Source organism: Microbispora siamensis (genome assembly GCF_016863095.1).
Lineage (GTDB): Bacteria > Actinomycetota > Actinomycetes > Streptosporangiales > Streptosporangiaceae > Microbispora > Microbispora siamensis.
Window position 1 is genome coordinate 56,230 of record NZ_BOOF01000028.1, and the last position, 55,419, is coordinate 111,648.

The 55,419-nt window shown below is 72.6% G+C and carries 54 protein-coding genes and 1 tRNA gene (2 of these 55 cut by a window edge); 29 read left to right on the forward strand and 26 right to left on the reverse strand.

Annotation, left to right across the window (positions count from 1 at the left end; all coding sequences use genetic code 11):
• On the forward strand, positions 1-2,556 hold the 3' portion of the coding sequence (locus Msi02_RS44015; protein WP_275414167.1) for a discoidin domain-containing protein. The gene continues 1,701 nt to the left of window position 1, outside the view; 2,556 of the gene's 4,257 nt are visible here — the last part of the coding sequence; its start codon lies off the left edge, out of view; its stop codon occupies positions 2,554-2,556.
• Positions 2,557-2,611: 55 nt separating this feature from the next.
• Here Msi02_RS44015 and Msi02_RS22975 read toward each other — a convergent pair whose 3' ends face one another.
• On the reverse strand, positions 2,612-3,739 hold the full coding sequence (locus Msi02_RS22975) for a glycoside hydrolase family 12 protein (protein WP_143737670.1): 1,128 nt from the start codon (positions 3,737-3,739) through the stop codon (positions 2,612-2,614).
• A gap of 190 nt (positions 3,740-3,929) precedes the next feature.
• Here Msi02_RS22975 and Msi02_RS22980 point away from each other — a divergent pair, with 190 nt between their 5' ends.
• The gene (locus Msi02_RS22980) at positions 3,930-4,292 is read left to right on the forward strand and encodes a DUF488 domain-containing protein (RefSeq protein WP_204050205.1); all 363 of its coding nucleotides are present in this window, start codon (positions 3,930-3,932) and stop codon (positions 4,290-4,292) included.
• Between the two features lie 116 nt (positions 4,293-4,408).
• Here Msi02_RS22980 and amaP read toward each other — a convergent pair whose 3' ends face one another.
• Genes amaP through Msi02_RS23010 form a run of 6 tightly spaced genes read right to left on the reverse strand, consistent with a single transcriptional unit; the run spans position 4,409 to position 7,030 of the window.
• Complete coding sequence (gene amaP, locus Msi02_RS22985) at positions 4,409-4,987, reverse strand: alkaline shock response membrane anchor protein AmaP (RefSeq protein ID WP_079318967.1); 579 nt, start codon at positions 4,985-4,987, stop codon at positions 4,409-4,411.
• A 17-nt stretch (positions 4,988-5,004) separates the two neighbouring features.
• Positions 5,005-5,613 carry a DUF6286 domain-containing protein gene (locus Msi02_RS22990; protein WP_204050206.1) on the reverse strand — a complete coding sequence of 203 codons (609 nt, stop codon included), beginning with the start codon at positions 5,611-5,613 and terminating at the stop codon, positions 5,005-5,007.
• A 22-nt stretch (positions 5,614-5,635) separates the two neighbouring features.
• Positions 5,636-5,950, reverse strand: a complete 315-nt coding sequence (locus Msi02_RS22995) for an Asp23/Gls24 family envelope stress response protein (RefSeq protein ID WP_079318969.1) — start codon at positions 5,948-5,950, stop codon at positions 5,636-5,638.
• Positions 5,947-6,132, reverse strand: coding sequence for a hypothetical protein (locus Msi02_RS23000; RefSeq protein ID WP_079318989.1), 186 nt, complete (start codon positions 6,130-6,132; stop codon positions 5,947-5,949). Before Msi02_RS23000 ends, Msi02_RS22995 begins: the two co-directional genes overlap by 4 nt.
• Before the next feature lie 2 nt (positions 6,133-6,134).
• The gene (locus Msi02_RS43400; RefSeq protein ID WP_239108626.1) at positions 6,135-6,557 is read right to left on the reverse strand and encodes an Asp23/Gls24 family envelope stress response protein; all 423 of its coding nucleotides are present in this window, start codon (positions 6,555-6,557) and stop codon (positions 6,135-6,137) included.
• Positions 6,554-7,030 (reverse strand): Asp23/Gls24 family envelope stress response protein, encoded by a 477-nt coding sequence (locus Msi02_RS23010; RefSeq protein ID WP_204050207.1) that lies wholly within the window; start codon positions 7,028-7,030, stop codon positions 6,554-6,556. The genes Msi02_RS43400 and Msi02_RS23010 overlap by 4 nt, the downstream gene beginning before the upstream one ends.
• Before the next feature lie 334 nt (positions 7,031-7,364).
• Here Msi02_RS23010 and Msi02_RS23015 point away from each other — a divergent pair, with 334 nt between their 5' ends.
• From Msi02_RS23015 to Msi02_RS23080, 14 genes are all read left to right on the forward strand, one after another.
• Positions 7,365-7,922, forward strand: a complete 558-nt coding sequence (locus Msi02_RS23015) for a hypothetical protein (protein ID WP_204050208.1) — start codon at positions 7,365-7,367, stop codon at positions 7,920-7,922.
• Positions 7,923-7,927: 5 nt separating this feature from the next.
• Positions 7,928-9,367: an SRPBCC family protein gene (locus Msi02_RS23020; RefSeq protein WP_204050209.1), complete on the forward strand. Its 1,440-nt coding sequence runs from the start codon at positions 7,928-7,930 to the stop codon at positions 9,365-9,367.
• A gap of 85 nt (positions 9,368-9,452) precedes the next feature.
• A complete protein-coding gene (gvpJ, locus tag Msi02_RS23025) occupies positions 9,453-9,866 on the forward strand; it encodes a gas vesicle protein GvpJ (RefSeq protein WP_204050210.1) in 414 nt (137 codons plus the stop codon).
• A 1-nt stretch (position 9,867) separates the two neighbouring features.
• Positions 9,868-10,659: a GvpL/GvpF family gas vesicle protein gene (locus Msi02_RS23030; protein ID WP_079318974.1), complete on the forward strand. Its 792-nt coding sequence runs from the start codon at positions 9,868-9,870 to the stop codon at positions 10,657-10,659.
• A gap of 18 nt (positions 10,660-10,677) precedes the next feature.
• The gene (locus tag Msi02_RS23035; protein ID WP_204050211.1) at positions 10,678-10,911 is read left to right on the forward strand and encodes a gas vesicle protein GvpG; all 234 of its coding nucleotides are present in this window, start codon (positions 10,678-10,680) and stop codon (positions 10,909-10,911) included.
• Positions 10,912-10,917: 6 nt separating this feature from the next.
• Positions 10,918-11,352: a gas vesicle protein GvpO gene (gene gvpO, locus Msi02_RS23040; RefSeq protein WP_239108627.1), complete on the forward strand. Its 435-nt coding sequence runs from the start codon at positions 10,918-10,920 to the stop codon at positions 11,350-11,352.
• Positions 11,349-11,924: a gas vesicle protein gene (locus Msi02_RS43405; protein WP_239108628.1), complete on the forward strand. Its 576-nt coding sequence runs from the start codon at positions 11,349-11,351 to the stop codon at positions 11,922-11,924. The genes gvpO and Msi02_RS43405 overlap by 4 nt, the downstream gene beginning before the upstream one ends.
• The gene (locus Msi02_RS23050) at positions 11,917-12,894 is read left to right on the forward strand and encodes a GvpL/GvpF family gas vesicle protein (RefSeq protein ID WP_239108629.1); all 978 of its coding nucleotides are present in this window, start codon (positions 11,917-11,919) and stop codon (positions 12,892-12,894) included. The genes Msi02_RS43405 and Msi02_RS23050 overlap by 8 nt, the downstream gene beginning before the upstream one ends.
• Positions 12,891-13,196: a gas vesicle protein gene (locus Msi02_RS23055; protein ID WP_204050212.1), complete on the forward strand. Its 306-nt coding sequence runs from the start codon at positions 12,891-12,893 to the stop codon at positions 13,194-13,196. The genes Msi02_RS23050 and Msi02_RS23055 overlap by 4 nt, the downstream gene beginning before the upstream one ends.
• A complete protein-coding gene (locus tag Msi02_RS44020) occupies positions 13,183-13,632 on the forward strand; it encodes a gas vesicle protein K (RefSeq protein ID WP_275414161.1) in 450 nt (149 codons plus the stop codon). The genes Msi02_RS23055 and Msi02_RS44020 overlap by 14 nt, the downstream gene beginning before the upstream one ends.
• 70 nt (positions 13,633-13,702) lie before the next feature.
• On the forward strand, positions 13,703-13,939 hold the full coding sequence (locus tag Msi02_RS23065) for a hypothetical protein (protein ID WP_204050213.1): 237 nt from the start codon (positions 13,703-13,705) through the stop codon (positions 13,937-13,939).
• Between the two features lie 51 nt (positions 13,940-13,990).
• Positions 13,991-14,728, forward strand: coding sequence for a class I SAM-dependent DNA methyltransferase (locus Msi02_RS23070; RefSeq protein ID WP_204050214.1), 738 nt, complete (start codon positions 13,991-13,993; stop codon positions 14,726-14,728).
• Positions 14,728-15,738, forward strand: coding sequence for an iron-containing redox enzyme family protein (locus Msi02_RS23075; RefSeq protein ID WP_204050215.1), 1,011 nt, complete (start codon positions 14,728-14,730; stop codon positions 15,736-15,738). Before Msi02_RS23070 ends, Msi02_RS23075 begins: the two co-directional genes overlap by 1 nt.
• Positions 15,735-16,745 carry a glycosyltransferase family 2 protein gene (locus tag Msi02_RS23080; protein ID WP_204050216.1) on the forward strand — a complete coding sequence of 337 codons (1,011 nt, stop codon included), beginning with the start codon at positions 15,735-15,737 and terminating at the stop codon, positions 16,743-16,745. The genes Msi02_RS23075 and Msi02_RS23080 overlap by 4 nt, the downstream gene beginning before the upstream one ends.
• A 98-nt stretch (positions 16,746-16,843) precedes the next feature.
• Here Msi02_RS23080 and Msi02_RS23085 read toward each other — a convergent pair whose 3' ends face one another.
• The 5 genes from Msi02_RS23085 to Msi02_RS23105 are packed head-to-tail and all read right to left on the reverse strand — an operon-like array spanning position 16,844 to position 23,503.
• Entirely contained in the window at positions 16,844-17,086 is a 243-nt protein-coding gene (locus Msi02_RS23085; RefSeq protein WP_239108630.1) for a CDGSH iron-sulfur domain-containing protein, read from the reverse strand.
• Between the two features lie 55 nt (positions 17,087-17,141).
• The gene (locus tag Msi02_RS23090) at positions 17,142-19,295 is read right to left on the reverse strand and encodes a hypothetical protein (RefSeq protein ID WP_204050217.1); all 2,154 of its coding nucleotides are present in this window, start codon (positions 19,293-19,295) and stop codon (positions 17,142-17,144) included.
• 19 nt (positions 19,296-19,314) lie between these two features.
• Entirely contained in the window at positions 19,315-20,067 is a 753-nt protein-coding gene (locus tag Msi02_RS23095) for a hypothetical protein (protein WP_204050218.1), read from the reverse strand.
• Entirely contained in the window at positions 20,067-21,047 is a 981-nt protein-coding gene (locus tag Msi02_RS23100) for a MinD/ParA family ATP-binding protein (RefSeq protein WP_204050219.1), read from the reverse strand. Before Msi02_RS23100 ends, Msi02_RS23095 begins: the two co-directional genes overlap by 1 nt.
• Positions 21,048-21,088: 41 nt before the next feature.
• Complete coding sequence (locus Msi02_RS23105; protein ID WP_204050220.1) at positions 21,089-23,503, reverse strand: collagen-like domain-containing protein; 2,415 nt, start codon at positions 23,501-23,503, stop codon at positions 21,089-21,091.
• A 565-nt stretch (positions 23,504-24,068) separates the two neighbouring features.
• Here Msi02_RS23105 and Msi02_RS23110 point away from each other — a divergent pair.
• Positions 24,069-25,358 (forward strand): cryptochrome/photolyase family protein, encoded by a 1,290-nt coding sequence (locus tag Msi02_RS23110; RefSeq protein ID WP_204050221.1) that lies wholly within the window; start codon positions 24,069-24,071, stop codon positions 25,356-25,358.
• On the opposite strand, the gene Msi02_RS23115 is transcribed toward Msi02_RS23110, so the two are convergent.
• The gene (locus tag Msi02_RS23115; protein WP_204050222.1) at positions 25,319-26,209 is read right to left on the reverse strand and encodes a helix-turn-helix domain-containing protein; all 891 of its coding nucleotides are present in this window, start codon (positions 26,207-26,209) and stop codon (positions 25,319-25,321) included. The genes Msi02_RS23110 and Msi02_RS23115 overlap by 40 nt on opposite strands.
• Before the next feature lie 163 nt (positions 26,210-26,372).
• Here Msi02_RS23115 and Msi02_RS23120 point away from each other — a divergent pair, with 163 nt between their 5' ends.
• Positions 26,373-27,182, forward strand: coding sequence for an alpha/beta fold hydrolase (locus Msi02_RS23120; RefSeq protein WP_204050223.1), 810 nt, complete (start codon positions 26,373-26,375; stop codon positions 27,180-27,182).
• Between the two features lie 170 nt (positions 27,183-27,352).
• Here Msi02_RS23120 and Msi02_RS23125 read toward each other — a convergent pair whose 3' ends face one another.
• A complete protein-coding gene (locus Msi02_RS23125) occupies positions 27,353-27,970 on the reverse strand; it encodes a TetR/AcrR family transcriptional regulator (protein ID WP_204050224.1) in 618 nt (205 codons plus the stop codon).
• Between the two features lie 68 nt (positions 27,971-28,038).
• Here Msi02_RS23125 and Msi02_RS23130 point away from each other — a divergent pair, with 68 nt between their 5' ends.
• On the forward strand, positions 28,039-28,446 hold the full coding sequence (locus Msi02_RS23130; RefSeq protein ID WP_239108631.1) for a PPOX class F420-dependent oxidoreductase: 408 nt from the start codon (positions 28,039-28,041) through the stop codon (positions 28,444-28,446).
• Positions 28,447-28,509: 63 nt separating this feature from the next.
• Here the strand turns inward: Msi02_RS23130 and selB are convergent, their stop codons facing one another.
• From selB to Msi02_RS23145, 3 genes are all read right to left on the reverse strand, one after another.
• Positions 28,510-30,306 (reverse strand): selenocysteine-specific translation elongation factor, encoded by a 1,797-nt coding sequence (selB, locus tag Msi02_RS23135; RefSeq protein WP_204050226.1) that lies wholly within the window; start codon positions 30,304-30,306, stop codon positions 28,510-28,512.
• Positions 30,306-31,577 (reverse strand): L-seryl-tRNA(Sec) selenium transferase, encoded by a 1,272-nt coding sequence (gene selA, locus Msi02_RS23140; RefSeq protein ID WP_239108632.1) that lies wholly within the window; start codon positions 31,575-31,577, stop codon positions 30,306-30,308. The genes selB and selA overlap by 1 nt, the downstream gene beginning before the upstream one ends.
• A 119-nt stretch (positions 31,578-31,696) precedes the next feature.
• A complete protein-coding gene (locus tag Msi02_RS23145; RefSeq protein ID WP_204050228.1) occupies positions 31,697-33,568 on the reverse strand; it encodes a hypothetical protein in 1,872 nt (623 codons plus the stop codon).
• 218 nt (positions 33,569-33,786) lie between these two features.
• Here Msi02_RS23145 and Msi02_RS23150 point away from each other — a divergent pair, with 218 nt between their 5' ends.
• From Msi02_RS23150 to Msi02_RS23160, 3 genes are all read left to right on the forward strand, one after another.
• A complete protein-coding gene (locus Msi02_RS23150; RefSeq protein WP_204050229.1) occupies positions 33,787-34,929 on the forward strand; it encodes a pectinesterase family protein in 1,143 nt (380 codons plus the stop codon).
• 80 nt (positions 34,930-35,009) lie between these two features.
• Positions 35,010-35,771, forward strand: coding sequence for an IclR family transcriptional regulator (locus Msi02_RS23155; protein WP_204050230.1), 762 nt, complete (start codon positions 35,010-35,012; stop codon positions 35,769-35,771).
• 94 nt (positions 35,772-35,865) lie between these two features.
• Positions 35,866-38,433, forward strand: coding sequence for a caspase, EACC1-associated type (locus Msi02_RS23160; protein WP_204050231.1), 2,568 nt, complete (start codon positions 35,866-35,868; stop codon positions 38,431-38,433).
• Positions 38,434-38,494: 61 nt separating this feature from the next.
• On the opposite strand, the gene Msi02_RS23165 is transcribed toward Msi02_RS23160, so the two are convergent.
• On the reverse strand, positions 38,495-39,358 hold the full coding sequence (locus Msi02_RS23165) for a hypothetical protein (RefSeq protein WP_239108633.1): 864 nt from the start codon (positions 39,356-39,358) through the stop codon (positions 38,495-38,497).
• Positions 39,359-39,502: 144 nt separating this feature from the next.
• Positions 39,503-39,596 (reverse strand) — tRNA-Sec (locus tag Msi02_RS23170).
• Between the two features lie 89 nt (positions 39,597-39,685).
• On the opposite strand from Msi02_RS23170, the gene selD reads away from it, so the two are divergent.
• Positions 39,686-40,699, forward strand: a complete 1,014-nt coding sequence (selD, locus tag Msi02_RS23175) for a selenide, water dikinase SelD (RefSeq protein ID WP_204050232.1) — start codon at positions 39,686-39,688, stop codon at positions 40,697-40,699.
• Between the two features lie 45 nt (positions 40,700-40,744).
• Positions 40,745-41,341, forward strand: a complete 597-nt coding sequence (locus tag Msi02_RS23180) for a DUF6886 family protein (RefSeq protein ID WP_239108634.1) — start codon at positions 40,745-40,747, stop codon at positions 41,339-41,341.
• Here Msi02_RS23180 and Msi02_RS23185 read toward each other — a convergent pair.
• Positions 41,321-42,496, reverse strand: coding sequence for an MFS transporter (locus Msi02_RS23185; protein WP_204050233.1), 1,176 nt, complete (start codon positions 42,494-42,496; stop codon positions 41,321-41,323). The two genes, Msi02_RS23180 and Msi02_RS23185, sit on opposite strands and share 21 nt — an antisense overlap.
• Before the next feature lie 297 nt (positions 42,497-42,793).
• On the opposite strand from Msi02_RS23185, the gene Msi02_RS44025 reads away from it, so the two are divergent.
• Positions 42,794-42,922 (forward strand): hypothetical protein, encoded by a 129-nt coding sequence (locus Msi02_RS44025; protein WP_275414162.1) that lies wholly within the window; start codon positions 42,794-42,796, stop codon positions 42,920-42,922.
• Between the two features lie 194 nt (positions 42,923-43,116).
• Here Msi02_RS44025 and Msi02_RS23190 read toward each other — a convergent pair whose 3' ends face one another.
• The 5 genes from Msi02_RS23190 to Msi02_RS23210 form a co-directional block, all read right to left on the reverse strand.
• A complete protein-coding gene (locus Msi02_RS23190; protein ID WP_204050234.1) occupies positions 43,117-43,317 on the reverse strand; it encodes a hypothetical protein in 201 nt (66 codons plus the stop codon).
• A gap of 240 nt (positions 43,318-43,557) precedes the next feature.
• A complete protein-coding gene (nrfD, locus tag Msi02_RS23195; protein ID WP_239108635.1) occupies positions 43,558-44,493 on the reverse strand; it encodes an NrfD/PsrC family molybdoenzyme membrane anchor subunit in 936 nt (311 codons plus the stop codon).
• A gap of 106 nt (positions 44,494-44,599) precedes the next feature.
• The gene (locus Msi02_RS23200; protein WP_204050235.1) at positions 44,600-45,346 is read right to left on the reverse strand and encodes a 4Fe-4S dicluster domain-containing protein; all 747 of its coding nucleotides are present in this window, start codon (positions 45,344-45,346) and stop codon (positions 44,600-44,602) included.
• Positions 45,339-48,506, reverse strand: a complete 3,168-nt coding sequence (gene fdh / locus Msi02_RS23205) for a formate dehydrogenase (RefSeq protein WP_239108636.1) — start codon at positions 48,504-48,506, stop codon at positions 45,339-45,341. Before fdh ends, Msi02_RS23200 begins: the two co-directional genes overlap by 8 nt.
• Positions 48,507-48,535: 29 nt before the next feature.
• A complete protein-coding gene (locus tag Msi02_RS23210) occupies positions 48,536-51,481 on the reverse strand; it encodes an AfsR/SARP family transcriptional regulator (protein ID WP_204050236.1) in 2,946 nt (981 codons plus the stop codon).
• A gap of 105 nt (positions 51,482-51,586) precedes the next feature.
• Here Msi02_RS23210 and Msi02_RS23215 point away from each other — a divergent pair, with 105 nt between their 5' ends.
• From Msi02_RS23215 to Msi02_RS23230, 4 genes are all read left to right on the forward strand, one after another.
• Positions 51,587-52,489, forward strand: a complete 903-nt coding sequence (locus Msi02_RS23215; protein ID WP_204050237.1) for a M23 family metallopeptidase — start codon at positions 51,587-51,589, stop codon at positions 52,487-52,489.
• Between the two features lie 5 nt (positions 52,490-52,494).
• A complete protein-coding gene (locus Msi02_RS23220; protein ID WP_239108637.1) occupies positions 52,495-53,973 on the forward strand; it encodes an N-acetylmuramoyl-L-alanine amidase in 1,479 nt (492 codons plus the stop codon).
• 196 nt (positions 53,974-54,169) lie between these two features.
• On the forward strand, positions 54,170-54,460 hold the full coding sequence (locus Msi02_RS23225) for a hypothetical protein (RefSeq protein WP_204050238.1): 291 nt from the start codon (positions 54,170-54,172) through the stop codon (positions 54,458-54,460).
• A gap of 175 nt (positions 54,461-54,635) precedes the next feature.
• The gene (locus tag Msi02_RS23230) at positions 54,636-55,274 is read left to right on the forward strand and encodes a DedA family protein (protein ID WP_204050239.1); all 639 of its coding nucleotides are present in this window, start codon (positions 54,636-54,638) and stop codon (positions 55,272-55,274) included.
• Between the two features lie 75 nt (positions 55,275-55,349).
• Here Msi02_RS23230 and Msi02_RS23235 read toward each other — a convergent pair whose 3' ends face one another.
• Positions 55,350-55,419, reverse strand: the 3' end of a protein-coding gene (locus Msi02_RS23235) for a DUF998 domain-containing protein (protein ID WP_204050240.1). The gene runs 662 nt beyond the window's last position; only the last 70 of its 732 coding nucleotides appear in the window; its start codon lies off the right edge, out of view; its stop codon occupies positions 55,350-55,352.

The following is a 55,419-nucleotide window of genomic DNA, read 5'->3' on the forward strand; positions in this document are numbered from 1 at the left end:
GAGCAGAGCGCGTCCGGGTTCACCAACCTGACCGGCGCGGCGACCTACACCTTCAACCCGGCGACCGGCAACACGGTGACGATCCCGGTCTCCGGCACGGTCGCCGACGTGCAGCTCAAGTTCACCGCCAACTCCGGCGCCCCCGCCGGGCAGGTGGCCGAGTTCCAGGTGATCGGCTCCCCCGCGCCCAACCCCGACCTGACCATCACCTCCCTGTCGGCCTCCCCCGCCTCCCCGGTCGAGACCGACGCCGTCACGCTGTCGGCGACGGTGCGCAACGCGGGCAGCCTCGGCTCCGGTGCGACCAACGTCAACTTCTACCTGGGCGGGACCAAGGTGGGCACCGCCTCGGTCGGCGCCCTCGCGGCCGGTGCCTCGGCGACCGTTACGGCGAACATCGGCCAGCGCGACGCGGGCAGCTACCCGCTGAGCGCCAAGGTCGACGAATCGAACGCGGTCATCGAGCAGAACGAGACCAACAACGCCTTCACCGCCCCCACCCCGCTGGTCGTGAAGCCGGTGGACAGCTCCGACCTGGTGGCCTCCCCGGTGAGCTGGTCGCCCGGCAACCCGGCGGGCGGCAGCACGGTGACGTTCACCGTCGCGATCAAGAACCAGGGCACGGTCGCCTCGGCGGGCGGCGCCCACGGCATCACGCTCACGATCGCCAACGACTCCGGGACCGTGGTCAAGACGCTGACCGGCTCCTACAGCGGCGCGATCGCGGCCGGGGCCACCACCGCCCCGGTCACCCTGGGCACGTGGACGGCCGCCAACGGCAGATACACGGTGAAGACCGTGCTCGCCGCCGACGCGAACGAGTTGCCGGTCAAGCAGGCCAACAACACCTCCACGCTGCCGTTCTTCGTCGGCCGCGGCGCGAACATGCCGTACGACATGTACGAGGCCGAGGACGGCGTGACCGGCGGCGGGGCGACGGTCGTCGGCCCGAACCGGACCATCGGCGACCTGGCCGGCGAGGCGTCCGGCCGCAAGGCCGTGCGGCTCACCACCACCGGCAGCTACGTGGAGTGGACGACGAGGGCCGACACGAACACCCTGGTCACCCGCTTCTCCATCCCCGACGCGGCGGGCGGCGGCGGCACCGACGCCACGCTGAACGTCTACGTCGACGGCACCTTCCTCAAGGCGATCAACCTGACCTCGAAGTACGCGTGGCTGTACGGCCCGGAGGCGAGCCCGGGCAACTCGCCGGGCGCGGGCGGCCCGCGGCACATCTACGACGAGGCCAACGTCCTGCTCGGCACGACCGTCCCGAAGGGCAGCAAGATCCGGCTGCAGAAGGATGCCGCCAACACCTCCACGTACGCGATCGACTTCGTGAACCTGGAGCAGGCGTCGGTGATCCCCAACCCCGACCCCGCGACGTACGCCGTGCCGACCGGGTTCACCCACCAGGACGTGCAGAACGCGCTCGACAAGGTGCGGATGGACACCACCGGCAAGCTCGTGGGCGTCTACCTGCCGCCGGGCGACTACCAGACGTCGGGCAAGTTCCAGGTGTACGGCAAGGCGGTCAAGGTGGTCGGCGCCGGGCCGTGGTTCACCCGGTTCTACGCGCCCTCGACGCAGGAGAACACCGACATCGGCTTCCGGGCGGAGTCGTCGGCCAACGGCTCGACGTTCTCCGGGTTCGCCTACTTCGGCAACTACACCAGCCGCATCGACGGGCCGGGCAAGGTGTTCGACTGGCAGAACGTCGCCAACATGACGATCGACAACATCTGGGTCGAGCACCAGGTCTGCATGTACTGGGGCGCGAACACCGACAACATCACGATCAAGAACTCGCGGATCCGTGACACCTTCGCCGACGGCGTCAACATGACCAACGGCAGCACGGACAACCTGGTCTCGAACAACGAGGCGAGGACGACCGGCGACGACAGCTTCGCGCTGTTCTCGGCCATCGACGCGGGAGGCGCCGACGAGAAGAACAACGTCTACGAGAACCTGACCGCGATCCTGCCGTGGCGCGCGGCCGGCATCGCGGTGTACGGCGGGTACGCGAACACCTTCAGGAACATCTACATCGCGGACACGCTGACCTACTCCGGCATCACGATCAGCTCGCTCGACTTCGGCTACCCGATGAACGGCTTCGGCGCGAGCCCGCCCACGGTGTTCGACAACATCTCGATCGTCCGTGCGGGCGGCCACTTCTGGGGCCAGCAGACCTTCCCGGCGATCTGGCTGTTCTCCGCCTCGAAGGTGTTCCAGGGCATCCGGATCAGCAACGTCGACATCGTCGACCCGACGTACTCGGGGATCATGTTCCAGACCCAGTACCTCGGCGGCCAGCCGGTCAACCCGATCAAGGACACCGTCCTCACCAACATCTCGATCTCCGGGGCGCACAAGAGCGGCGACGCGTTCGACGCGAAGTCGGGCTTCGCCCTCTGGGCGAACGAGCTGCCGGAGCCCGACCAGGGACCGGCGGTCGGGTCGGTGACCTTCAACAACCTGAAGCTCAGCGACAACTACCAGGACATCAAGAACACGACGTCCACCTTCACGATCAACATCAACCCCTGATGACGTGACGGCGCCGCCGGAGGGACGTCCCTCCGGCGGCGCTTTTTCATGCTGTTCAGGACGAGCAGCGGGTGCCGTTCAGCGTGAAGCCGGTCGGGTTGCCGTTCGAGCCGCTCCAGGTGCCCTGGAAGCCGAACGAGACGTTGCCGCCCGCCGGGATCGAGCCGTTGTAGGACAGGTTCTTCGCGGTCACCGACGACCCGCTCTGGGTGACGTCGGCGCTCCAGTAGCCGGTGATCTTCTGGCCGTTCGGGAAGGAGAAGCCGACGGTCCAGCCGTTCACCGGGCTGGAGGAGGTGTTGGTGACGGTGACGTTGCCGGTGAAGCCACCCTGCCACTCGTTCTTGCTGTAGCTCACCCGGCAGGCGCCGCCGCCGTTGCCGGGGGTCGGGCTGGCGGTGGGCGTCGGCGACGGGCTCTGGACCACACCGCCGATGCTGTAGGAGAAGTTGTTCACCGCGAGGCCGGTGCCGCCCACCCAGGGCTCGAATCCCGCCTGGACGCTGGTGAGGTACCACGACCGCTGGGCGTAGCCGCGGTTCACCGCATCGTCGTAGAACGAGCGGACGGCGAAGCTGATCGAGTTCGTCGGCGAGGTGCGGACGTAGGAGATGACGTTCCAGCCGATGTTGCCCTCCCAGACGTCCCAGGTGCCGCCGGCGATGTTCGCCGTGCCCACTCGGGAGCCCACGGGCTGCACCGAGCCGGTGTGGTTGAGCCACACCATGATCTCCGCGCCCGTGTTCTGGCCGTCCTTGCGAGGCGTCGGGTCGAACCAGATGTCGTACGCCGCGTCGTAGACGCCCGAGCCGGGGTAGCTCATGCTGACGCTGGTCTGGACCGTGTTGAACTGGCTGTCGCTCGCCTGGAGGGGCAGGCCGCTGCCGGTGGAGCAGTTGGCGTAGTGGCAGCCGGCGTAGATGGCCGGATACGCCGCCGGGGTGCCGCCCGTGTTGTTGTGCCCCGCCTGCGTCACCGTGAAGCCGGTGTTCGTGACGTTGATGCACTGCGGGGCGCTGCTCCCCCACACGTTGTTCATGACGACGTACTTGCCGCCCTGGATCGTGGTCGATCCGTACTTCTCGCAGATCGTCGTGTCCGCGTGCGCCGCCTGACCGACGACGAGCGACGCGGCGATCGAGCCGAGCATGGCGAGGCCCGCCGTGATCATTCGCATCTTCATGTCCCGGACGATAGACATCGGGGCAAGGCGGGCGACATGGGCCGATTTGATCGACAACTTGGACGAAACCCCGACCAGCGACAACGCCCTTACGGAAAGTGAAACTTTCACTTACACGTCCTGTCCGGCCGCCGGCCACCGGCGTGCGCGACCACTCGCCGGGGAGTATGGCCAGGAGGAGGTGAGGGCGATGTCCGTCACGGTCCGCCGCGTGTACGAGGACCCCGCGCCCGGGGACGGGACGCGGGTGCTGGTCGACCGGGTGTGGCCGCGCGGCCTCACCAAGGAGGCCGCTCACCTGGACGAATGGGTCAAGGACGTGGCGCCGTCCAGTGCCCTGCGCTCCTGGTATGGCCACGTCCCCGAGAGGTTCGGCGAGTTCCGCAGCCGCTACCTCGCGGAGCTGGACGATCCCGAGCGGCACGCCGCCCTCGACCGGCTGCGCCGGCTCATGGAGAGCGGACCGCTGACCCTGCTCACCGCGACCAGGGACGTCGAGCACAGCCAGGCCGCCGTCCTCGCCGAGGTTCTGTCCGGCCGCTCGTTGCAGTGATCCACCTCGTGACCTGTAGCACCAAGAACGACGATCTGTGACGACCGCCGAGGACGGCACACGGTGTGCCGCCCCCCGCCGCCGACTCGCTGTGCCGGCGGCTCGGTGTTCCGGCTTCAGTGGACCGCGCGGGTCCTGCGGCCGCCGCCGGTGAGGTTGAGCCGGACCATCGCCGGGAGGCGGCGCAGGCCGAGTGTGGTGCGCAGGTCCGGGACGGCCTCGTCGTGCAACCGCGTGACCAGCGCCCCGAGGTCGGCCGGTTCCACGGCGGAGACGCCGAGGTCGAGGTGCGGGTCGTCGGACGAGCCGCGCAGCACGGCGTGCGCCCGGCGCACCTCCGGATAGGCGCTGACCTGCTCGGCCAGGGCCTCGCTCGCGGGATGCGCGTCGATCTCGGTGACCCCGGACGTGTCCGACTCCAGGCGCAGCCGCCGCGGCCGGTCAACCCGCAGCAGCGCCAGCAGCCAGGCCAGTCCGACGAGCCCGATCACGAATGCGATGGCGGCCACGACCGGCCAGAACCAGGGCGCCGTCGCCGCCAGGTTCCTGGCCCCGGCGTCCACCACCGGCTCTCGCACCGCGGCGTCGCCGAAGGCGCCCAGCGCCCGCGCGAGCGCGAGGCCGCCCGCGGCCAGCAGGACCAGGCCGAACAACGCCAGGCCCGCTCGGTTGCCCTTGCCCGATCTCGTCTTCACGGTCCTGCCTCCTTCGCCTAGGACGGGCCGTGGACGCGCAGGTCCAGCGAGACGCGGTGGGCCGGGGCGAGCCGGGCCAGTTCGTCCTCGACGGCCGCACGCACGCGCTCTCCGAGCGCCGTCGTGTCGCGCAGGTCCGTCCGGACCGACACGTCCGCGTGCCAGCCGCGCATCCGCGCCCCGGCCGAGCGCACGCCGTCCACCTGGTTCGCCCTGGCGCTCAGCGCCCGCGCCAGCGCGCGGCGCGGCAGGCCGACCACCAGGTCGGGATCTCCCGTGCGCAGCGGGATCATCCGCCCCCGGCCGGGGACCACCGCGATCAGTATCAGCACCAGGCCGATCAGGGCCAGCGCGGAGGCCACCGCGAGGGCCCGGCCGTCGTCCCAGCGCGTGGTGCTCGCCCAGCGGGCCCACTGGTCGTACGGCACGAGCCTGACGGGGAGCCCCACCAGCGCGGAGACCACGTGGACGGCGGTGAGGCCGCCGATCGCCAGCAGCGCCAGCGCGGCGACCGCGGCGGGCAGCCCCCGGCTGGGCCGGAAGGCCTGGGAGGCTCCCCCGCCCCCGAACCCCCGCATCGGGACGAAGCGCGGCACCTTCTCAGACGGGCCTCGGCCTTCGGTCATCGCCACCCCTCCGCTCGGGCCTTCACACGGGCCTGCGCCCGGTCTTCCGCTCGGGCACGAGCTCCACGACCTCGATGTCCACGTTCTCCACGGAGATGCCGGTCAGCTCGCGCAGCCGCCGCCGGACGTGCTCGCGGATCTTCGCGGCCAGCCGCGGCACCGGCGCCGGATAACGCACGGCCAGATCGCAGTGGACCGCAGCGACCGCCCCGCACACCGACGCCGACACGTGGGGCAGGCCGGTCACGTGCTCGTCCTCGCTCGCCAGTTTCTCGGCGATCCTCGTGAAGGCGCGGTCGGAGATCGTCGTCGTCCCGTGCGCCGCGGGCTCGCTCATTGCCGTCTCGGGTGCATCTGCGGCATGTGTACGCCGCCTTCGAGCACCAGGCCGACGAGGAACCCGGCGATGCCGAGGACCAGGACGATGATGAACGCGCTGAGGCCGCCGAAGGCCCCGACCACCCCCAGCACCGTGCCGAACAGCAGCCCCGCGAGGCCCCAGAGCGGATAGCCTTCCATGATCATTCCTTCCTTCCGCCGTCGTCTCTGACCACGTCGGCGATCGTCACGTCCACCCTGCGGCCGGCCGCCAGGTCGCCGATCGCGTCGCGGACCAGGTCGGCGACCTCCGGCAGCGGCCTGCCGTACCGGGCGACGATGTCGACCTCGATCGCGTCGTCCCGTACGGCGACGCCGGGGACGAGGCCGCCGGGCAGGTACGTCGCCACCACGCCGAACGGTCCCCGGGACAGGTCGGCGACGTCGGGACACGAGAGCACGCGGTCGGCGATCCGGCGGGCGGAGACCTGGTGTTCCTCTTCCGCTTCGGTGTGGCCGTCCCGCTCCGGCGGCGGGGCTTCCGGGGAGCCGCGCCCGGCGGGCTCGGGCACCGGGACCCGTTGGCGGCCGTGTTCCGCCCCCGCGCTCTCCGGAACGGCGCTCATTGGACCCGCGGCTCCCCGTCCGCGGGCGCCTGCTGCTCCTGCTGCCTCGGCAGGTGGACGTCGTCGACCGCGATGTTGACCTCGGTGACCTCCAGCCCGCACATGCGCTCCACCGCCCGGATCACGTGGCTCCGCACCGCCTGCGCGAGGTCGGGGATCGCGACGCCGTACTCGACGATGAGGTGGATGTCCACGGCGGCCTGCCGCTCGCCGACCTCCACGGACATGCCGCGGGTGACGCCGTCCTCCCCGCCGAGCGCGCCCCTGATCGCGCCGAACGCGCGGGCCGTGCCGGTGCCGAAGTCGTGGACTCCGTCGATCTCGCGGGCCGCCATTCCGGCGATCTTGGCGACCACCTCGTCGGCGATCGTGGTGCGGCCTCGCTCCGTCACCAGGCTGGAGCCACCCTGCGTCCCGAGGGACCGTCCGGGTGCGTGCTCGACGGTCGCGGTCGACGTTCTGGTCTCGGTCATGTGACTCTCCGGCTTCACGTGCGCGGTAGGTACCGCTTACCGCCGATACAGGCCCGTGATACCCGGTTTGCACACAGTAATCATCCGAGGTGGGGCGAGGTTGGGTCATCGGAACCCCTCCAAAACGCCAAGACCGGCGAGCCCGGGGAGGGCCAGAACGGATGGCCCTAAGGGGGAGATCAAGTCCGACCAAAACTGCCCGGTATGTACGGGATCGAGTTTTTCTGTTCCTGTCTAGGGCATTCATACCGTTCAGTCGGATCGCAGCGCCGCACGGCGAGACGGACGGATGTGCGGAGAGGCGCTTCGGGGGCGGCCAGTAGGAGGCGCGATCATGAAAGACGGACTGAAGGTGGCCCTGGCTGTCATCGCGGGCTACTACCTCGGCCGGCACCACAAGCTGCGCCTGGCGCTGGTGCTCGCGCTGGCCATCCTCGCCGCCCGCCTCAAGGGCGAGGGAACCGCGGGCGCCCTCCTCGAACAGGTCCCCAAGATCCTCGGCGGCAACGTCCCCGACCTGGGCAAGCTCACCGAACGCGTACGCGGCGACCTGCTCGACATCGGCAAGGCGGCGGCCATGCGCGCCACCAGCCGCCAGATCGACAACCTGAGCGACAAGCTGCACGAACGCGCCGAGGCGCTCCGGCAGCCCAAGGGCCGGGGCCGGGCCGCGGAGGAGGAAGAAGAGGAAGAGGAGAAGGGGCGTCCGGAGGAAGGCCGCCGCCGGGTGCCCCGCCGCCGCCCGCCGCAGCGCGAGCCTGAGCCCGAAGAGGCCTACGAGGAGGAAGAGGAGTACGAGGAGGAGCCGGAGGAGGAGGCAGAGGAGCCCGAACCCGAAGAGCGGCGCCGGCCCCGGATCCGTCCCACCCGTCCCGTGCTGCGGCGGAGGTGAGAACCATGACCGAACAGACGCGGGAACGAACCCAGGGCGCACGGGCGCCGGACGAAGGGGCGCTGCCCACGCAACGGCTCGGGCAGGAGTTCCAGAACCTCGCCACGGCCGTGGCCGAGCGCGCGTTGTCGCGGGTCGCCGAGAAGATCGACGGCCTGGCCGGCCGTCTCACCGACTACGTGGAGCACGGTGGCTCCGGGCTGTTCAGCGCGCTCACCGGCAAAGAGGGCGGCGGACGGGAGGCGCTCGGCGGGCTGCTCCGCGGCCTCACCCGCGGCCGGGACGCCCGGGGACTGCTCAAGTCGGCCGCCGACCGGCTCGGCGCGACGGGCGGCGGTGGCCTGCTCGGCGCTGTCACCAGCGCTCTCACCGAGGACGGCGGGGGCGGCCATCCCGTACGCGCGGCCCTCATGGCGTACGGCAAGGAGAAGATCAAGGGCCTGTTCGGCAGGGGCGGCGGCGGAGGCAAGGGCGGCAAGGGCAAGAAGCTCAAGGTCACCAACATCGTCGAATCGCTCGACATCGGCGCGCCGCTGCGCCTGGTCTACAACCAGTGGACGCAGTTCGAGGACTTCCCGAGCTTCATGAAGAAGGTCGAGACCGTCGAGCAGAAGTCCGACGAGAAGCTCGGGTGGAAGGCGCAGGTCTTCTGGTCCCACCGCACGTGGGAGTCGACGATCGTCGAGCAGGTCCCCGACAGCAGGATCATCTGGCGGTCGCAGGGCCCGAAGGGCTTCCCTGACGGCTCGGTGACCTTCCACGAGATCACTCCCGAACTGACCCGGGTCCTGCTCGTCGTCGAGTATCACCCGCAGGGGTTGTTCGAGCGTGTCGGCAACCTGTGGCGGGCCCAGGGCCGCCGGGTCCGGCTCGAGTTCAAGCACTTCAAGCGGCACGTCATGACCAATGCCCTGCTGCGTCCCGACGAGATCGAGGGCTGGCGGGGCGAGATCCGCGACAGCGAGGTCGTCAAGGACCACGAGACGGCGCTGCGCGAGGAGCGCGAACGCGAGGAGCGCGAGCGGGGCGAGGAGGCCCCCGAGGAGCGCGAGGAAGCCGAGGAATTCGAGGAGGAAGAGGCCCCGGAAGAAGAAGGCGCTGCAGAAGAGGGCGCCGAAGAGGAGCCGTACGAGGAGGAGGAAGAGGAAGAGGAGGAGCCCGAGCGGGCCCGCAGGCCCGCCTACGCGGGTGCGGAGCGGGGTGGACGGGCCGGCGCGCCGGTCACCCGGAGGCGCGGGGACGAACCCGAGGAACGCGGCACGCGGGCGCCGGTCAGGCGGCGCGGGGCGGAGGCCGAGCGAGGCGAGGGCGAACAACCCCGGCGGGGCGAGCAGGGCCGCAGGGGCGAGGAGTCGGAGGAGACGGGCGAGACCCACGCGGGGGCGAGGGAGGAGCAGCCGGTGCGCCGCCGCCCCCTGGTCCGGCGCCGCCGTCCCCCGGAATAGCAGACACGGAATAGAACGGCCGCCCGCGTGCGACGGGCGGGGCGAGTGATCGGAAACGCGACATGGAACCGAGGAGGGGAAGCGCATGACGGTAGCCGTTCCACCGGCGGGTGGCGGCGGATTGCCGGGCCGGTCGTCAGGATCGGGCCTGGCCGACGTCATTGACACGATCCTGGACAAGGGCCTCGTGATCGACGCCTACGTACGGGTCTCACTGGTCGGCATCGAGATTCTGACCATCGACGTGCGTGTCGTCGTCGCGAGTGTCGACACCTATCTCCGGTTCGCCGAGGCGGTGAACCGGCTGGACCTGGCGTCCCAGCAGCAGGGGCTGCCCGATCTCCTGTCGAGTGCGCCCCAGAAGATCGCCCACGGCAAGTCCAAGGGCGTGGCCCAGGGCGTGCTGGAGGCGGCCGGGGAGAAGCTGCAGGACCTCATGGCGAGCTACGCGGAGGAACCCGCCCCGCGTACCCGCCGGCGTCAACGGGAGGAGGACTGAGATGACGGGCTCGACCAGGCAGTCCGGGGCGGGCGACCGCGCCGAGGCTCCCCCGCGCAACACCGCGTGCTACGTCTACGGCATCCTCCCGGAGGACGTGGAGATCAGCGAGGACGCCGTGGGGGTGGGCGATCCTCCCGGCCGTGTCAAAATCATCAGGCACGGTGAGATCGCCGCCCTGGTGAGCGACGTCGACGTGGACCGCCCCCTCGGCCGCGCACAGGACCTGGTGGCGCACGAGCAGCTGCTCGACGAGGCCGCGGCCGAGGTGCCCGTGCTTCCCCTGCGGTTCGGTGCCGTGATGACCACGCCGGAAGCGGTCGTGGAGGAGTTGCTGGCGCCGCACCACGACTCGTTCGCGGCCGCGCTGAAGCAGATCGAGGGCCGGGCCCAGTTCGTGCTCAAGGCGCGGTACGCCGAGCAGCCGGTGCTGGTCGAGGTGCTGACGGAGAACGCCGAGGCCAGACAGTTGCGTGACCGGATCAGGCAGTTGCCGGAAGAGGTGACGCGTAACGAGCGGATCCGCCTCGGCGAGCTGATCACGCAGATCATCGCCGCGAAGCGGGAGGCCGACACCCGGGCGGTCGTCGAACGCTTCGAGCCCGTCACCGTCGGCGCGGTGGTCCGGGACCCCAGCCACGAACGGGACGCCGCGCACGTCGCGTTCCTCGTGGAGAACGACCGCCAGGCCGACTTCGAACGCGCCGTCGGGGAGTTGCGCTCCGAGTGGGGAGACCGGGTCGAGGTCCGCCTGCTCGGGCCGATGGCACCGTACGACTTCGTCACCACCTGACTATGAGGGGAGGCCGCCGTGGGACTGATCAGCCTGCTGTTCACCTGGCCGCTCGCCCCGATCCACGGCGTCATCCGGCTGGGTGAGCTGATCCAGCAGCAGGTCGAGCATGAGCTGAGGGATCCGGCGGCGGTCCGGCGGCGGCTGGAGGCCATCGAGGAGGCCAGGCGCTCGGGCCAGATCTCCGAAGAGGAGGAGGCCCAGGCCGTGGAAGAGATCCTCAGGCTCATGAGCGGCCCGCGGAGGGGGTGATCGTCCATGCCTCCCCGGCGGAGAGCCCGTTACGACGAGGACGCCGCGCCGTACGGGCGGCGGGCCTCCTCGGGCATGCCCGTCGAGGAGGACGGGCCGTACGACGAGTCCGAGGACGAAGACGAGTACGAGCGCGGAGATGAGCGCGGTGCCGAGCCGCGCCGGCGCCGGGCGGCGCTGAACGCGGTGTCCGCCGGACGGCTCGGCCTGCGCTTCATCGCGGATCTGACCTCCAAGGACACGGAGGGGGTCACGTCGGTGGAACCCGTGGAGAACGGCTGGCTGGTGGACGTCGAGGTCGTCGAGGACCGCAGGATCCCGTCCACCAGCGACATGCTGTCGATCTACGAGTGCCAGGTGGACGACGAGGGGAACCTCCTGTCCTACCGGCGCACCAGGACCTACCGGCGCGGCAGCGGCGCCTACGGCGGTGGGCTATGACCGATCCCCGCTCGCGTCCCGTCCTGCGCGAGTCGTCGTACGCGCCGCCGGCCGTCATGGGCCGGGAGTCGACCAACCTGGGCGACATCCTGGAACGCGTGCTCGACCGGGGCATCGTGATCGCCGGCGACATCCGGGTGAACCTGCTGGAGATCGAGCTGCTGACCATCAAGCTCCGGCTGGTCATCGCCTCGGTCGACACCGCGCGGGAGATCGGCATCGACTGGTGGGAGCGCGACCCGTGGCTCAGCGGCAGGGACCGCGAACTGGTCGAGGAGAACCGCCGGCTTCGCGAGCGCCTGAACGCGGTCGAGGAGCGCCTGCTCGCCTGGGAGGAGCGGACCGAACTCGAACCGGGCGAGCGCACGGGTGAGCGTGCGGTCGAGCGGCCGGTTGAACGGCGGGGCGAACGTGCGGACGAACGGCCGGTCGAGCGGCGGGGCGAGCGTGCGGGAGAACGCAGGGGAGAAGGCATGAGAGAAGGCGCGGGTGAGCGGCGGGGCGACCGTCAGGCCGAGGCCCGCGCCCGGCGGCTCGGCCGGCCTCCCGGAACGGAGCCCGGCCGTGAGTGAGAACCACCCCGCCGCTCCCACCACCCCGCCGCGGAAGGCGCACGCCCCTGACGGCCCCCGCGATGTGCACGAGACGCGGGGCGGCGACCTTCGCGCGGCCCGTGAGACCGCCATCCCGGGCGCTCGCGAAGCGCGGGGCGCCGACCCTGGCGCGGCACCTGAGACCGCCACCCCGGGTGGTCCCGGCGCGGGGGTCTACCTGTACGCGGTGACGTCCGGCGGGGAGCCCCCTCCTGACCTGCGCGGTGTCATGGAGGGCGCGGTGCGGCCCGTGCCGCACGGCGGGCTCGTGGCCCACGTCAGCGACGTGCCCCTCGACCGGTTCGGCGAGGAACCGCTGCGCCGCTCGCTGGAGGACCTGGACTGGGTGGAGGCAGTCGCCCGCGCTCACCACCGGGTCGTCGAGGCGCTGGCGGCGGCCGGGCCGACCGCCCCCGTGCGCCTCGTGACCGTCTACACCGGCGAGGAGCAGGTCCGCGACCTTCTCGACCGGCGGCACGACGACTTCGCGGAGATCCTGTCGCATGTCGCGGGACGCCGGGAGTGGGGCGTCAAGGCTTACCTGCGGCGGGACACGCCACCTCCCACGCCGGCGCCCGCGGCCACCTCCCCGGCCGGTGGCGACAGCCCCGGGATGGCGTACCTGCGCCGGAAGAAGGAGAACCTGCGCGGCAGGGAGGACCTGTGGCGCGCGGCGGCCGAGCGGGCCGAGCGGTTGCACGCCGACCTGGGACGGGTCGCCGTGGCGAGCCGCCGCCACCGCCCGCAGGACCCCCAGCTGTCCGGGCGGAGCGAGTCGATGCTGCTCAACGGCGCCTACCTGGTTGATCCGGCCCGGGAGAAGGAGTTCGCCGCGGTGCTCGGCGGCTACCGCGACCGGTTCCTGGACGTCGAGCTCACCGGCCCGTGGGCGCCCTACTCCTTCACCTCGATCGACCTCGGGGCGGGCCGGGCCGGGGGCGTGCGATGACGCCCGGCGGGACCCCGGCGTACGTGCCGGAGCGGCCGCGGGGCGCCTCCCTCGCCGCCGAGGGCCGCCTGCCGCCCGAGCGCGTGGCGCTCGTCGACCTGCTCGACCGGCTGCTCGCGGGCGGCGTGGTGATCACCGGCGACATCGTGCTGTCGATCGCCGACATCGACCTCGTCCGCATCTCCCTGCGGGCGCTGCTCGGCTCCGTACGCGGCACCGAGCCGTTCGACCCGCTCGGCGAGCCGTACGCGGGGACGGACGACGTCGGCGGCAGGAGGGAGATCGAGGATGACCGGTGGTGAAGCCGGGAGCACTCCGTGGGACACCGGGACGGGACCGTGGCGGATGGGCGTGGAGACCGAGGCGGGCGGCCCGGACCGGTGGGCGCAGGACCAGTGGGCGCAGGACCAGTGGGCGCAGGACCGGGGGGAGCGGAGCGCGGAAACCGGAAAGGGCAGCCCCTGGCGGCTGAACACCGACCCGGACGCGGTGCGGCGTGACCTGAGCCGTCTCGTGCTGACGCTCGTCGAGCTGGTGCGCCAACTGGTGGAACGGCAGGCCATCCGACGGATGGACCAGGGCGACCTGTCCGACGAGCAGGTCGAGACGCTCGGCCTGACGCTGATGCGCCTGGAGGAGGCCATGACCGAGTTGTGCGAGCGGTTCGACATCTCACCGTCCGACCTCAACCTCGACCTGGGGCCCCTCGGCACGCTGCTGCCCACCGACAGGCCGTGAGCTCGGGCGCGTGTACGGCCAGGTCGCAGGGGTAGGCGGAGGACATCGACCGGGGCCGGGAGGAGATGTCATGAGTGTCGTCGGCCGGGACGAGGTCCGTGCGCTGCTGGAGTCGCCGTCGCCCGACGCGACGCTGGTGCTGGTGGGCGGGCGCTGCGAGGTCGTGCCGGAGTCACGCGCCGAGGGCCTGGTGATCGCCAGCCGGCGCGACCTGGAGAGCCAGGTGGGAGACGGCCCGCTGGACGACCGGCGGCTCGGCGAGCTCGCGGACCGGCTCGACACGGTCGCCCGCGATCTGGGGGCGTGACGGGCCGACCGGCAGGCCCATGGGCGCGTGCCGGTCGGGTGGGGGGAAGGTATGGGGGAGTTCGACGCGTCCGCGTACGGGCGGGCGATCGCGGACATCTACGACGAGATGGTGGAGCATCTACCCACCGGTCCTGCTGTCGAGCGCATCTTCCGGCTGGCCGAGGGAGGGCCGGTCCTGGAGTTCGGGATCGGCACCGGCAGGCTGGCGCTCCCCCTCGCCGCCCGCGGCCTGGCCGTGGCGGGCGTCGACGGGTCGCCCGACATGGTGGCGATTCTGCGGGACAAGCCCGGCGGTGACCGCATCCCGGTGACCGTGGGCGACTTCTCGGAGGTGCGGGTCGAGGGGCGGTTCGCGCTCGTCCTGCTGGCCTTCAACACCGTCTTCGCGCTGCCCTCCCAGGACGCCCAGGTCCGGTGCTTCCACAACGCGGCGGCCCACCTGCGGCCCGGAGGACGCTTCGTGGTCGAGACGTGGGTGCCGGACCCCGCGGCATTCCGCGACCGGACGTCGCTGCGGCTGCTGTCGCTCGACGAGGACGAGGTCGTCGTCGAGGCCGCCCGGCTGAGCCCGGCCGAGCAGTTCATGCACACCACGAAACTGCGGATGACCGCGGACGGCCTGCGGTTGCTGCCGGCCAACCACCGCTACGCCTGGCCGTGCGAGCTGGACCTCATGGCCCGCCTCGCCGGGATGGAGCGGGAGCACCGCTGGGCCGACTGGTCCGGCGCTCCGTTCACCGACGACAGCCGCGGCCACGTGTCCGTCTACCGCCTGCTGGAGAGCTGATGCAGTTGCCCGCGCCCCGAGGCCCGATCACCGACCGGCTCTTCGCGGAGCTGGCCCGGCCGCCTCACGTTTTCGGCCCGCCGCCCGTCGGCGCGTGCGACGCCGAGGACGACGACGCCCAGCTCGCGCTGTTCGTCTGTTACGAGCTGCACTACCAGGGCTTCGACGGCGTCGACGACCGCTGGGAGTGGAACCCGTCGGTGCTGGCCCTGCGGGAGCGCCTGGAGGCGTGGTTCGAGGGGTGGCTGGCCCGGCGCGTGCCCCGCCCGCCCGCTCCGCCGCCACGGGAGGTGCCCCGGGCCCTGGCGGCGCTGGTGGCGGCCGACGACGGCCCCTCCCTGTCGGCGTACCTGCGCGGCAGAGGCGACGCCGCGCAGTTCCGCGAATTCGTGATCCACCGGTCGATCTACCAGCTCAAGGAGGCCGACCCCCACACGTGGGGCATCCCGCGCCTGCTCGGACGGCCCAAGGCCGCGCTGGTGGAGATCCAGTCCGACGAGTACGGCGGGGGCAGGCCGGAGCGCATGCACGCCGAGCTGTTCCGCGCGACCATGCGGGGGCTCGGCCTCGACGACTCCTACGGCGCCTACCTGGGCGGCGTCCCCGGCGTGACGCTCGCGATCAGCAACGTCATGTCGCTGTTCGGGCTGCACCGCCATCACCGGGGCGCGCTCCTCGGGCACCTCGCGGCGTTCGAGATGACCTCATCGCTCCCCAACCGCCGCTACAGCCAGGGCCTGCGGCGGCTGGGCGGCGACGCCGACGCGCGCCGCTACTACGACGAGCACGTGCAGGCCGACGCCGTACACGAGCAGATCGCCGCGCACGACATGTGCGGCGCGTTCGCCGCCGAGCATCCCGGCCTGACCGGCGACATCCTGTACGGCGCCGCCTGCGCGCTGACCCTCGACCGGCTCTTCGCGGAGCATCTGCTGAGCCGCTGGCGGGAGGGGCGCACCTCCCTGTGGCAGGCGGAGTGGCGGGCCGACGCCGAGGTGACGGTGCGATGACCACGCCCGGCGGCCGCCTGCCCGAAGCCGGCCGTGCGACGGCGGACATTGACTACGTGCTGCCGCTGCGCTGGCGCGACGACGCCGGGCTGGCGGAGCTGACCGGCTACCTGCGCGGCCTGTCCCGGCACGCCCGGATCGTGGTGGTCGACGGCTCGCCTTCGCCGCTGTTCGAACGGCACGCGCGCCTGTGGCGCGGCATCGCCGAGCACGTGCGGCCCGACGACGACCCGACGGTCGCGAACGGCAAGGTGGCCGGCGTGCTCACCGGCATGCGCCGCGCCCGGAGCGAGCACGTCGTCATCGCCGACGACGACGTGCGCTACGACGCGGACGCGCTCGCCCGGGTCCACGCCCTACTCGACCACGCCGACCTCGTCCGCCCGCAGAACCACTTCCACCCGCTCCCCTGGCACGCCCGCTGGGACACCGCACGCACCCTGCTCAACCGCGGCCTCGGGGCGGACTATCCGGGCACCTTCGGCGTACGCCGCTCGACGTTCGAGAAGATGGGCGGCTACGACGGCGACGTGCTGTTCGAGAACCTCGAACTCATCCGCACGGTCCGCGCCCACGGCGGCCGGGAGGTCCGCCCGCTCGACCTCTACGTGCGGCGCCTGCCGCCCGGCACCCGCCGGTTCTGGTCACAGCGGGTCCGGCAGGCGTACGACGACCTGGCCCAGCCCGCGCGGATGGCGGTCTTCCTCGCCGTCCTTCCCTGCGTGGGCGCGGCTCTGTGGCGACGCCGGCCGGAGTTGCTCGCGGCGGGTGCGGCGGCGGCGGTCGGCCTGGCCGAGATCGGACGCCGCCGCTCCGGGGGCCGCCGGGTCTTCCCCGCCACCGCCGCCCTGTTCGCGCCGGTCTGGGTGCTCGAACGCGCCACCTGCAGTTGGGCCGCTCTGGCCGCCAGGTTCGCGCTCGGCGGTGTGCCGTACGCGGGGCGGCGCCTGCGGGTCGCCGCGCACTCGACGCGGCGGCTCCGCCGCCGGGCACTCGCGGCAGGGTAGGCGCGGGACCGTTCTCGAACGAGGCAGTGGACCGGCGGCCGGGGCATCGGTCGGCCGGGCGGGGTCGGTCAGCCCGGCGGGTCAGCCGGGCGGGTCGGTCAGCCGGGCGAGTCGGGCTCGCTCGTCGCGCGGAAGCCGACCGCCTTGTGGGAGCCGTCGCAGAACGGCTTGGTCGAGGACCTGCCGCAGCGGCACAGCGCCACCGTGGTCCTGCCCGGGTCGATGCGCCGCCCGTCCTGCGTCACCAGCGTGAACGGCCCACGCACCAGCAGCGGGCCGTCCTCGCAGGGAGTCACCGTGACCGCCGTCACCGTGGCCGGGTCCTCCGCCATGTGCTCCATGCGGTGCAGCCTGCCCGGGACGGTGACGGCATAACACGTGGTCAGCGGCGTACGGTCAGTCCCATCTCGCGCAGTGGGCGGAGGGGCTGAAGGCCCAGCACCCGGCCCGGCCCGCGGCCGGTTCGTCCGCCGCGAGCGCGAACCCGGCGAACGGCCCGCTGAACGCGCCGGGGACGCCCGACGGACTGGGCAGGCCCGACTTCACGCTCGGCGGGGCGAAGGCCCAGCGTGGCGTCGCCGTGCCGCCCGTCCGCCCGCCGCCCGGGAGCGCCTGGGAGTGCCCCGGCGTACGGCTCCGCCAGGGCGCCAGGCTCCAGCAGCCGGCCGTGCCGTCGTCCCCGCATCGAACATGCGTATGGGCGACCAGCGGCGGCAGCGGCAGGTATCCCGGGATCACGATCGGCGTGGCCGGCGGCTGCCCGCCCGTGGGAGGCGGCACCGCCGCCGTACGGGCGTTGAGCGACGGCACGGGGGTCACCCACGTCGTACTGCCCGGAGACGTCGGCACGGCCGTGGCGCCGGTGGTCGGCGTCACCGCCGGGAAGGCCGTCCGTGCCGGCGTCGCCGTACCGGCCGCCGTGGGGACGGCGGGCGGGGTGGCGGGCGGCGTTGCGGTGGGGAGCGCGGTCGAGGTGACGGCCGCGCTCGGCTTGGGCTGCGTTGCCTGCTGTGTCGGCTGCTGCTCCGGCTTGTGCGTCGGCCTGTCGCTCGAGGTCGGCTTGGCCGTGGGCTTCGGCTTCGGAGTGGCCTTGGCCGTGGGGTTCGGCTTCGGGCTCGGCTTGGCGGTCGGCTTCTCCGTCGCTTTGTCCGTGGGCTTTCCTGTGGGCTTGGCTGTGGGCTTGTCTGTGGGCTTGGCTGTCGCTTTCTCCGTGGCCGTGGGGCTCGGGTTGCTGCTCGCCGGGGAGCCCGGGGTGGGCGAGACGCTCACCGAGACGGTCGCGTTCGGGCTGGCCTGCGGTGTCGCGGCCGCGGTGGGCGCGGTGGCGCCGCTCGCGGCAGGTGCGGGAGCCGGGGTGGCGACGCCCTGCGCCTGCGCCCCCTTCGCCGTCGCGGTGGGCGCGCTGGCGGTCGGCGCCGGCGCGCCTTGAGCGGTCTGGCCGGGAGTCGCGGTCGCGGCGCCGCCGGCCGTCGGCCCCGGAGTCGAGGCGGCGCCCTGCCCGCCGTTCTGCCCCGACTTGCCCTGCCCGATCGGCGCGGACAGGGCCTTCGTCATGGGGCCGCTGCTCGCGGTGGGAGTGGGCCCCTGCGGAGCCGACGGCGAGGACGCAGGCGGTGTCGCCGTACCGCCCGGCGTGTACGGCGACGGAGTGGCCGGAGGCGGCGGGGCGGAGCCCTCGGCGTGGCCGTTGCCGCCGGTGTGACCTGAGGTGCCGGTCGACCGGTCGCCTCTGGTGCGGCCGGACTCGCGGCTGTGATCACGGGTGCCGCGGGCCGTCCGGTCGCCCACGCGGTAGGCCGTCCGGTCCCGGGTGGAGGTGCCGCCAGAACCGGCGCCAAGGGTGGCACCGGACGACCCGGGAGACGATCCGGTGGACTCGTGTGACTTCCCCGACGGGCCGTCGGGACCGCCGGAGGAGGGGCTGTCGGAGGAGGGACTGCCGGAGGAGGGGCTGTCGGAGGACTCATGGGCCGTACCGGACGAGCCTCCGGATGAACCGGACCCGGCCTTGTTCGCCGCCTGTGTGCCGGGCCCGGCACCGCCCGGCGCGTCCCCGGCGCCGTCGGATTCGTTGGCGGGTTCGTTCGCGGCGCCGTCGGAGGAGTCGTCGGGCGTCGAACCGGACGAATCACTCGGGCTGTCGGACGAGTCCTGCGCCGCACCCGAGGCACCACCGGAACTCTCCGAGGACTCATGGGTCGTGCCGGACGAGCCTCCGGAGGAACCGGAGCCGGTTTTGTCCGCTGCCTGAGTGTCGGGCGCGGCATCGCCCGGTCCGTTCGCGGAGCCGTCATCCGCGCTGTCACCCGCGCCGCCGGAGCCGCCCGACGACGAGGAATCCGACGAGGCGTCCGATGCGGCGTCCGCGGGGTCGTTGGAGGTGGGCGCGGCCAGGGGGGCGGCGCCTTCTATCGGTGGGGGGGCGTCCAGGCCGGGCTCGGCCACGGCGGCCCAGGGCTGCGCGACGACGGCGCCGCCGGTGGCGGATACCGCGGCCAGGAGCAGGCCGGAGACCAGGGTGGCACGCCGGGAGGACATTCGGGGGGTCATTGAGGGGCTCTTCCTCGATCTAGGGAGTGGGCCGGGGACCGATGAGGGACTTCCAGCCCGCCGCGGCGAACTCGGGCGTCCCTGGGAGAGCGGCTGCGGGTACGGACGGAGGCGTCGGGTCGGGGATGTTGACCCAGTCGCCCTTGTCCGCACCGCGCATATCGGGTTTCCACGCCATCAGCAGGCTCATGGCGTATGGGCTGGAGTAGACGGGTCCGGTGGCACCGGCGCCCGTGGTCGCCGTCACCTGCACGAGGACGGAGACCTGCACCTGGTCCTCGGAGCGGACCTTCCATTGGACGCCGATCGTCTGCGTCCGCAGGGCCGCCCCGGCGGGGAGGTCGCCTTCGGGGGGAAGGCCGAGGGTCTCCCGCCAGCCGCGTACGGCGTCGCGAGCACCCTCGCGCGCCGCCTCACGCTGGTCCGGCGGGGCGTACAGCGCGGCCGCCTGTTCCGCCTGGCCGACGTCGAGCGTCCAGGCGGCCTCCAGGGCGGCGGCCGCGGCGGACGCCGCCCCGACCTCGGTGTGGGGGAAGCTCACGGGGTAGCCTCCGTCGCCCTCGTGACCGGCGGGCGCCGCCAGCGCGACCGACGGCGCGGTGACGCGCGCCGGCGTGGACGGCGCCTCGGTGTGCCGGGTCTGCAGCACGATCACCGCGACGGCGATGACCGTGACGACCCCCGCGATGGCGACGATCAGGTGCCGGGGATCCCACCGCCGAGGCGGTCCCAGGTCCCAGTCGAGCGCCGGATCGGGGATGACCGGTCCCACTACTTGCCCCGGTCTGGCCGCTGTGAGAACGCCTGCCCGGCGGCCGCGGCGAGGCGCAGGTACGCGCCGCGGGTGGTGGGCCGCAGCCTCGCCAGGTCGACCTCCGCGCCCTCCTTCAGGTGCGGGTCGAACGGCACCCGCACCACCGCGCGGCAGCGTCCGGCGAAGTGGCGTTCGAGCAGGTCGACGTCCACATGTGACTTCGGCTCGACCGCGTTCAGCACGACGATGGCGTTCTTGACGAGGTGGCCGTGGCCGTGGGCGGTGAGCCAGTCGAGGGTCGCGGCGGCCGAGCTCGCGCCGTCCACCGCCACCATGGTGACCAGCACGATCTGGTCGGCGAGCTCCAGCGTGGCGCCCATGGCGCCGTGCAGGAGCCCGGTGCCGCAGTCGGTGATGCAGATCGAGTAGTAGCGCTCGATCAGATTGGCGACCGTACGGTAGTCCTCGGCGTTGAACGCCTCGCTGACGGCCGGGTCGGTGTCGGAGGCGAGCACCTCCAGCCGGGCGGACGACTGCGAGGTGAACGCGCGGGCGTCGGCGTACCGGACGATGTGCGGCGCCTCGGCCAGCAGGGTCCGGATCGTCGCCGCGGTCTCCGACTTGACCTTGATGCCGAGCGTTCCCCGGTCGGGGTTGGCGTCGATGGCGATCACCCGGTCACCGCGCAGCGAGGCCAGCGTGTTGCCCAGCGCCGCCGTCGTCGTGGTCTTCCCCACCCCGCCTTTGAGGCTCATGACCGCGATCCTGTGGTGACCGCTGGCGACGGGCGTCTGGGCCTGGGCGATCAGTGTGCGCCGTTCCAGCTCCGCCGCCGACTCCGACGGGTTGATCCGGCCGCCGGAGAGCTGGTAGACGAGCCGCCGCCAGCCGCCGGTGGGCTCGATGCGGCGGTTGGTCAACAAGTGTTCGGCCGTGAGAGGCACGCTCTCCGGGAACTGCTCGGCGGGAGTGGGCACCGGGGTGCGGATCTCGGTCATGGGCGGGTCCTTTCACCGAGGACGGGAGGAAACAGGGGCGGTCAGCAGGTGCTCCATCGCACGGTGGCAGTGCGTTTGCCCTTCGGGCCGTGCAGTTCGAGCGGCGCCGTCACGGGCGAGGGGACCCCGCACCAGTAGCGGACGCGCAACGCGCGCACGGTGAGCACGTCGGTGTGCCCGGGCTTGAGCGTTCCACTGGACGGCTCGACCACCAGGCCGGGTGCCGATATCCGCCATTTCACGGGTTTTCCGGAGGTCGTCGAGAGAGTGATGGTGCCCCTCCCGAACGCGTCGAGTGTGACGACGGACGGCGCCTGCACGCCCCAGTTCCCCATGAGGAAGGCACCGGGGGATGCGGGAGTGTCCGGGGTGGCGCCCTGTCCGCCGGGCTGCGCGGCACCCCCGGCCGCGGTGCCCTGTTGTCCGCCAGGCTGCGCACCGCCTCCGGCCGCGGTGCTCTGCCCGCCGGGCTGTGCGGCGCCTCCGGCTGTGGCGCCTCCGGCGGCGGTCGCGGTCACCGTGGCCTGCGGCGTGCCCGAAGCCGTGCTCGTGGCGCCCTCGCCCGCCGCCGCACCAGCAGCCGCACCACCCGCCACGGTCCCGCCGGTCGCGGTCCCGCCGGTCGTGGTGCCGCCCACCGCCGCGCCGTCCGTCCGGCCGGCCGCCGAGGGGTTCGCGCCCGTCCCCGTGGGATTGGCGGACGCCTGCGCGACGCTCGCCTCCAGCGATCCCTTCTGGGATTGGGGGGCGGGAGCGAAGAGGTTGATCCCCGTGACGGTCCCGGCGGCCCCCGCGATGACGACGATGACGATCCGTAACGCGGTCGCCCGAAGCAGCGTGCCGACCCGGGCCAGGACCTCGATGATCCTGATCTGCGCACCGGCGACCGGCCGGTCGGTGAGTTCGGCCTTTCCGACCGCGTCGGCGGCATCGGGGACGTGCGCGGGGGCGGGGACCGCCTCGGCGGCGTGCGCCAGGGCCTCCCTGGCCCTGATCTGCGAGAGCAGCGCGTTGTAGAGAGGGGTGTCCTGCCCCGGTGGCAGTTCGGCGGCCTCTCCGGAGGCCGGGTGCGCCCCCCGCGCCGCCCCGGCCGCGCCCAAGTAGCCGACAGACCCGGCCGACCCCGCAGACCCAAGCGACCCGGCGGATCCAACGGTCCCAGAGGATCCAGCCGGCCCGGCGGTTCCAAGCGACCCGCGCGACCCAATCGGCCCTGCCGGCCCCGCTGGCCCGGGCGAGCCCGTCCCCTGCGACCCTGGCGATCGGGTCGTGCCCCGGGACCCGGGTGATCGGCTCGCGCTCGACGGCCCGGGGAACGGGTTGGGCCGTTGCGTGCCGCGTGACTTCGGCGTCCCGGACGGCCACGGCAGGCTCGGTTGGGTGTCCTCCTGTGAGAAGGCCCGCACCGGGCGCTCCGGCAGTTCGGGTACGGCATCCGCCGCGGTGCCGGCAGGGCGCGGCGTTTCCGGCTGCGCGGGCGGGAGCAGGCGGCCGGGTCCGGTGTCCTCCCTGGCCTCCGTGGCCTCCCCGTCCTCCCGGGACGGCGGGCGGAACTCCTCACCGGACACGACCGGAGACAGGCCGGAGTCGGGCGGTGCCGACGGCGGGACGGCCGGAGGCGACGCGGGAAGCGCCGGTGCGGGGGTGGCAGGAGCGGGCGCGGTGCCCACGGGAGCGGACAGCGGCATGCCGAACGACGAGGGAGGCCGGTGGCCCGTCCGCTCCGCCTGAGTGCGCCGGGCCCTGTCCAGGGCGTCCAGGAGTCGCTGTCTGGTCTCGGGCGTGAGATCGGCGACCGGGGGGCGGGAGAGGATCTGCGGAACGGTGTATCGGATGTTGATGGGCCGCTTGCACACCACGCACGTCACGATGTGCCGGAGCAGCGCCGTACGGCCGGCGCCGAAGTCGGCCGCCTCGCCGCGCTCGTCCGGGAAGACGGCGGCGGCCAGCGGTGCGATCTCGGGGCAGATCGGGCGGCCCCGGGCGAGGCCGTCCAGCCCGCTCACGAGGATCTCCACCACGTCCTGGGTGCGCGCGATGAGCCTGCCGGCCTCCTTGAGCGGCAGGGCGAGCACGTACACGAGATCCCGCAACGGGAGTTCGTGGCGGTAGAGCAGGAGCAGCGTCTCCGCGCCCAGAGGATCCGCCAGGCGCCACGCGCGCCGCACCGCGAGGTGGTCGGGCCCGCCGGGACCGGGTCCGGGCAGGAATCCCCGCCCCGGGCCGGTGGCGACCTCACGGCGCAGCGCGGACAGCAGCCAGGCCCGGTCTGAAACGTTCCCGGGCCGTTCGCGGGCGGCGCACGACTCCAGCGCGGCGATCACCGCCGCGAGCATGGGGCCGGACTCGAGGTGGCCCGAGGCGTAGTCGACGAGGTGTGCGCCGTGCTCGTCCACCCATGCCATCCCCCGGCCGGGGTCGAGCGTCACATCCCCGACGGGCGGGTTCATGCGCACCGGGGCAGGGTGAGGATGACGACGGCGTCATGTTCGGCCAGAGCATCACTGCGACTTAGGCTTCGCACTTGCCTAACAGGAAATCTTGATGCATACCGATACATAGAACGAGATCTTAGACTGACTGCGTTGTGTTGGGAAGGAAAAGAACCAGAGAAATCGCCAGTTGAGGATAAGCCGCAAATAACACCGATATGGTCATCCGAAAGGGGCCCAGACGCGGCGCCGTTATCGTCTCCCGACTTGTCTGGAGAAGTCGCGGATCATACCCCGCCTCTCCTCTTCGAGAGCCGGATGACCTGGCCTTTCACTCTCTTTCCATGCATCGGACACATCGGCCGCGACAGGGTTTCCGTGCCCGACTTTCGCCCTTCATCCGATCGCCACATCCGATGTGAATAGCCTTCATATTTCCGGGGAATAACCAGCTTTCCATGCTTTTTCGGCATTACAGGACGCGCACGACCGGTCTCGGCGTGAAGCAGCCCCCACCGCCCGACGAAACGATCTCGCGATTTACTCGGCAGCCGCAACCATCGGGGCGATCGGCGGCGAAGAGGTACGCGTGGAGACCGTCGTCGTACTGTTCAACCGGGACCTGCGAATCCATGATCATCCGGCACTGTCCGAGGCGTGCGCCGTGGCCCGGCACGTCGTTCCGATGTTCGTGTTCGACCCCGCGATCGGGGCCCGGCACCGCCGCGACTTCCTCCACGCGTCCCTCCACGACCTGCGGGCGTCCCTGCGCGCGCTCGGCGGCGACCTCGTCGTACGGCACGGCGACCCGGTGGCGCACGCCCTACGGGCGGCCGGTGAGGCGGGCGCGTCGGCGATCTGGGCGAGCGAGGACGTCAGCCCGCTGGCCCGGCGGCGGGAGCGGCGCCTGGCGGAGGAGTGCCGGGCCCACCGGCTGGAGTTCCGCCTCTTCCCCGGGGTGACCGTGGTGCCCCCCGGCGCGCTGCGACCCGGCGGCGGGAGCCATTACCGGGTCTTCTCGCCGTACTGGCGGGCCTGGTCGGCCACCGCGAGGCGGCCGGTCCTCGGCGCGCCCCACCGCCTGCGCCTGCCGCCCGGCATCGATCCGGGCGTCCTGACCGAGGCGTCCCCCGAGCCGTACGGGATCGTGCGGGGCGGGGAGAGCGAGGCACGGCGGCGGCTGGAGCGGTGGGTGGGCGACGGCCTGGCCTCCTACGCGGAGACCCGGGACCGGATGGCGGGGCGTACCTCGATGCTCAGCGCCTATCTCCACTTCGGCTGCCTGTCGCCGTCGGAGGTGGTCTACCGCGCCTGTGAACGGCCCGGCGGCGAGGAGTACGTCAGGCAGCTGTGCTGGCGCGACTTCCACTACCAGGTCGTCGACGCCTTCCCGGACATGGGCCGGCGCGACTACCGGCCGAGGGACGTGGAGTGGCGGCGCGACGAGGAGGCGGAGGCCGCCTGGCGGGAGGGCGCGACCGGGATGCCGATCGTGGACGCGGGCATGCGCCAGCTTCGCGCCGAGGGCTGGATGCACAACCGGGTGCGCCTGGTCACCGGCTCCTACCTGACCAAACGGCTCGGGATCGACTGGCGGGCCGGGCTTGAGCACTTCGCCGAGTGGCTGCTCGACGGCGACATGCCGAACAACTGCGGCAACTGGCAGTGGGTCGCGGGGACGGGCAACGACACCCGGCCCTACCGCACGCTCAACCCGCTGCGGCAGGCCAAAAGGTTCGACCCGGAGGGGGAGTACGTGCGCCGCTACGTCCCCGAGCTCGCGTCGCTGCCCGACGACCTGATCCACGAGCCGTGGAGGGTACGCGGCGGGGTGCCGGGCTACCCCTCCTCTCCCCTCGGCGGCGAGCTCAGGGCGTGACGGCCGCTGTGCCCGTCCCGCCACCGGCCAGGCGGCAGGCCGGTCTGACGCTGGAAGAACGTGGTGAAGTTCGCGGGATCGTCGAAGCCCAGCCGCTGCGCGCACCGCGCGACGGACAGGTCGGTGTGGGCGAGCAGCCGTTTGGCCTCCAGCAGGATCCGCTGGTCGAGAAACTGTTTGGCGCCCACTCCGGCCGCCGCGCGGGTGGCCCGGGTGAGGGTGCGGGGCGTGTAACCCAGCGGGCCCGCGTAGTCGGCCACGTGGTGCCAGGTGGCGAACGACTGTTCCACCGCGGCCCGGAACCGGCGGAACACCTCGTGCTCGGGGCCGTCGGAGCCCGGCGCGGAGCCCCTCTCGGGGACCACCCGCAGCACGAGCGCGGCGAGCAGGTGGGCGAGGATCGGCGCCGACGCCGGTTGGGGAGCCGTCAGGGCGGCCGCGTACTCCCTGCCCAGGTGGTCGGCGGCGGCCAGGCAGAGGGGCCAGGCGTCCTCGCCCGCCCGCCAGGTCGCAGGGGCGAAGACGTCGGCCGCGGCCTGCGCCGCGGGTCCCACCGGGGGAAGGACGCCCTGCTCGAACAGCACGAGGGACCCGTCGACCCGATCGACGTCGGTCCAGCGGTGCACCACGCCGGGGCGGATCCACACGACGGTGCGTTCACCCAGCGGATGGTCCACGAAGTCCGCCGTGTGCCGGCCGCGCCCGGAGCGGATCAGAGCCAGGACGTGAAAGTCGGGACGCTGAGGGCTTGCCCGGCGGCCGTCGGGGTCCATGCGCCGCAGCGTGTCGAAGCCGAGCACCTCGACGCCGAAGTCCGGTCCCGGCGCCGGGGCGTAGCGGAGCTGCCGCACACCGGGAAGCTGACCGTTTTCCACAAGCACCGAGCGCCTTTCGACCGGGATCTCACCGGCCCGCCACCCTAGCGTTTTCTCCGTACCCCGGCACGACAGGGGCACCGGAGGGCGCGACACCCCGCTCACGTAGGCCTGCTTGTGCCATAACTCGGAGGACACGATGACGACGACTTTCACAACCCAGAGCGTCCCGGTGGCGGGCGGCACGATCGCGGTGCGCCACCAGGGAGGCGGCGCGCCGACGGCGGTGTTCCTGCCCTACTGGGGCGGCTTGGCCGCGACCTGGGACGCGGTCGTGGAACGGCTGCCGGGTGAACGCGGCACGGTCCGCTACGACCCGCGCGGGTGGGGCGCGTCACGGAGGCTCCCCGGCCCGTACGGCCTCGAGCGGCTCGCCGACGACCTGGCGGCCGTGGTGCGGGAGCTGCGCCTGGAACGATACGTGCTCGTCGGGCACTCCATGGGCGGCAAGGTCGCCCAACTGGCCGCGGCCCGGCGTCCGGCCGGATTGGCCGGTCTGGTGCTGGTCGCGCCCGCGCCGCCCGAGCCTCCCGCCACCGTCACACCCGACTACAGGCGATTTCTCGCCGGCGCCTACGACTCGGTGCAGACCGTCGAGCAGGCCCTCGACACCGCCCTGACCGCCACCAGGATCCCGGACTCGGTCCGCGAGGCGATCGTGCGCGACAGCCTGGCCGCCGATGACGCCGCGCGCCGGGAGTGGCCCCTCCACGGCATCGCCGCCGACGTCACCGCCGCCGCGCGGGCGATCGAGGCTCCCGTGCTGGTGCTCGCCGCCGAACACGATCGGGTCGAGCCGCCACAGGTGCTCCGCGACCACCTGCTGCCCCACATCTCCCACGCGCGGTTGGACGTCGTCGCCGGAAGCGGGCACCTGCTGCCCGTGGAGGCGCCGGACGCGGTCGCCGCCGCGTTGGACCGGTTCATCGCCACCGTCGCCGAGGGCTGACGATCCCCACTTTCGGGTCGCCCTTCTCGCACGGCGCGGCCGGCCCGGCGAGCCGGACCGCCGAGCGCTCGATGCCCGGCCGCCACATGCCGATCCGCTCGGCGGCGGGCCGGTAGGCGATCGAGCCGCTAGACGATCGAGCCGTTAGGCGGAGAACAGGACCATCCTGCTCATGAGTCTCTTCTCGTCATCGCGGCGAGCTGGCCGGCGACCCACTCGCGGTAGTCCTTCGACAGCGGATCGACGCCGACGATCCCCTCGACCATCCGGGGCAGCGCGATGGGCGCGAAGGCCAGCGCGTAGGCGACGAGCAGGACGAACTCGGCGTCCAGATCACCGGTGATCTCGCCCTCCTCCTGGCGGCGGCGGGTCCGCTCGACGGCCTCGCGCAGCCGGGCCCGCTGCGCCGCCGCCCATTCGTCGTCGCCCGCGGTGGCCGGGCTGTCCCCCAGCGCCTGCCAGACCACGAGCCGGGACCAGTCCGGGTTGTCCAGCGTCGCGTCGAGGTGGGCCGCCACGCTCTCGGCGTACGTCGCGCCGGGCGGCGTCACGCTCTGCTGCGCCCGCGCCCACCTGCGCCGCAGTTCCTCGACGAGCCCCTGCTTACCGCCGAAGTAGTACGAGATGAGCTGCTGGTTGACCCCCGCTCGCGCCGCGATGGCGGCCGTACGGGCTCCGGCGTACCCCTTCGCGCCGAACTCCTCGACCGCCGCCTCCAGGATCCGCTCGCGGGTCCGTTCCGCCGCCTTCCCCCGCTCCTGAGGTGCGCGCCGCGCTGCTGAAGCCATGCGCGCACCCTAGCCAATCAAGTGCTTGAATGACAAACGTCAATCAAGCACTTGATAAGGACGAGCCCGTGATCTTCACAGAGCGCGAAATCGAGTACCTCGACGGTCAGCGGATCGGGCGCCTGGCCACGCTCCACCCGAACGGCACCCTCCAGGTGAGCCCTGTCGGGTTCCGCTACAACCGTGAGCTGGGGACGATCGACATCGGCGGGCGCGACATGGCGGCCAGCCGCAAGTTCCGCAACGTGCTGGCCAACGGCAAGGTGGCGTTCGTCGTGGACGACGTCCCGTCCGTCGATCCCTGGCAGGTGCGGTGCCTGGAGATACGCGGACGCGGCGAGGCGATCGCCGAGCCCGCCGACTCGAACGCCCCACTGGCCGGCCCGATCATCCGCGTCCATCCGCAGCGGATCATCAGCTTCGGCGTCGACCCCGGCAACCCCGCCGCCGGCAAGCGCGACGTCCCGGAGGCGTGAGCGTCTCCCACGCGCCCGGCGTCCTCGTGGACTCCGCGAGCGGCACCGGGTCGCCACGGGACGCTACGGCGCGACGGTGGCGGGCCGGCAGCGGCGGTGGACCTCGTCCACCCGCTCGGTGAGGCCCTTGCGGTCGAGGTGCTCCAGCAGCGGCACCGCGACCCTGCGGCTGGTGCCGAGCGCGCTCCTGGCCCGGCTGACCGTGAACGGCTGCGGCAGCCGGGCCAGCAGCGCCGCCGCGCGTGCGTCCGCGCCCGGCGCGAGCACGACGCCGTCCGCCACCCGCAGCAGCGCCCCGGCGCGTACGGCGGCGGCCAGCTCGCGCGGCCCGAGCCCCAGCGCGGCCAGCCGCCCGGCCTCCGGCGCCTGGAACGGGGCCTTGGCCAGGTCGTCAAGCAGGGCCCGCACCGCCCGGGCGACGGGAGCGGGCAGCCCCGCGGTTCCGGTCACGACGCGGCCCGTCGTGGTGATCCGCCCGTCGGCCACCGTCAGCGGCGGCCGTACGAGCGCCGTCACGAGCCGGCGGTCGGGCAGGCCCAGCTCGTGGCGGGCGGCCTCCACCGGCATCCCGGGCTCCAGGGGGTGGTCGGCCGCGTACCGCCGTACGACCTCGGGGAGCCGGGCGGACAGCCCCGACCAGTGATCGGGGTCGGCGTGCCAGCCGGCGGCCACCGGCCGTCCCTCGGGCGGACAGCCCATCGCGACCAGCTCGCCGTCGCGCAGCAGCAGGTGCGTACGCAGGAGGGAGGCCGCGTCGGCCGACGCGTCCGCCAGCGCCTTGGCGCGCTCCCTGGCCGCCCCCCGGCGGCGCAGCTCCGGGGGCCGCACGTCGAGCACGGTCGCCCGCGCGAGCACCCGCAGCTCGCCCTGCCCCCGGCCCGGGTCCCGCAGCAGCAGCGCGTCTCCCAGGTGCAGGGGAAGCGACCGGGCCAGGCGCAGCCGGGCCGCCGCCCCCTCGGTCTCAGGGCCGAGCGGGCGCACCTCGCACGGCACCGACGCCGAGCCGATGTGGGCGGTGAGCCGCGCGGGCAGGGGCCCGCGGGCGCCCTCCGCCCTCGTCACGCGCACGTCGACCAGGCTCGTCGTCGTCCAGGCGCCGGGCGTGACGAGGGCGTGCCCGCGTTGCGGCGTGATCCGCCCGCGCAGGTTGAGCGCCACCCGCGCGACCCCGGTGACCGACTCGACGTGCTCCTTCAGCGACTCCAGGCCGCGCACCCGCACCGGTTCGCCGTCCAGCTCCAGCTCGTCGCCCACCTCGACGCGCCCGGCGGGCAGCGTGCCGGTCACGACGGTCCCGCTGCCGCGCACGCTGAACGCCCGGTCAATCCACAGGCGTACGGGGGCCCGCGGATCGGGCGCGGGCAGCGCCGCCACCAGCCGGTCGAGGGCGGCGCGCAGCCCGTCCAGGCCCTCGCCGGTGCGCCCGCTCACCGCCAGGGCCTCCACGTCGCCCAGCCCCGCCGCCGCCAGCCGGTCGCGCGCGTCCTCCAGCGCGGGCGCGGGGTCGGCCAGGTCGGCGCGGGTGACGGCGAGCAGGCCGTGCCGTACGCCGAGGGTGCGCACCGCGACCAGATGCTCCTCCGACTGGGGCATCCATCCCTCGTCGGCGGCGACGACGAACATCACGGCGGGCACCGGTCCGACCCCGGCGAGCATCGTGCCGAGGAACCGCTCGTGCCCGGGCACGTCGACGAACGCCACCCGCTCCCCGGAGGGCAGCGTCGTCCAGGCGTAGCCCAGCTCGATCGTGAGCCCGCGCCGCCGCTCCTCCGCCAGCCGGTCGGGCTCCATCCCGGTCAGCGCCCGCACCAGCGTCGACTTCCCGTGGTCGACATGTCCGGCCGTGGCCACGACGTGCATCAGCCGGCCGCCTTCAGGACGGCCTCCAGGACCTCGCCGTCCCGCTCCGGCGGCACGGCGCGCAGGTCGAGCAGCAGGCGGCCCCCCTCGACCCGGCCGACGACCGGCGGCTCGCCCCGCCGCAGCGGTACGGCCAGCGGTTCCGGCAGGCTCACGGCCGTGCTCGGCAGGCGCACTCCCGGGGCTCCGCCCCCGCCCACGGTCGCCTGCGCGGGCACGGCCGCCGCGTCCACGCCGGCCTGGCACAGCGCCTTGACCAGTGCCTCGGCGCGCTCCCCGAGAAGGATCGGGTCGGCGTGGAGAGCCTGCCGTACGGGGGGCTCCGGGCCCCGCAGCGTCGCCTCGAGCGCGGCCAGCGTCAGCTTGTCCACGCGCAGCGCACGCGCGAGCGGGTGACGCCTGAGCTGGTCGACGAGGTCGCGGCGGCCGAGCAGCAGGCCCGCCTGCGGGCCGCCGAGCAGCTTGTCGCCGCTCGCGGTGACGAGGTCGGCGCCGGCCCGCAGCACGCTCGCGGCGTCGGGCTCCTCGGGCAGGAGCGGATCGCGTTCCAGCAGCCCTGAGCCGATGTCGACGACCACGGGCACCCCCAGCCCGGTCAGCTCGGACACCTCGACCGAGCCGGTGAAGCCCTCGACCCGGAAGTTCGACGGGTGGACCTTGAGCACGAACCCCGTCTGCGGCCCGATCACGTCCCGGTAGTCGGCCAGGGCGGTGCGGTTGGTCGTGCCCACTTCGCGCAGCCGTGCGCCGGTGGACACGAGCAGGTCGGGAATGCGGAAACCGTCGCCGATCTCGACCAGCTCGCCCCTGCTGATCACGATCTCCCGCCCGGCGGCGAGCGCGGTGGCGGCCAGCACGAGGGCGGCGGCGTTGTTGTTGACCACGTGGACGCCCCCGGCGTCGGGCACAACCCGGGCGAGCGCCTCGACCGCGCCGCGTCCCCGGCGCGCCCGCGCCCCCGTGGCCAGGTCGAACTCCACGTCGGTCGCCCCCGCCGCCACCGTCACCGCCTCGACGGCGGCCGGGGACAGCGGCGCACGGCCCAGGTTCGTGTGGAGCAGCACGCCGGTCATGTTGATCACAGGGCGGAGGCTCGTGGCGTGGCGCGGCAGCGCCGCCAGCGCGACGTCCGCGACGTCCTCCGGTTCGATCTCGCCCTGCCGCACCCGCTGCTGCGCGCACGCGACCGCGTCCTTGACCGCCGGACGGCCGAGCCGCTCGATGGCGGCGACCAGCCGCGGATCGGCCAGCACGGCGTCGGTGCGCGGCACCCGCCTCCGTGGATCCACACTTCAAATTACAGCGATGGCGCACGGCCCGGCCCGCGAGGCCGGGCCGTGCGCCCGAGGGCACGCCGGGCGGGGGACCAACGGCATGCCCTGGTTCTTCGTCAGCCCTGGCAGTTGACGGGATAGGCCGCCTGCGCCGTCGGCTTGTTGTGGTTCAACACCTCGATCTTGACGGTTCCGTCGGTCTTCTCGGCCCGCGTCCAGTACCAGGCCTGGATGCCTATCACGCCGCCCTCGGGGACCGTGTGGGTGAAGGTCTGCTGGGCTACGCCGTCGACCACCCAGCGGTAGGTGATCTCCGTCCCCGCGGGCGCCTTGAACTCGCCGAAGGCCGTCACGTAGGGGGCGACCACGCAGTCGCCGTAGTAGCCGACCGACTCGATCTCGGTGATCTGCACCGTGCCCGGCGACGGGTCCGGCGCCACGCACGTCCAGCTGTACGGCGCCTGCTTGGCGGGCTTGTTCTGGTTCAGGATCTCCAGGCGGACGACGCCGGAACCGCTGGACCTGGCGTTGCCGTACCAGAAGTCGCCGATCGTGCTCCGTACGCCGGGCTTGAGCTGGGCCGTCCTGAGCACGCCCGGCTTGCCGTCGACGACCAGGCGATACGTGACCTCCGCGTCGCGGTCCGTCAGGACCATCGCGCTGGCCCGCATCGGGAACGAGCCGTCGCACTCGCCTTTGAAGTGAGGCGTCAGCATGTACTCGACGGTCAGGGTGGCGTCGCCGCCCTCGGCCACGCACGTGAAGGTGAACGTACGCTGGGCCGGCTGGGCGGGACCGCCTTCGGCCTGCAGCGCGATGGTGTGGGAGCCGCTCCGGGTGGAGTCGAGGCTCCAGGTCGCGGACACGTTCTGCACGCGAGGCTGGTCGCCGGCGGGGAAGTCGGCGAACTGCCGCTGCCACGCGGAGCCGTCGAGGCTCCACCAGTACTCGACCCTCTGTGCCGCGCCCGCCGGGAGCGAGATCTGGCCGGTGGCCTGGTACGCGACGGGCTCGAGGCAGCTGCCCTCGTAGTCACCGGGCGTGAGGTCGGCGATCCGCGGCACCGGCGTCTGCACGGGCGGCGGCGTCGGACTTGCCGAAGGACTCGGGCTCGTGGACGGACTGGACGAAGGCGACGGGCTGGGCGAGCGGCTGGGCGGAGCCGATGGGCTCGGCGAGGTCGGCGGCGTGGTCGTGCAGGTCACGGTGTAGGCGGCCCGCCCGGAGTCGCGACCGCCGGCGTTGACGATGCGGATGGCCTTCCAGCCCGCGGTCGAGCTGCCCACGGCCAGCGGGAGCGTGACCTGGCGGCTGCGCGGGCCGCCGGCCGCGAAGAAGAGCGACTCGAGCCGGCCCTCCCCCGTGCCGCTGTCGATCCACCGGTAGTAGACCTTGGCGGGCGTACGCGACACCTGAATGGTGCCCGTGAACGTCACGGTCGTGGGGCAGGCGCCCCGGTAGGTCGCCGGGCTCGCGCTGACCGCGGCCGCGGCGACCAGCGGTGCGCCCGGTTTGGCGGGCAGCGGGTGGGCGGTGTCCCAGATCACGACGGCGCCGGTGCACCGGACGTCGAAGCGGCCCTTGGCCGACAGTCCCTTCTTGCCGAGGATCTCCACGGCCTGCCAGCCGGAGGTGCTGCGGTCGAACGTCTGCCGGTCCCGCACGACCACCTTGCGCGCGCCGTTGACGTGGAAGCTCCTGATCGCGCCCTTGCTCCCATCGCCGCGCACCCAGCGGTAGCGCACGGTTCCCTTGCCCTTGGCCGCCACCACGGCCGAGAAGCCCACGGTGGTGGGGCAGGCGCCGGTTCTCGTGGCCGGGCTCGCCTTGACCCTGGCCACTGCCGTCTTGACGACGGGGGCCGGCCTGGCGGCGGCGGCCGACGTGGACGTGGGGGCCGTCATGGGAGCGGGGGCCGCGAGCACCGGAGGGGCGGTCAGCAGGCCGCCGAGCAGCGTGGCGCTCAGCAGCGTCGCCGTCCATCTCATCGGGGGTCCTTTTCGTTGTTCACGGAAGTCGTTGCTCAGGAAAGACGGATCATGCTGTCCGATCCGGCTTGGAGATCACTTGACACCCTCTTGTGACTGTCGCCCCAGCCGTTTTGCCGCCGTCGTTGACAGGGCCGGAGGCGGATCTTACGGTGCTGCTGTTCATGGTGTGTTCGCACTTGAGAAAACAGTTCACATATGTGACCAGAGGAGCCGTCATGTCGTCCCTCACCCCCCTGATCGGCCGGCGGCAGGTGCTGGCCGGCGGGGCCGCCGCGTTCCTCGGACTCGCGGTGGCGTCGCCCGCACGCGCCGCCCACGTGCTCCCCTTCGGCCGGTACGGCTCGCCCCGCCACCGGCTGAACGACCGCACGCTCTACGTCGACGCCGGGGGACGCGGCGACCACACCACCGTCCAGGCCGCCGTCGACGCGACCCCGGACGCCCCCGCCGAGGGCTGGACCCTGGTGATCGCGGCCGGGACCTACCGGGAGACCGTCCTCGTGCCGCAGCCCAAGACCGGCCTGTGCTTCCTGGGGGCGACCGGCGACGCGCGCGACGTGGAGATCGTCTACGACAACGCGGCCGGCACGCCCAAGCCCGAGGGCGGCACGTACGGCACCAGCGGCAGCGCCACCACCACGATCCAGGCCGACGGCTTCACCGCCGCGCACGTCACGTTCGCCAACGACTGGCTGCGGGCCGACCACCCGGACATCACCGGCACGCAGGCGGTCGCGGCGAAGGTCATGGGCGACCGGTCGTACTTCGAGAGGTGCCGCTTCCTCGGCCACCAGGACACGCTGTACGCCGACACCCGCGCCCTGGCCTCCTTCGCCCGGCAGTACTACCGCCAGTGCCACATCGAGGGGGACGTCGACTTCGTCTTCGGCCGCGCCACCGCCGTCTTCGAACGGTGCGAGCTGACCACCCTGGCCAGGGACGTGACGTTCCGTCCGTACGGTTTCGTGTTCGCGCCCAGCACCGCCGCAGCCAACCCGCGCGGTTATCTGGCGGTGCGATGCGTGATCAACGGGCCCGCGGCCGACGCGTCCTTCGGCCTGGCCCGGCCATGGCGGCCCAGCAGCGACCCGACCGCTCTCCCGTCGCTGGTCGTACGCGAGACCTGGATGGGCTCCTCGATCGACGCGGCCACGCCGTACGTGGACATGACCTCCGGGTATCACTGGCAGGACGCGCGGTTCGGCGAGTTCCACAACGTCGGCCCGGGCGCCGCGATCCCCGTCCCCGAGAACCGGCCACAGCTCACCCCCGAGCAGGCCACCGAGCACACTCCCGGGAGCTACCTCGGCGACTGGCGCCCCGGCCCGGCCCTGCTCCCCCGCCCCTCCGGCCGGTGACACCCTTCTGTCGGTCCCGGCGGTAACGGCGGACTCCTCCTCCGCGAGTTCCTGGTAAGCGCCTCGGGAGGGGAGTTGCCATGGACGTGCGGGACCACGCCGACGCCGGTCCCGGCCGGGAACCGGCGCTTCGATCCGGGACAGCGAACGGACGTGGCGTCCTCGAAGGGGCGTTCCACCTGCTCGACGTCCTGGCGGCGGCCGAGGAGGGAGCCGGTCTGTCCGAACTCGCCCGCGACGCCGGCATGCCGAAGGCGACCACCTATCGCCTGCTCCGGCAGCTCGCGAACCTCGGCGCGGTGCAACGGCACGGGCAGCGCTACCTTGTGGGGCCGCGGCTCGCCCGCCTGGGCGACGCGTGGCAGCCCGACCCGCGGCTGCAGGCCGCCGCCCGCGAACCCGTACGCCTGCTGTCCGCGCTGACCACGACCGTCACATTCCTCACCGTGCTGGAAGAGGGCCGGATCAGGGTGATCACGGCGGCGCGGGGAGAGATCAAGGAGGTGCCGCCGGTCCTGCCGGGCTCCGAGCTGGCCGAGGCGACCGCCGCGGGCCGGGTGCTGCTGATGCGGACACCGGACGGCGACACCGCGCCGCCGGGGTTCACGCTCGCCGAATGGCGGCGGGCCCAGGCGGCCGCCCGCCGGTCGGGTTCGGTCGCCGTCGATCACCAGGAGGTCCTTCCCGGGGTCTGCTGCGTGGCCGTACCGGTCCGGCGCCCGGACGGCGAGATCGTCGCGTCGGTCAGCGCGCTCGCGGTGCGGCCGGCGGTGCCCGCCGGGCTCACCGAACTCTTGCTGCGTGCGTCGAGGGAGATCACGCGCAATCTCGGCCGCACCTGACACCCGGTCCGCTGAGTGGACCGCGCTGTTTCCTCCCCCGGGTTGCCGGGCCGACACTGCATCGGCAGGGACCGGCCCGTGCAAGGGAGCCGCAATGGCCGCTGAAACGACCCGGCTGACCATCCAGATCGCAGAGGAGAACGCCGACCCCCACGAACTGGAGGACCTGACGGCCCGGCTCCGTGCGGAGTTGCTGGAGATCGACGTGGTGGCGGCGCAGGCCGAGCGGGGGGCGCCGCCGCCCCCCGGCGCCAGGGCGGTCCTGTCGTTCTCCCTCGGCGGCCTGGTGGTCTCCCTCGCGGGCACGGAACTGCTCGCCGCGGTCGTGAGCGCGGTGACGGCCTGGCTGACCCGTGACCAGCACCGGTCGGCGAAGCTCACGATCGACGGCGACGCGATCGAGCTGACCGGTGTGCCGTCCGGTGAGCAACGCCGGCTGACCGATCTCTGGGTGCGGCGGCATGAGGCCGTTCGCGCCCCGGCCGGGACGCGGAGCGCTCTCATCGTGGCCGGCGACGAGTACCGCGATCCGGGGCTGCGCCGGCTGCGCGCTCCCGCACGCGACGCGGAGGCGCTGGCCCGCGTGCTCGGCGACCCGGCGATCGGCGGCTTCCACGTACGGACGCTGCTCAACGAGCCCACGCACGTGGTCAGCGAGATGGTCGAGGAGTTCTTCACCGACCGTGCCCCGGACGACGTGCTGCTGCTGCATTTTTCGTGTCACGGCGTGAAGGACGACAACGGGGAGCTGTACTTCGCCACGCCCACCACCAAGCTGCACCGCCTGGGGGCGACCGCGGTCTCGGCCGAGTTCGTCAGCCGCAGGATGAGCCGCAGCCGGTCCAGGCGCATGATCCTGCTGCTCGACTGCTGTTATGCGGGAGCGTGGGCACGAGGCGCGGTGCCGCGCGCCGGCATGGGCGTGCACGTGGAGGAGCAGTTCGGCGGTCGCGGCCGGGTGGTGATCACGGCGTCGAACGCGATGGAGTACGCCTTCGACGGCACCGAGCTCGCCGACGCCCAGGAGCAGGCGCCGTCGGTGTTCACCCGTGCCCTCGTGGAAGGGCTGGAGTCCGGGGACGCCGACCGCGACCAGGACGGCTACGTCGGCATCGACGAGCTGTACGACTACGTCTACGACAAGGTCCGGCAGACGACACCGGGTCAGACCCCGGGCAGGTGGGCGTTCGACCTGCAGGGCGATCTCTACGTCGCGCGGCGCGCCCGCCCCGTCACCGTGCCCTCTCCCCTGCCGGCGGAGCTCCAGGCGGTCATCGAGAGCTCCATTCCCCGGGTCCGTGCCGGGGCGGTCGAGGAGCTGCGGCGCCTGCTGGGGACCCGGCACGAGGGCCTCGCCCTGGCGGCACGGCTGGCGTTGCAGGAGCTCGCCGACGACGACAGCCGCACCGTGTCCACGGCCGCCGCCGAGGCCCTCGCCACCGGCAGGACAGCCGCACCGGCATCGCCGTCGACGTTCCCGCCCTCCGCGCCACAGCCGTTGGAGTCTCCACCTCCCGCGACCTCTGTCCGTGCCACTCCAGGCGAGCCCGCTCCGTCCGCGTCCACCCGCCCCGCGGACGACCGCGCCGAACCGGTCCCGGGGGTGGTCACCGCCCCTGGTGAAGACACGCCGGGCCGATCGGTCGCGTCATCCCGTCCGGAACCGCCCCCGGCCACGCTGCCCCCCGCGGGACGGGCCATGTCATCCGTCTCCGCCGCGGCGACGCCGTCGTCGCCGACCCCGTCGGAGGGTACGGCGGGGATCCGGAACCGCGTCCTTGGGGCGCTCCGGTTGCGCGACCGAGCCCTGAACCTCCGGCTGCCCGCCCTTGTGGCGGCCTTCCTGCTGGCCAGCGCGGCGCTCCCATGGCTGAGCCCGATCGCCACGCTCTGGCAGTGGCTGCTGGTGGCCGCCGCCCTCGGGGCGGGACTGCTTGCCCCTGAGGGACGGGCTCGGGAGATCACCCTCGGGTTCGCCGTCGGCCTGGGCGCGGTCATGCTGGGGCTGCTCGCGTTCTACTCGGACGAGTACAGCAGCGCCTGGAGCATGTGGATCGCAGCGGCCGCGACCCTGCTCGTCTTCGCGGTCGTCATGCTGGAGGGTCCGCCGGAGACGACGCGATGGTCACGGCTCGGGGAGCGTGTCGTCAGCCTGATCGCGGTGGCGGTGATCGCGGCCCACCTGGCCTCCCCTGAACGTATCGCCTACGACCCCGGTGAGACGCAGCAGTGGTGGGGAGCGACGGTGGTGACGGTCGCCTGCCTCTGCCTGCTCGTCGTCCGCGGCATCGAGCAGCGACGCGACACCCGAGCCCTCGTCGCGTTCCTCCTCGGCGCCGCCGCGACCGTGCTCGTGGTGCTCGACCTCGGCCGGGCCGAGGCGGTCACCACTTACCTGCCCACTCTGCTCGTCATGCTGCTGCTCGGCGTCCGCCCGGCCCGCGGGCGACCGGAGTTCCTCGCCGCCGCCCGGCTCTCCCTCATCGCGGGAGTTCTGCAGGGCGTCGTCGACCACGGTTTCGTGAACCGCACCGTCCGGACGTTCACCACCGACACCGTCGCGAAGGAGCATCTGATCCTCCAGCTCGTCGCGGCCCTCCTGGTCGCGATCGCCGCCTACACGGCCAGGGGAAGGTCCTCCCGCTCATCTCGGCAGGAATAGTGCCAGCACCGTCCGATCTGGACTCATCGGATGGACTCACCACCCGGCGGGCACGTCAGGACTATTCGGTGAACAGGTCGGCGGCCGACGTCGCGGTGACGGCCCGCCGCGCCCACTCGTCAAGCCGCTCCAGATCTGTGCACTCCATGATGAACGCACGGTCGTCCTCGGAGACCGGGATGCCCCGCGCCTCCAGGATGGTCAGCACCGCCCTCGCCTCACCTTCTGCTCGCCCGGCTTGGAGGCCCTTGCCGTAGTGCATCTTCGCGAACGGGCTGTAGACCGGCCAAACGGTGGACTCCATGAGTGCCTCCATCAGGTGTCGGGCGGCCTGCGAGGCCATCCGGTATGCGTATTCATAGTAATGCGGAGCGTGTTCGGCGGGGAGGTGCTGCAACGCGGCCACGAATGCCTCCACCACCTTGGCATGCTCTCCGTGGTTCATCACGGACAGTGCAGACAGCTCCGGCTGTGCGGCTGCCTCCGCAGGATCGGTGATGAGAGGGATATGGTCCGGGCCCATCACCTGGCAGGTCAGGGTGTAGCCCGGCAGGCTGGTAGGAATCGGCTTGGCAGCCCAAACGGCGGTCCGGGCCTCGGGAGAGAAGACCAACACCGTGACCGGGCAATTCAGCTGCAACCACAATGCGGCGGCATACCGAGGTAGCGCACGCTGCTTATCGGGATCCGGCCGCTGTTGGATCTCCACCACGATCGCGTGAAGAGGGGAATGCCGGGGCCCGACCGTGATCACGACATCGGGTCGAAGATCGATGGACGGACGGTCGTTCAGATCGTTACTCGCGACCTGGACCGGCAGCCCGTCGGGTACATCGACGCCAAGGTGGTCGCGCAGCATCTCGACGGCGAACTGCGGCCTGTGCCGGAACAGCAGGTTGAGCGTGTCATGCAGGGGGGACGGCATGACACGCAAAGCTATCAGACGATTACCCAGAGTAGCATCAACTTGCTCAGGCAACGGTGAGCGAGCCGTCGTCGTCAACAGATGCGGTGGCGACTGCGTAGGAGAGGCGGGGCCGGCGGCTTGATGGAGCAAGGGCGTAGGTGAGCGGAGGTGGACGGGAATCGAACCCGCCAGGCCGAGGACCTCGGCCTCGTCGGTTTTGAAGACCGCGGGGGCCACCAGGCGCCCACACACCTCCAGGGAGAAACCTAGCCGGAACGGGGTAGGGACCCGGGCGGCGCCCCCGCGGTGGCGGCGTGGCGGACGATCGACTCGAAACGGGGCGGCATGACCGAGACGGCGGAGCGGGCCGGAATCCGGCTGACCCAGCAGGCGCACGGAGGCGGCTGCGCCTGCAAGATCCCCCCGGGCGAGCTGGAGAGCATCGTGGCCGGGCTCGTGGCCCCGAACCCGTCCGCGTACGCGCACGAACTGGTCATCGGACTGGACGACGGCGACGACGCGGCCGTGGTCAGGATCGAGGGCTGCCGGGCGGTCGTCGCCACCGCGGACTTCTTCACCCCCGTCGTGGACGACCCGTACGACTGGGGGCGGATCGCGGCCACCAACGCGCTGTCCGACGTGTACGCGGTGGGCGGCGAACCGGTCGTGGCGGTGAACCTGCTGGGCTGGCCAAGGGAGACGCTGTCCATGGACCTCGCCAGGGAGGTGCTGCGCGGGGGGCTGGACGTGGCGCGGGCGGCGGGCTGCCACGTCGCGGGTGGCCACAGCGTGGACGATCCCGAGCCGAAGTACGGCATGGCCGTCACCGGCCTGGCCGACCCGGACCGGCTGCTGCGCATCGACGCGGGACGGGCGGGGTCACCGATCTCCCTCACCAAACCGCTCGGCGTGGGCGTGCTCAACACCAGGCACAAGGCGACCGGCGAGGTGTTCCCGCAGGCGGTCGAGGTGATGACGACGCTCAACCGGGACGCCTCGCGGGCGGCGCTGGCGGCCAGGGCCGCGTGCGCGACCGACGTCACCGGATTCGGTTTGCTCGGCCACCTCTACAAGCTCGCCAGGGCGAGCGGCGTCACGGCGGTGGTCGATGTGGCGGCCGTGCCCTACCTGGAGGGGGCGCGGCAGGCGGTGCGCGACGGCTACGTCAGTGGCGGCACCCGCCGCAACCTGGATTGGGTGCGCCCCCACCTCGACCCGGGCCGGTACGCGGAGGAGGACCTGCTCCTGCTGGCCGACGCGCAGACCTCGGGCGGCCTGCTGGTCGCCGGCGAGGTCCCCGGCGCGCCGATCGTCGGCGAACTCGTCCCGGCCGAGGCCGCCGCGCTCCGGCTCGTCTGACACCACCTGACGCCCGGGACGGCGGTGAGGTGGTAGACCCGGGACATGCGACCTGAGCCCGGCGAGGTGCTGCATTTCTCCGAGGACCCCGAGATCACCCGATTCGTTCCGCACGTGGCGGCCACCGCACGGCAGCCGGAGGCGTACGTCTGGGCGGTGACGGCCGACCGCTGCCCCGACTACTGGTTCCCTCGCCAGTGCCCGCGGGCCATGGCCTGGACCACCCCGGCGACCACGGACGACGACCGGGATCGGATCATCGGGCCGGGCTGCGGCGAGCGGGTCCACGCCATCGAGTACGGCTGGCTGGAGACGTTCCTGACCGTCCGCTTGTACGCCTATCGGCTCCCGGCGGAGAAGTTCGTCCCGTTCGGCGAGCCGGTGCCGAACGCGGTGGTGGCCACCGAGCCCGTCGAACCGCTCGGGCCGCCCGAACCCGTCGGCGACCTGCTACGGCTGCACGAGGAGGCCGGCATCCAGCTCAGGCTGCTGGACAACCTCTGGCCGTTCTGGGACGCCTTGACCGCCAGTTCCCTGGGCTGGAGCGGCATCCGCCTCCGCAACGCCCGCCCCCGGCGCCCACAGCCACTCCTCGATCGCGGCGGACGGCACCTGACCGAGTCAGCGGGGTTTGCCGAGTGACCACAGGGTTGCCGCCATGAGGAGAGCGGTCAGCCCGCCGCAGATCATCACGGTGGAGACCGAGAAGGCGTCGACGACACGTCCGCCGAGGAACGCGCCGAGGGCGAAGGTCGCCTGGAAGGAAGAGGTGAAAACGACCGTCGCGGCTTCGGGCGCGCGAGGGGCGGCGGCGATGAACGATGCCTGCGAACAGACGGGTACGCCTCCGTAGGCCAAGCCCCAGACCACGAGTGACATCACGGCGCCGATGGTTGTGCCGCCGACCGAGGGCAGCAGCAGGGTCGTGGCCGCGATCAGGCAGCCGCAGGTCACGAAGGTCGTTCGCAGCCGCGTGACCGTGCCCTTGCCGGCCAGGAAGTTGCCGGCGATTCCGGCGATTCCGTACGCCAGCAGGATGGCGCTGACGGCGGCGGGAGGCAGGCCGGTGACGTTCTGCAGGAAGGGTGTGACGTAGGTGTAGGTGCCGAAATGGGCCAAGACGATGAGGAAAGTGGCCGGCAAGGCGACAGCGGCACCCCGGGTGCGCAGCAGGTCGAGCAGGACGCGAGGGCTGGTGGCCTGATGGGCGGGCAGCGGCGGCAGCAGCAGTATCAGGGCCACAAGGACCAGGAGTGCCGGCACGGCCAGGACCAGAAAGGCGGTCCGCCAGCCGGCGACGTCGCCGATGAAGGTCCCGGCCGGTACGCCGAGCACGGAGCCCAACGGCACGGCCGAGAAGATCACAGCGGTGGCGGTGCCGACGGCGTGCGGCGGCATCAGACGGCCGGCCAACCCGGCCCCGATGGACCAGAAGCCGCCGATCGTGAGGCCGACGAGCCCTCTGGAGATCAGCACGATCCAGTAGGAGGTCGCCACCGCGGCCAGCACGTCGGCTGCGGCGAGCACCCCCATGAGGACGCACAGCATCACACGGCGGTCCAGGCGCGCGGTGGTCAGTGTGACGGTTGGCGCGGCGACCGCGGCGACGAGACCGGGCAGGGCCATGGTCAGCCCCGTGGTGCCGTCGGAGATGCCGAAGTCGGCGCCTATGGCGGGCAGCAGGCCGATGGGCAGGATCTCGCTGGTGACGATGGTGAAGATGCCCAGCATGAGCGAGGTGACGGCGAGCCAGCCGATGAGAGGCGAGCGGGGCCGGGTGAGCGTGATTGTCGACATGGGTCCGTTCGGCCAGGTGCGGGTGGAGGGTGTGCACCCAGCCAAGCAGTGACGAGGCAGCGGGCACCGGCACGTTTCGGACGTGACCAAACGCCTTGCCTGCGGTGGTCGGCAAGCCGGAAGGTTCGGCGGGCATCGTCGTCACGCCTCCGCGACGCCCGGCCTGGACGAGCACGTCCCGGCTTGTTCAGGGACTTCAAGTAGCCCGTGCCCACCTCGGTGCATGGAGGCGCACATCGGTGAGCGTCCCGGCTGTGGCTCGACCTGATCCTCGGTCCCGGTGACGACGAGCCGCGTGTGCACCTGCAAGTCGACGATCGATCCCTGGTCGAGCTGACGATCGCCGAGGCACGGAGCGCCGGAACGCACCTCATCGGCCTCGCCGCCCTCGATGCGATGGAGGTTGCACCTGCCATGCCCGCCTGACCCATACGCGTCCCGTGAGACCGCGTTATTGGAGGGGCTGCCATTGAGTTGCCCTGCCGGTCGCCGGCCGCGACCAGCAGGTTCCAACCACAGTGGTGTGATCAACTGTCAGACAGGCTCCAGGAGCCTGCCGCGCGACCACTCCGAATCACGCCCTGGCACTTGTGCCGAGGCGACGATGTGAAACGGGGAAATCACCTGCACCTAGGTGGATCGCACCCGTCCGGGTGAGCGCCCGCGGGGTAGCCGTAGGCATAGACGCCGACGGGACGGCTGTTCGAGATCGAGGCCTGCCCGTCGGCGAGATCGGTGGCACGGGTCGCGCCGAACACGGCGACCAGCAGCGCGGCGGCAAGCCCGACGCCGCCGAGAGCACGGAACGAATGTCTCACCATGGTCCTCCTTCCAGTTCATAACGTGAGGCGGAAGGGCAGGCTGTCCCGGCCGCCTCTTCGGTGTCGTTATCGATACCGGAGCTTCGCAGCGGGCTTTGGTGATCGACTTGGAGGTGACTTGCAGCGAGGCCAGCCGGACCGCCTGCCGGACCGCCTGCCGGACCGCCTGCCGGACCGCCTGCCGGCTGACCGTCCCTACCATGCGGCTCACCGTAGCTTCGGGAGCTTGAGGCCGTGACCCTAGCGGCCGGGGACGGAGGCGGGGCGGCCGGCGTCGAGGCGGTCGCGCTGCGGCACGACGGTGTACCTGGGATCCTTGGCCGAGGCCCGGCCCGCCTCCAGCACGCCGAACCGGGTGCACAGGGCTCCGGCCGTGATCGCGAGCCCGGACAGCGCGGTGAGGGCCCGGCTGCGCCCGGCGACCGTGGCGAGCAGGGCGCCGCCGAGGGTGAGCACGCGGGAGGCCCGCATGAGCCTGCCCGCCCTGCCCTTCCGGTACGGCTCACCGACGAGACCGAGGCGGCGCTCCATCAGCCCGCCGGCGACGACCTCGGCCACGGCGCCCGCCGCCGCCGCGGCGCGGGCGGGCCCGGCCTGCGCCCGGGGCGTGGTCAGCATGACGGCCGCGCCCGCCGACGCGAGGGCGCTCCCGGAGAACAGGAACGGCAGCTCGCGCATCCCCTCGTGCCAGGCGGGGACGGCGGTGTCGGCCAGCAGGACGGCCGTGTAGGTGGCCATCGCCACGCCGCTCAGGCCGCTCGCGACCGACGCGGCGTCGCCCGCGAGGGGCAGCAGGCCCGTCACCGCCGAGCCCGCCGCGACGCCGGTCAGCCCGCTGTGGGCGGCCAGCGTCCAGGAGCCGACGCTCATCGGCGAGGTGAGCTTGAACACCCGCAGCATGTTGAGGAAGCGCATCGGCCGGCCCAGCTCGGCCACGAGGAAGGCCGCACCGGCGCTCGCACCCGCGAAGGCCGTCATCCTGGCGGCCAGTTCCAGCCGGTCCCGCCCGGTGAGGCGGGCGGCCGCCGCCATCGCGCCCGCCGCGCCGGACAGCCCGCCCAGATAGAGGTACGTCGGCATGTGGGGCTCGTGCCAGATGGGCTGCTTGATGACCGGCTGCCCGTAGTAGGACCGGAACTCGGCGTCCGGCACCATCTCGTCCCGGCGCCTCGGCATCAGATCCTCCCCGCGACTGCGTTCGTGGTGTTCGTGCGCATCCCGGTCACGCCCGCGAAACCGCGGGCAGCTCGCCGGTCCGGTGCCCGCCGCCGTGGCGCGCGCATCAGCGTCGTCCCAGGAAGCAGGCGGCGACGCCGGCGGCCAGGGCGAGCGCCGCGCCGCCCGCCCAGCGCCACATCGCGGGCAGGTCGCGGGTGGTCACCACGGGATCCGGCGGCAGGCCGTACGTCTCCGGCTCGTCGAGCAGGAGGAAGAACGCGCCGGTGCCGCCCACCCCGTTGTCCGGGTTCGCGCCGTACAGCCGGGCCTCGGTCGTGCCCTCGGCGTGCAGCCGTTCGACCCGTTCCTCGGCCCGCTGCCGCAGCTCGTCGAGCGGCCCGAACTGGATGGACTTCGTCGGGCACGCCTTGGCGCAGGCGGGCTCCATGCCGCCGCGCAGCCGGTCGTAGCACAGCGTGCACTTCCACGCCCGGCCGTCGTCCTCCCTGCGGTCGATCACGCCGTACGGGCAGGCGGGGACGCAGTAGCCACAGCCGTTGCAGACGTCGGACTGGACGACGACGGTGTCGAACTCGGTGCGGAACAGCGCCCCGGTGGGGCAGACGTCGAGGCAGGCGGCGTGGGTGCAGTGCTTGCACACGTCCGACGACATCAGCCACCGGCCGTCCTGCTCGACGAACGCGACGTGCCGCCAGGTGCTCGCGCCGAGCGCGCCGGTGTTGTCGTAGGAGGTGGCCCGGAACACGAACCCGTCGTCGGGCACGTTGTTCCACTCCTTGCAGGCCACCTCGCAGGCCTTGCACCCGATGCAGATGGACGTGTCGGTGAAGAACCCCACTCGCTCAGCCATGGCGATACCTCTCGACCAGGTCGAGCAGCGCCGTGCCGCGCGGGCGCCGTCCGGGCAGGACGTCGCAGGTGCCGGCCTTGCTCTCCTGGATGTAGACGTTCGGGTCGAGCACGATCGACGGCAGGTCGTTGACGACGTCCCCGGTGATCACTCCGCCACTGCTGTATCCCCAGTGGTACGGCATGATCACCTGGTGGACGGTCCGGCCGTTCAGCCGCAGGGGCCGCACCCGGCCGGTCACGAGCACGCGCAACTCGATCGCGGTCCGCGCGGTGACGATCGTCGCCCAGTCGCCGTTCTCCAGCCCGAGCTCCTCCGCCATGTCCGGGGACACCTCGCAGAACGCCTCCGGCTGGAGCTCCGCCAGGTACGGCAGGGGCCTGCTCATCGCGCCCGTCGTGTGGTGCTCGGTGAGCCTGCTCGTCGTGTAGACGTACGGGAAGCGGGGCGACAGCGCCGGGTTGTACGGGTTCTCCGGGCGGTCGATGGTCCGGCGGGCCGGGTTGGCCTGCTGCGCGTACAGCGCGTTGCGCACCGGCGACTCGTGCGGCTCGTAGTGGGTGGGCAGCGGCCCGTCCGACAGCCCGGACGGGACGTACAGCCAGCCCCTGCCGTCCGACTGCATGATGAACGGGTCGGTCCCGCCCAGCGCGTCCTGGGCCTTGGCCCCCTCGGGCGGCACGTAGTCGGGAGCCTTGTCCTCCTCGAAGTCGGGCACGTCAGGTCCGGTCCACTTGGTCCCGTCCCAGTAGACGTACTTCTTCCGCTCGCTCCACGGGCGGCCCTGCGGGTCGGCCGAGGCGCGGTTGTAGAGGATGCGCCGGTTCGCCGGCCAGGCCCAGCCCCATTCGAGCGCGACGGGACCCTGCTCGGTGTGCGGCGTGCGCCGGGCCGCCATGTTGACCCCGTCGGCGTACACCCCGCAGTAGATCCAGCAGCCGCAGCTCGTCGAGCCGTCGGGCTTGAGCTCCCGCAGCGACGCCAGCAGGCGGCCGTCGGCGGCCCTGCCGTTGATCTCCCGCAGCACGGCCTCGGCGTCGGGATCGCGCTGCTCGCCGATCTCCGGGTAGTCCCAGGTCAGCTCCTTCACCGGCCGGTCGATCTCGTCGTCGCCGAGGCGCTGCCTGATCCGCTTGCCGAGGTGGTAGAAGAACCACAGGTCGCTGCGGCAGTCGTCCGGCGGGTCGAGTGCCTTCTCCCGCCACTGCAGCAGCCGCTGGGTGTTGGTGAAGGTGCCCTCCTTCTCCACGTGACTCGCGGCCGGCATGAAGAAGACCTCGGTGCCGATCTCCTCGGTCCGCAGCTCGCCCGTCTCGATCTCGGGCGCGTCCTTCCAGAACGTCGCGGTCTCCACCAGCATGAGGTCGCGGACCACCAGCCAGTCGAGGTTCGCCAGGCCCAGCCGCTGCGCCTTGCCGTTGGCCGAGCCGACCGCCGGGTTCTCGCCCACGACGAAGTAGCCCTTGACCGTCCCGTCGATCTGGCCCATCACGGTCGCGTAGTGGCCGTGGTCGCCGGTGAGGCGCGGCAGGTAGTCGAAGCAGTAGTCGTTGGCCTCCGTCGCCGCGTCGCCCCACCATGCCTTGAGCAGGCTGACGACGTACGCCCGCCGGTTGCCCCACCAGCCGGTGTCGGCGCCCTCCCGCTCCAGGTAGTGGTCGAGGCCGTCGTGCCGGTGGGCGTGCGGCATCGCGATGTATCCCGGCAGCAGGTTGAACAGCGTCGGGATGTCCGTGGAGCCCTGGATGCTCGCGTGCCCGCGCAGCGCCATGATGCCGCCGCCCGGCCGGCCCATGTTCCCCAGCAGGAGCTGCAGGATCGCGGCGGCCCTGATGTACTGCACGCCGACCGAGTGCTGCGTCCAGCCGACGGAGTAGACCCACGCCGTGGTCCGCTCCCGGCCCGAGTTGGCCGTGATCGCCTCGGCCAGCTCGTGGAACCGCTCCGGCGGGATGCCGCACAGCTCCTCGACCATCTCGGGCGTGTAGCGCGAGTAGTGCCGCTTGAGTATCTGGTAGACGCACCGCGGGTCGGTCAGCGTCGGGTCGGCCGGCGGCGTCGCGCTGGCGCCGGCGCCGCGCGCGCCGTAGGAGTCGGACCCCGCCGCCTCCGCGTGGCGCCTGCCGCCCTCGGTCTGCTCCTCCTCCTCGGGCACGTCGCCCTCGTACGCCCAGCTCGACGGGTCGTACCTGCCGGTCTCCTCGTCGTAGCCGGAGAACAGGCCGTCGAGGTCCTCGGTGTCGCGGAAGTCCTTGTTCACCAGGGTCGCGGCGTTCGTGTACGCGAGGACGTACTCGCGGAAGTCGAGCCCGTTCGACAGCACGTAGTTGATCAGCGCGCCGAGCAGCACGATATCCGTGCCGGCGCGGATCGCCAGATACCTGTCCACGGTCGCGCTCGTGCGGCTGAAGCGCGGGTCGATGTGGAAGACCTTCGCGCCGCGCGCACGCGCCTCCATCACCCACTGGTACCCCACCGGATGGCACTCGGCCATGTTGGAGCCCTGGATGACGATGCAGTCAGCGTTGGCCAGATCCTGCTGATACTGGGTCGCGCCGCCACGCCCGAAGCTGGTCCCCAGACCGGGGACGGTGGAGGAGTGTCATATGCGCGCCTGGTTCTCGACCTGGATCGCGCCGAGGGCGGTGTAGAGCTTCTTCATCAGGTAGTTCTCTTCGTTGTCGAGCGTCGCCCCGCCCAGGCCGGCGATGCCCAGAGTCCTCCTGACCTCCTGCCCCTCGTGCGTCTGCTGCCAGGTCTCGCGCCGGGTCCGCACGACCCGGTCGGCGATCATGTCCATCGCGGTCTCGAGGTCGAGCGGCTCCCACTCGGTGCCGTACGGCCTGCGGTAGAGGATCTTCGTCTGGCGGCCGGGGTGGGTGACGAGCTGCTTGCTGGCCGAGCCCTTCGGGCACAGCCGCCCGCGGGAGATCGGCGAGTCGGGGTCGCCCTCGATCTGGGTGACCTTGCCGTCCTTGACGTAGACGAGCTGGCCGCAGCCGACGGCGCAGTAAGGGCAGACGGAACGCGCGACCGTCTCGGCCCCCTCGACCCGGGGCCGCAAGGCGTCCGTACGCGCCGAGCGCGCCGCCTGCCCTCTGCCGTCCTCTCCCTTGAGCTGCCGGATCACCGGCCAGCGGGAGAGCCATCCACCACCCACGACGCCTCTGATGCCCCAGTGGTGACGGTCTAATCAGTCGTGCCGGTCCAATCATGAGAAATCGCCGTGTCTTCGGCCACCTGCCGGGACGTGACCGCGTGGAGGTAGCCGCGGGCGAGCGCGCGACGCCCGGACGAGCGGTGCAGCTCGCCGAGCATCCGCCGCGTGGCCGCCTCCCCGCTGCGGTCGCCGAGCTGCCGGAAGATCGCCAGCGAGCTCTCCAGCCGGGCCGAGCCGTGCCGCCAGTCGCCCCTGGCCGCCTGGAGCCCGCCCAGCCCCTGCATGGCGTACGCCGCGCAGTGCCGGTCGCCGAAGCCCTCGAATATCGTCAGCGCGCGGCCCTGGGCGCGCATGGCCCGTCCGGTCTCCCCCGCGAGGTCGTGCAGGCGGCCGATCTGGAGCGACACGCAGCCCTCCCGGTGGGCGTCGCCGAGCTCCCGCGCCATGCGCAGCGCGCCGCCGAGCCAGTCGGCGGCACCGTTCAGGTCGCCCGCGCTCAGGCAGGTGCGCCCGAGCGCCTGCCGTGCGTACGCCTCGCCCGACCGGTCGTCCAGCGACACGAACATTCCGAGGGCCCTGCGGAAGTGCCGGGACGCGGCGGCCCGGTCGCCCCGGAACTGGCCCACCGCGCCCAGCCCGCAGACCGACACCGCCTCGCCCCTGACGTCCCCGAGCGTACGGAAGATCATCCGGGAGCGGCGGAACATGCCGGCGGCCTGGACGTACCTGTCCCGATAGAGGGCCACCTGGCCGAGCCCCCGCAGCATCGCGGCCTCGCCCGCCCGGTCTCCGGCCGCGCGGGCCGCCTCCAGGGCGACGCGGTGGGTCTCCTCCCAGGCGCCGAGGTGACAGCGCAGGTCGAAGTACGGCACGAGCGCCGCCGCCAGGCCCCAGGCGGCGCCGGCCAGCCCCGCGTCCGCGGCCAGCCGTACGGCCTCGACCAGGGTCTCGTGCTCGGCGCCGAACCAGGAGACCGGGTCGGCGGCGACCCGGCGCAGGGCGTCCTCGGGCAGCCGCCAGCGCCGGGCGGCGGGCGAGGTCAGGCGGAAGACCGTGGTGGGCAGCCGGGCCGTGGCGTGTTCCGCGGCGGCCGTCCAGCCGGCGACCACCCGCGCCAGCGCCGGCATGTCCACCTCCCCCGCCTTGTCCCTGGCGTCGACGCGCAGCAGGTCGGGCAGCCGGTAGCGGGGCTGGCCGAGGGGGTCGGTCCCCTCCGGGCGCAGCAGGTTCGCGTCGACCAGCACGTCGGTCACGTCGTCGCTGCGGTGCCGGTCGAGCACGGCGTCGACCACCCAGCCGGGCAGCGGCCGGGTGCCGAGCAGGCCGAGCGCGCGGAACGTGCGCGCGGCGTCGTCCGGCAGCAGTCGGTAGCTGCGGTCGAACGACTCCCGCACCTCCAGGTCGCCGGCGCGCAGCTCGGCGAGCCTGGCCGTCTCGTCGTCGAGCCGCCGCCGCAGCACCGCCGGGGACCAGCCGGGCCGGGCGGCCAGCCGAGCCCCGGCCACCCGGACCGCGAGCGGCAGCCGGCCGCAGGCCCGCACGATGGCGGCGGCCTCCTCCGGCTCCCGTTCCAGCCGCTCCGCGCCGACGATCGCCGTCAGCAGTCCCAGCGCCTCGGCCTGCGGCAGGACGTCCAGGTCGATCCGCGCGGCGCCGGGAAGCTCGGTGATGCGGCGCCTGCCGGTCACGACGACGGCGCTGCCGCCGCCCGGCAGCAGCGGCCGCACCTGCGCGGCGCCCGCCGCGTCGTCGAGCACGACCAGCATCGGCCGTTCGGCGAGCAGCGTGCGGTAGAGCGCGGCGCGCTCGTGAACGGTGGGCGGCAGCGGCTCCGCCGCGCCGAGCGCGCGCAGCGCCTCGGCCAGCAGCTCCCCCGGCTCGACCGGCGCCCCGGCGGCGCCGTGCGGAGTGTCGCCGGGCTGCGCGGTGTCGTTGAGCTTCGCGGCGGTGTCGCTGGGCTGCGCGGTGTCATCTGGCTGCGCGGTGTCATCTGGCTGCGCGGTGTCGGTGCCGCCGAGCGACAGGAAGAGCTGGCCGTGGGGGTAGGCCTCGCGGACGGCGTGCGCGCAGCGCACCGCGAGCGCGGTCTTGCCGACGCCCGGCGGCCCGGTGACGACGGCGACCCCGCCGGGGGCGAGCGCCCGGGTAAGCGCCGCCACCTCGGCGGCCCGTCCGGTGAAGTCCACCAGGTCGGGCGGCAGCTGACGCGGCACGGCCCGCGGGGGCCGCTCCCCGGCGAGCACGGCCTCGTGCGCCCGGCGCAGCTCGGGGCCGGGCTCGACGCCGAGTTCGGTCACGAGGTGCTCGCGGATCGTGGCGAAGGCGTGCAGCGCCTCGCCCTGCCGCCCCGACCAGTGCAGGGCCAGCATGAGCCTGCGCCACAGGTCCTCGCGGAAGGGATGGTCGGCGAGCAGGGCCCGCAGCTCCCCGACCGCCTCGCCGTACTCTCCGGCCGCCATGAGCAGCTCGACCAGGTCCTCGGCGGCGCGCAACCGCGCCTGGGCGAGCCGTTCGAGCCTGCGGTCCCACAGCGGGCTTCCGGGCAGGTCGGACAGTGGGACGCCCTGCCACAGCGCCAGCGCCCGTGCCAGCAGGCCGGCCGCCTCGTCCGGCCTGCCCCGCGCCCGGCACTCCCGCGCGGCGGCCACCCGCTCCTCGAACAGCAGCAGGTCGAGCTCGTGCGGCGGCAGCTCGATCGCGTACCCCGCTCCCAGGGCCCGGATGCGGGCCGGGGCCTGCCCGAGCTCCGCGCGCAGGGCGCTCGCGTACGTGCGGAGGTTGGCCGCGGTCGAGCGCGGCCGGTGGCCCGGCCACAGCACCTCGGCGAGCTCGTCGCCGCCGACCGTGTGGTTGGCGTGGAGGAGAAGGGTGGCCAGGAGCATGCGGGGTTTCCGGCCGCCGAGCCGTGGCGCCGCGCCCGGCAGGCGGACCTCCAGCGGACCGAGCACGCTGAACGTTGGCTTATCGACTGTCATGACCGCGTTGCTCCCCCTGTCGAAGGACCGGTTCGCCATGACTCGCCCACCCTTTGTACCGAGTCTTGATGTTTTTTGTGCAGTAGATTCCGACTCTTTTTGGTCATGAGACTCAAATCGCTTGTCACGGCGGGCCTCGCGGTGGTCCTCGGCCTCGCGTTCGGCGCCGCCACCGCCCCGGCGGCCTCCGCGGCGGGTCCGCGCCCGGACTTCCAGATGCCGTTCCCCTGCGGCCAGGTGTGGACCGGCAACTCCAACGCCAGCAGCGCCCACCAGTCGTACGAGATCGACTTCAACCGCGGCAGCACGGCCGACGCGGACCTCGGCGACCCGGTCGTGGCGGCGGCGGCCGGCACGGTGGTCATCGCCGCCAACCAGGGGTCGACCAACGGCTTCGGCAACCTCGTCAAGATCGACCACGGGGGCGGCTGGTTCACCTACTACGCCCATCTGCGGGTCATGTCGGTGAGCCAGGGCGCGCAGGTCAGCCAGGGCCAGAAGATCGGCGAGGTCGGCAACACCAGTAAGCCTGGCAACAACATCTCCCCGCACCTGCACTACGAGGTGCGCACCAGCGACACGTCCTACCCCGCCAACATCCAGAAGGCGGTGTTCAACGGGGTCACGTTCGGCTACCCCGTGCAGACCGTGACCTCGCACAACTGCGGCGGCGGCGGTTCGTCCAACCCGTACACCCCGCAGGAGGTCTGCGGCGCCGGCTACTCGGTGATCGACTCCGCCGCCCTCGGCACGGCGGGCACCGTCTACCTGCTCTACAACTCCGGCAACGGCAACAACTGCGTGGTCACGATGAAGAAGACCTCGCTGGGCACGGCCACCGCGACCAGCGCCTACCTGGAGGTCCAGGGCAAGACCCGGGTGACCGACTCGGGCAACTACGGCTACTACGCCGGACCCGTGCGCGCCTCGGCCGCCGACACCTGCGTCAAGTGGGGCGGCAAGGCGGGCTCGTCCAGCTACGACAGCCCCTTCGAGCACTGCGGCTGATCCCCGTGACCGAACTCCTGGTCGTCCGCGGGTCCCGACGTACGGCCCTGACCGCCGTCGGCGTCGTGACGCTCCTGCTGTGCCTGGCCGGGCTCGTCCCGGCCGGGCCGGCCTCGGCCGCCGAGGGCCCGCTCGCCACCGCCTTCACGCGGGCGGCGGCGGCCCACGGCGTCCCCCGCGACCTGCTCGTCGCGCTCGCCTACGCCGAGACCCACCTCGACGGCCATGACGGCAGGCCGAGCGCGAGCGGCGGGTACGGCGTGGCGCACCTGGTCAGCAACCCCACGCTGCACACCCTGGAGGAGGCGGCGCGGCTCACCGGGGCGCCGGTCGCCTCGCTCAAGGCCGACGACGCGGCCAACGTGGCGGGCGCGGCGGCCGTCCTGCGGGCCAGGGCCGACGCCCTGGGCCTGGACGCCGCCGCCCGCGCCGACGCCGGTCGCTGGTACACCGCCGTCGCGCGTTACGGCGGGGCGAGCGCGCCCGAGGTCGCCCGCCTGTACGCGGACGCCGTCTACGACCTGCTGTCGGCCGGGTTCACCGCGCGGACGCCGGCGGGCGAGACGATCAACGTGGCCGCCCGCCCGGTGAATCCGGACCGGGGAGCCCTCGCGAACGCCCGCGACCTCGACCAGCCGGAGAACCGCACGCTCGCCGCGGCGGCCGTCGACTACCCCGGCGCGACGTGGGTGCCGGCCAGCACCGCCAACTACGCGGTGTCCGACCGGCCGGCGAGCGACACGATCGACCGCATCGTCATCCACGTCACCCAGGGCTCGTACGCCGGGACGATCTCCTGGTTCCAGAACCCCGCCGCCCAGGTCTCCGCACACTACGTCGTACGGTCGTCCGACGGCGCGATCACCCAGATGGTGCGGGAGAAGGACCGGGCCTGGCACGCGGGCAACTCCGACTACAACCACCACTCCATCGGCATCGAGCACGAGGGATACGTGGACGACGCGTCCTGGTTCACCGACGCGATGTACCGCTCCTCGGCCGCCCTCGTCCGCTCCATCGCCGCGCGGTACGGCATCCCCAAGGACCGGTCCCACATCGTGGGGCACTACCAGGTCCCCGGGTCCGACCACACCGATCCCGGGCCGTACTGGGACTGGAACACGTACATGCAGTACGTCACGGGCGGCAGCGGAACCGGGAACCCGTACACGCCGGAGCAGGTGTGCGGCGCCGGCTACTCGGTGATCGACTCCGCCGCCCTCGGCACGGCGGGCACCGTCTACCTGCTCTACAACTCCGGCAACGGCAACAACTGCGTGGTCACGATGAAGAAGACCTCGCTGGGCACGGCCACCGCGACCAGCGCCTACCTGGAGGTCCAGGGCAAGACCCGGGTGACCGACTCGGGCAGCTACGGCTACTACGCCGGGCCGGTACAGGCGGCCGCGGCGGACAAATGCGTGAAGTGGGGCGGCAAGGCGGGCTCGTCCGGGTACGACAGCCCGTTCGAGCACTGCGGCTGACCTCTTCCTGATCCGAAGCACGATCCGGGGCCCTCGCGCGCCACGCCGCGCGGGGTCCTCGTGCTGTATCTGGGAGAACTCTGAGAGCGTGGGCCCCGCTGGGTGTAGAGCCCGCAGGGAGGGCATTAAGGGCCTGACCCGGCAGTCCTCGTGGGCGACTCATGCCCGCGGAACCACCCGCACGCAGAGGAATTCGATGAGCGACCAGCCGCCCGAGTGGGCGAGAAATCTTGAGAAGGCGGCGATCGAGGCGGCCAGGGCCGTCGAACGCGCCGGCCGGGCACTCGGCAAGGCGGTGGAGCAGGCACAGCGCACCGCCAAGGCCCAGGCGGCGATGGCGGCCGCCTACCAGGCGGACCTGGAGGGACTGGAGAACGTGCTGCGGGCCCTTCCCGCGGAGCAGGTCAGGGACATCTCGGCGGCCGCGGCGGTGGTGACGGCGACCGCCGACCAGGTGCTGGCCCAGACGCCGAAGGACGACCTCTGAGCCGGTGCGGCTCCCCGAATCGGCCGATCTGAAACCGGGACAGATATCCACAACCTGTGGACGACGATCCAGACCTGTGGTTTCCACACCCCTGGGCCGGGGTGCACCGGAGGGATCCCGGCGGCGCTCCTCATGGTGACCGCATCGTCCGGCTTCTGGCGTTAGCGTCACCTGCATGGAAACCGCGGAAATCGGAGGGATCGCCGGGTGGGCGATGGAGCTCACCGAACGCCTGGGTGCGCCGGGCGCCGGCGTCGCGATCGCCCTGGAGAACCTGTTCCCGCCGCTGCCCAGCGAGGTCATCCTGCCGCTCGCCGGGTTCACCGCCGCGCGTGGGGACATGAGCCTGGTCGCCGCCCTCCTGTGGACGACCGCGGGCTCCGTCGTGGGTGCGCTCGCGCTGTACTGCGTGGGCGCGCTGCTCGGCCGGGAGCGTACGGTGGCCATCGCGACGCGTCTGCCGCTGGTCAAGATCTCCGACATCGAGAAGGCGGAGGCGTGGTTCGCCCGGCATGGTGTGAAGACGGTGTTCTTCGGGCGCATGATCCCGATCTTTCGCAGTCTGATCTCGGTCCCCGCCGGGGTGGAACGCATGCCGCTCGGCACCTTCCTCCTGTTCACCACGCTCGGCAGTCTGATCTGGAACACCGTGTTCGTGCTGGCGGGTTACCTGCTCGGCGAGAACTGGCACCTCGTCGAGGAGTACATGGGGATCGTGTCCAAGGTGGTCGCGGCGGCCGTCGTGCTCGTCGTCGTCCGGTTCGTGGCCGTACGGATGCGGGAACGGCGCGGCCAGGGACGCCATGTCCGTTGACCAGCCGCTTCCCGCGTAGGCCCGCCGTCCCGCGCGGCGCGAACCGCCGCGCGACGACGGGTGGGGTCGAGTGGGTCAGCGTCGCGCGGTGTCGAATGCGCCGGCGTCGCCCATGAGGTCCGCGCGCTTGGCCGCGGCGACCACC

What these genes read in the sequence shown, in the direction of transcription:
- Msi02_RS22975 (WP_143737670.1), bottom strand. Translation starts at nt 3,739, where the DNA reads ATGAAGATGCGAATGATCACGGCGGGCCTCGCCATGCTCGGCTCGATC.
- Msi02_RS22980 (WP_204050205.1), top strand. Translation starts at nt 3,930, where the DNA reads ATGTCCGTCACGGTCCGCCGCGTGTACGAGGACCCCGCGCCCGGGGAC.
- Msi02_RS22990 (WP_204050206.1), bottom strand. Translation starts at nt 5,613, where the DNA reads ATGACCGAAGGCCGAGGCCCGTCTGAGAAGGTGCCGCGCTTCGTCCCG.
- Msi02_RS22995 (WP_079318969.1), bottom strand. Translation starts at nt 5,950, where the DNA reads ATGAGCGAGCCCGCGGCGCACGGGACGACGACGATCTCCGACCGCGCC.
- Msi02_RS23000 (WP_079318989.1), bottom strand. Translation starts at nt 6,132, where the DNA reads ATGGAAGGCTATCCGCTCTGGGGCCTCGCGGGGCTGCTGTTCGGCACG.
- Msi02_RS43400 (WP_239108626.1), bottom strand. Translation starts at nt 6,557, where the DNA reads ATGAGCGCCGTTCCGGAGAGCGCGGGGGCGGAACACGGCCGCCAACGG.
- Msi02_RS23010 (WP_204050207.1), bottom strand. Translation starts at nt 7,030, where the DNA reads ATGACCGAGACCAGAACGTCGACCGCGACCGTCGAGCACGCACCCGGA.
- Msi02_RS23015 (WP_204050208.1), top strand. Translation starts at nt 7,365, where the DNA reads ATGAAAGACGGACTGAAGGTGGCCCTGGCTGTCATCGCGGGCTACTAC.
- Msi02_RS23020 (WP_204050209.1), top strand. Translation starts at nt 7,928, where the DNA reads ATGACCGAACAGACGCGGGAACGAACCCAGGGCGCACGGGCGCCGGAC.
- gvpJ (WP_204050210.1), top strand. Translation starts at nt 9,453, where the DNA reads ATGACGGTAGCCGTTCCACCGGCGGGTGGCGGCGGATTGCCGGGCCGG.
- Msi02_RS23030 (WP_079318974.1), top strand. Translation starts at nt 9,868, where the DNA reads ATGACGGGCTCGACCAGGCAGTCCGGGGCGGGCGACCGCGCCGAGGCT.
- gvpO (WP_239108627.1), top strand. Translation starts at nt 10,918, where the DNA reads ATGCCTCCCCGGCGGAGAGCCCGTTACGACGAGGACGCCGCGCCGTAC.
- Msi02_RS43405 (WP_239108628.1), top strand. Translation starts at nt 11,349, where the DNA reads ATGACCGATCCCCGCTCGCGTCCCGTCCTGCGCGAGTCGTCGTACGCG.
- Msi02_RS23055 (WP_204050212.1), top strand. Translation starts at nt 12,891, where the DNA reads ATGACGCCCGGCGGGACCCCGGCGTACGTGCCGGAGCGGCCGCGGGGC.
- Msi02_RS44020 (WP_275414161.1), top strand. Translation starts at nt 13,183, where the DNA reads ATGACCGGTGGTGAAGCCGGGAGCACTCCGTGGGACACCGGGACGGGA.
- Msi02_RS23065 (WP_204050213.1), top strand. Translation starts at nt 13,703, where the DNA reads ATGAGTGTCGTCGGCCGGGACGAGGTCCGTGCGCTGCTGGAGTCGCCG.
- Msi02_RS23070 (WP_204050214.1), top strand. Translation starts at nt 13,991, where the DNA reads ATGGGGGAGTTCGACGCGTCCGCGTACGGGCGGGCGATCGCGGACATC.
- Msi02_RS23075 (WP_204050215.1), top strand. Translation starts at nt 14,728, where the DNA reads ATGCAGTTGCCCGCGCCCCGAGGCCCGATCACCGACCGGCTCTTCGCG.
- Msi02_RS23080 (WP_204050216.1), top strand. Translation starts at nt 15,735, where the DNA reads ATGACCACGCCCGGCGGCCGCCTGCCCGAAGCCGGCCGTGCGACGGCG.
- Msi02_RS23085 (WP_239108630.1), bottom strand. Translation starts at nt 17,086, where the DNA reads ATGGAGCACATGGCGGAGGACCCGGCCACGGTGACGGCGGTCACGGTG.
- Msi02_RS23090 (WP_204050217.1), bottom strand. Translation starts at nt 19,295, where the DNA reads ATGACCCCCCGAATGTCCTCCCGGCGTGCCACCCTGGTCTCCGGCCTG.
- Msi02_RS23100 (WP_204050219.1), bottom strand. Translation starts at nt 21,047, where the DNA reads ATGACCGAGATCCGCACCCCGGTGCCCACTCCCGCCGAGCAGTTCCCG.
- Msi02_RS23120 (WP_204050223.1), top strand. Translation starts at nt 26,373, where the DNA reads ATGACGACGACTTTCACAACCCAGAGCGTCCCGGTGGCGGGCGGCACG.
- Msi02_RS23125 (WP_204050224.1), bottom strand. Translation starts at nt 27,970, where the DNA reads ATGGCTTCAGCAGCGCGGCGCGCACCTCAGGAGCGGGGGAAGGCGGCG.
- selB (WP_204050226.1), bottom strand. Translation starts at nt 30,306, where the DNA reads ATGCACGTCGTGGCCACGGCCGGACATGTCGACCACGGGAAGTCGACG.
- Msi02_RS23145 (WP_204050228.1), bottom strand. Translation starts at nt 33,568, where the DNA reads ATGAGATGGACGGCGACGCTGCTGAGCGCCACGCTGCTCGGCGGCCTG.
- Msi02_RS23150 (WP_204050229.1), top strand. Translation starts at nt 33,787, where the DNA reads ATGTCGTCCCTCACCCCCCTGATCGGCCGGCGGCAGGTGCTGGCCGGC.
- Msi02_RS23155 (WP_204050230.1), top strand. Translation starts at nt 35,010, where the DNA reads ATGGACGTGCGGGACCACGCCGACGCCGGTCCCGGCCGGGAACCGGCG.
- Msi02_RS23160 (WP_204050231.1), top strand. Translation starts at nt 35,866, where the DNA reads ATGGCCGCTGAAACGACCCGGCTGACCATCCAGATCGCAGAGGAGAAC.
- Msi02_RS23165 (WP_239108633.1), bottom strand. Translation starts at nt 39,358, where the DNA reads ATGCCGTCCCCCCTGCATGACACGCTCAACCTGCTGTTCCGGCACAGG.
- selD (WP_204050232.1), top strand. Translation starts at nt 39,686, where the DNA reads ATGACCGAGACGGCGGAGCGGGCCGGAATCCGGCTGACCCAGCAGGCG.
- Msi02_RS23180 (WP_239108634.1), top strand. Translation starts at nt 40,745, where the DNA reads ATGCGACCTGAGCCCGGCGAGGTGCTGCATTTCTCCGAGGACCCCGAG.
- Msi02_RS23185 (WP_204050233.1), bottom strand. Translation starts at nt 42,496, where the DNA reads ATGTCGACAATCACGCTCACCCGGCCCCGCTCGCCTCTCATCGGCTGG.
- Msi02_RS23190 (WP_204050234.1), bottom strand. Translation starts at nt 43,317, where the DNA reads ATGGTGAGACATTCGTTCCGTGCTCTCGGCGGCGTCGGGCTTGCCGCC.
- nrfD (WP_239108635.1), bottom strand. Translation starts at nt 44,493, where the DNA reads ATGCCGAGGCGCCGGGACGAGATGGTGCCGGACGCCGAGTTCCGGTCC.
- Msi02_RS23200 (WP_204050235.1), bottom strand. Translation starts at nt 45,346, where the DNA reads ATGGCTGAGCGAGTGGGGTTCTTCACCGACACGTCCATCTGCATCGGG.
- Msi02_RS23210 (WP_204050236.1), bottom strand. Translation starts at nt 51,481, where the DNA reads ATGACAGTCGATAAGCCAACGTTCAGCGTGCTCGGTCCGCTGGAGGTC.
- Msi02_RS23215 (WP_204050237.1), top strand. Translation starts at nt 51,587, where the DNA reads ATGAGACTCAAATCGCTTGTCACGGCGGGCCTCGCGGTGGTCCTCGGC.
- Msi02_RS23225 (WP_204050238.1), top strand. Translation starts at nt 54,170, where the DNA reads ATGAGCGACCAGCCGCCCGAGTGGGCGAGAAATCTTGAGAAGGCGGCG.
- Msi02_RS23230 (WP_204050239.1), top strand. Translation starts at nt 54,636, where the DNA reads ATGGAAACCGCGGAAATCGGAGGGATCGCCGGGTGGGCGATGGAGCTC.